Source organism: Paenibacillus sp. FSL H8-0317 (assembly GCF_045040685.1).
Lineage (GTDB): Bacteria > Bacillota > Bacilli > Paenibacillales > Paenibacillaceae > Paenibacillus.
Genome location: NZ_CP150294.1, coordinates 1 through 57,671, shown reverse-complemented (window position 1 = coordinate 57,671; position 57,671 = coordinate 1). Strand labels below are relative to the sequence as shown.

Here is a 57,671-nt window from a genome sequence, read left to right as displayed (position 1 = left end):
GCAGAAATCCCATGAATGTGAGCAGCAGTACCCATTTGCGGGAAGCAACCATCTGGACAGCCTTGCGGGAGCCAAGCCAATGTTTCAGACGTACCGACAGCTCCTCCCGAGCTTCCGTACCTCCTTTACCTGCTTTCATTCCCGGAAATTGAATGACATTCCACTTTTCCATCATCCTCAAGGCACCCCATTCGATTAATTTGAATTTTCGTGTTTCGTTCTCGATGGTTCTGATTATAGATAGATTAGAAGACGTAGTTTGTCAGAATAGGTGGGCAGGGTCCAAAAAGTTTACGACAAAAGAAACAAGCCTGGCGCGGTGGAGCGAAACCCCCGGCCTTATTGTGGTTTCATTCATTCTCCTACTTGATTCCGACAATCGGAATGTCTGATTTTGAACCGGCGATGGTTTGGTCTCGCCATCATTTGAGCAGGATAACTGTGGAATGCCACGGAAACCTGTCGGTAAAAAATGGTAGACGACAAATGTTCTTATGGTTCCATTTTGTCGTGCAGAAAAACTGGGGATATGGAGCTTCACCTTACAAAAAAAGCTATTCAACTCCTTATCTGTGATAGAAACGCAAAAAAACCGCTAGCCCATGGGCTAACGGTTTTACTTATATGTTTAGATCAGGTTGTGACAGATTACACACGCTTGGCCCCACGGCCTCCGCGTTTGCCTTCTGTGTTCTTCTTAAGCGAAGAGATCCGCTCTTCACTATCTTTCAGGAAACGTGACATTTTATCCTCAAATGAAGGTTTGCCTGCTGCGGGCTTGAAAGAACGGCCTCCGCGGTCACCACGGTTAAATCCACCGCCGCCACCACCACGACCTTGGCCACCACTTGGGCCTCCGCCGCTGAATCGTTCGCGATCTCCTCCACTGCGTTCCGGTCTAGGAGCTCTCGGGGGTCTAGATTGGGTTTGTTGCTCAACCGGTTTGTCAACAGCTTGCTTAATGGAAAGTCCGATCTTGCCATCCTTGTCAACGTTGATAACCTTCACTGTAACGAGGTCATTCAGCTTCAGGTGGTCGTTGACATCTTTGACGTAATTGTCGGCGATTTCCGAGATGTGAACGAGACCCGTGACACCTCCTGACAGATCCACAAATGCTCCAAAATGCGTGATTCCTGTCACCTTGCCCTCTAACTTGGTGCCCACTTCAATTGCCATAGAATAAAATGATCCTCCCTTAAAAATATACAACCCGATTTTTTGAATGCCAAAATCAATGCTGCGCTAATGTAATTATACCTTATGCCGTAAACCAAGGTCAACTGAACACTACCCCATCAGAGAGCCTATTTTTTCCGGTTTAACGGCTTCAGACACACGGATAACAAACCTAGCTCGGTAATAGACCGAATTCCATCAGTTCCCTGACTCTTCAACCTGGATCGGCGTTTCTTCAGGAAGATAATATCCTTTTTTCCGTGCCAGCTGTCCTATGTATTCAGGGTCATTCAACCGGCTGACTTCGTACTTCAACTGTTCCAGCTTCTTCAACGTATCTTCCTTTGAAGCTTGCTGAGTGGCCAGATGAGAACTCTTGTCCGAAATTTGTGCAGTCTGCACAAGGAATGTATATCCTGCCCATATTACAAATACAATCATAAACGTCATCCAAAGCATGAGGCGCCTTTTTGCACCGGCAGATTTTCCTTGGTTAGTTGGAGCCTTTGATCTGCCCACAGGTGTTTTACCCATTACGGACCTCCTTAAAACCAGCGTTTCCATATCGCTGCAATTCTTGTACCCACACGGATCATGAAGCGTGGCGTTACCCAATGTTTCAGGAGCGGCCTAAACATCCAGCGGAACAACTTGCCGAAAGGTACCAAACACTGCAGCACCAGCCTGCCCAGGAATAATAGTATCGCAATTACAAAACCGAATAATACGCGAATTAACTTATAAATTCCTTTAGCCGGCATAACGATCAGGATGTTAAGGATATGTCCACACCAATGAATCAGCGTTCTTGCGAGTTTAATTAACATTACCACAAAACGCTGGGTTGTAACACTTAAAAGCCAAAAATAGAAGCAAACCCCTATAATCAGCCCCAAAAAGACATAAAACCGCAACTGTCCGTGGTTTCCGGCGTATAGCATCCGAAAAACGAACAGCGCGGAAGCAACCCAGTACAACAGATCGAGCGTGTGAATACTCCATCTCGGAAACCGCAGCTGTCCGGACAGTACCCGGTAACTGTCGTAGGCAATTCCCATCACGACCCCCGAGGTAAGCATCCACATCAATGTGATCCATTGAGTATCCGGACTCATCGGAACATCTTGCCAAACAGGCCCTTACCATTTTTGGGCTGGGAACCGGGGTCCAGATATTGGAGCGAACTGACTGTGCCTTCAATGGATAACAAACCTTCCTCCAGGCTCAGGTTTTTGATATGTAAATTGTGCCCCCGGATGGTCAGATGCCCAAGTTCAGTCTGCAGCAAAAATTCCTCACTGTCGAAGCTCTCCACGTTGGAGACACCCGTCAGATCCAGCAGTTTCCGATTCTGCATGCTCAGATGATGCTGTTTGGCCTTACCGTGCTCAACCATGGCATGTACCCCTCCTTCTTACACCTAGCTTATGGGTGTGGAGGTTGGAATAGAACCAGCGTTGTTGAACAAATAACCGGCATCCAGTAAAAACAAAAACGCCCTTCCCTGTTACAGGAGGACGTTTCGATTCAACTTGCATTGAATGAATATTCAATACCAGATGTACTGTTACCAGTTCATTCCGTTATCCTTGGCGATCGGCTCTTCCTTCACCAAGGTGTAGAGGCTGCTCGCCTCATCCTTCTTGGTACTCTCGGCAATTCGTTCCACCCTCACGGTGACCAGTTTCTGACCGAACTGAACCGTCAGCTCATCGCCTACTTTAACAGCGGCGCTAGGCTTTGCTTCACGTCCGTTCACCAGAACACGTCCCTGTTCAGAGACGTCCTTGGCCACAGTGCGGCGTTTGATTAGCCGGGAGACCTTCAGGAATTTATCAAGACGCATTATTTTACGGCTTCTTTAAGTTTGTTGCCTGCTTTGAATGCAGGAACAGTGGACTCAGGAATCACAATTTCATTCCCTGTTTGTGGGTTACGTCCGGTACGACCGGAACGTTTGCGGGTCTCAAAAGTGCCAAAGCCGATCAATTGTACTTTGTCTCCGCTGGCAAGTGCATCTGTAATTTCTCCCAAAAAGCCGTTTAATACGGACTCAACGTCTTTTTTAGTCAAACCACTTTTGGTTGAAATGTTGTTAATCAGATCTGTTTTGTTCATTTTTAAAAGCCTCCCAAATTGAAAAAAAAGTATCTGCGAGCCTGAGCAATAGGTTATTGCCGCTGGTTTCGCGTTAGGTTACTACACATGTATTCTGGCTTGGTATCTGAAATCCTGCCTTGGTCCGCGACTTTTTTTAGCTTTTTGTCGATGGTCCGCAGGGACAGTCTAAGACCAGTACCCGAAACCATCTGTCGCTAAACACCAACCTCAGTTTACACAGATGAACACATGTTCGTATTATCATAACACACTGCATAACATGATGGAATAAGGTTTATCGGTATTTCCCAGAAAATTGAACCCGTTATAATCCTGCCTTCTTCGCATCCTGCCAGAATTGCTCCATCTCTTCTACATTGCTATCTACTGGTGTTCTTCCCTGTTCACGTAAACGCTCCTCGATGTACTGGAACCGCCCGACGAACTTGCGGTTGGTCGCAGCAAGCGCCTCTTCCGGGTCCGTATCGATGAATCTTGCAACGTTTGCGGCTGCAAATAATAAATCACCCAGTTCTAGCTTCCGTTCTTCCGCAGACTGGCCTTGTTGCACCGCTTCTTTCAACTCCGCCAATTCTTCCTCGATCTTGGCAAACACACCTTCAACATCATCCCAGTCAAAGCCCACTTTGGCTGCTTTCTTCTGTAGCTTGTATCCCTTCATCAATGCAGGCAAATCACGCGGTATGCCGTCCAGCACGGAAACCTTCTGCTGATCCTGGCCCTTGCGCTTCTTCTCCTCTGCCTTCATCTGTTCCCAGTTCTGAAGAGCTTCATTCGCATCTTCGGCCTGATGATCACCAAAAACGTGTGGATGACGGAAAATCAGCTTATCGTTCAAGCCTTCGATGACATCATACACATTAAATGTGCCCACTTCTTCTTCCATCTGGGAGTGCAATAAAATCTGCAGCAGCAGATCACCCAGCTCTTCTTTCATATGGTCGGGGTCATCCTCATCGATCGTCTCAATGACCTCATAGGTCTCTTCAATCAGGTTTTTGCGAATGGACTGATGTGTCTGCTCCTGATCCCATGGACAGCCACCCGGACTGCGAAGAATATTGACGATCTCATGTAAACGCGCAAAGGAACGGCGACGCAGGGCATCATCAGTGTTCTTCGGCACATAGATCAGTGACAGATTGCCGTACCCTTCGATCCGGTCCAGTTCATGCAATGGAATCTTGTGAATGACCTCTTGGTCCTGTACACCCAACGCGTGACCAACAAATACCGGATAATCATCCGGGTAAACTTCCATCAAGCACAGCTTCACGTCCGAAGCAGTGAACACATCGTAGACTTGTCCGATCAACGTATGTAGCTGTGGTTGTACCAGTTCTGTGTTCAAGCTGCTGGCATCCAGAAGTTGAAACCCTTCGATTGGATCGAATCCAAGTCGTATAAAAGCTTCATCTAGGAAGCTCTCCCCGCCCATGACACGCAATGAGATACCCATCTGCGGACAACGTTCTTTGAGCAGGCGTACACTTGCTTCTGCCACCATCGGATGACCGGGTACGGCATACACAATCTCCGTTCCAGCCTCCCCCTTGCGAGCGGCTTCTATCAGTTGATTCGCGATCTCATCATATACTTCGGGGAAGGAGGACTTCGCCTCATAGATAGCATCAAATGATGTCATCTCCAGCCCCTCTTGTTGCAGATCATTCAATACGGGATGATCCAGGGTACGTACATACAGTGTAGCTGCATGTTTCATTTTTTTGATAATACCTACGGTCAGTTGGTCTGCATCTCCAGATCCAAGACCCACTACGGTTAAAGCTGCACTCATTACGTAAACCTCCATCCGGACTATCCTGTCCAGGCTCATAATCATCGTGTCTGAACAGGACTAATTACACGTATTATACCAGAATCATTCGATATCCTATAATTGCATATTCGCTGTGCCAGGTGTAGAAGCACCGTGAGCATGGAGCTAGCGCAGCACACGCAGTCTGCGCAGCTGCTTGGCAAGGCGAGGCCCCAACTTGGGCACAGCCGCCAGCTCCGCGGCGGTCAGTAACCCTGTCCGGGCCGCCGCCAGCAAGAACACGGCCGAGCCTGCGGCAATGCCCAGCAGGCTCACGCCCATCGCGGCCAGCCTGCGATCGGCCGCGATACCCATGCCGCCGAGTACCGCTTCGACGGCCCAGGCCGTGCCTACCGCCGCCAGACTCATGGCGGCGATCACCAGCGCTGGCTTCGCCAGGACGGCGCCAGGGGCAGGGCGCAGGGCGACAAGTCGCGCCAGCAGCGCCACATTCAGGCCAGCCGCCAGCATGTAGGCGACTGCGCCTGCAAGAGCCGCGCCGCTGATGCCCAGCGCCGGCACAAGCATGACGTTCAGCATCGCCTTGACGCCTGCGGCGGCCAGCATGCTGAACGCGGGTGCACGCACGGCGCCGAGGCCTTGCAGCAGCGCCGCTGCAATGATGCTGACGGTGCTGCCCGCAGCCGTCAGCGCCATGTACCGCAGTGCTTCGGTGCCTGCGGCATCTCCGTACAGCATGCGGTTAATCGGCTCCGCCAGCACCGCGAGACCCGCGGATGCCGCCAGGCCGATCAACCAGAACCAGCGCAGCGCGAGGCCTGCTTGCTGCCGGACGGCTTCTGGCCCGCCCTTTAATCGGGCTTCCGCCATCGCCGGAATAAACAGCACAGATAGTGACGTGGCAAGCATCGTCACCAGTTGAACCAGCGGCAATCCACGGTTGTAGATGCCGAAGGAAACCATCGACTGAAGCTCATCCAGTCCTTCTCCCCGCAGCAGCCGTGGCACGGTGAAAGTATCCACCAGATTCATCAGCGGCACAGCCAGTGAACCGAGACAGACTGGAATGGCATACATGAGCAACGTCCTGATCCATTCCCCGTTGGATCGTGACCGTTCTCCCAGAGCGGGATTAATAGTACTTACCGTTTTCTTCTGCGGCGTAACCGACCTATGCTCCTGACGTTCATGCCTATCTGATCCAACCTCTCCAACGTTGCTGCTCCATTCCGAATTCAATTGCCCTGTGACCACTTCCTTGTCTTTCCGCCGATGTCGGGCCATGTACCCTAACATGGTTAACAGACCAACCATTCCACCAGCAACAGAGCCCATCATGGCACCAGCGGCAATAGTCTCAAGCGAAGCGTCCCGTCTCATCAACCACAGAAGCAGAACAATCATGACGGTAACACGTATCGTCTGCTCCACCACTTGTGATACCGCTGTTGGCACCATCTGCTGTAATCCCTGAAAATATCCACGCAGCCCTGTCATCACCGGTACGAACAACAAGGCCCATGAAGCTGCACGAATCGATGGAACCACATGACGGTTGCCAATCATGTCAGCGATCAGCGGCGCACCTGCATACATCAAGAGCGCCATTATAATTCCAATTCCCCCGAGCAGAAGGGAAGATAATCGAATAATTCTTCTGCTCTCGTCTGGTCTTCCGAGTGCGTTCTGTTCTGCTACGAATTTGGATACGGCCAGCGGCAGTCCTGCAGCAGCAAGTGTGATAATGAGCATATATAACGGATATACCGTATTGTGGATGCCAAATACACCGTCTCCCCCCAGATTCTGCAGCGGAATCTTCTGAAAAGCACCAATAATTTTAGAGATAATGGCAGCAAACCCAAGTATAAATGCACCCTGTAGCAGCCTTGAGCCTGTAGACGGCTGTTTCATAAGTCCCTCCTGCGTAATCCTTTTAAGCATACCTTGCTATTATACCTGCCTGAAGGCACACAGACTAACCCTTCCCCATCACAATCAGCCGGATCTACTTCTTTGTACCTTTAAAATGCAAAAACTCCCGTATGCCCAAGACAGGGCACCAGGAGTTGGTCTGCGGTCTATTGTTCCATTTGCTTGCCAAGGAAACCAGCAGCCGTCTCAGACATCTTCACTTCCATTTGAGACATCTTAACTGATTCGTCCTTATTGAACAAAATAACCGTTCCGATGGGGTCACCACCTGAAATAATCGGCGCAATAACAAAAGAGGATAACGTCTCGTCATGATCTTTGCTAAGCTCATAAGAACCATTGTTTGTTTCCAAAATGGTCTTTCTGTTTTCCATACAACCTTCCAACAGTTGACCCACCTGTTTGTCCAAATATTCTTTCTTGGAGCCTCCTGCCACCGTGATAATAGTATCACGGTCCGAAATCATCGTTACATGTCCTGTACTTTCATACAGGGATTCTGCATATTCTTTGGCAAAATCACCAAGTTCACCAATTGGCGAATATTTTTTAAGGATAACTTCTCCATCACGATCCACGAAAATTTCCAGTGGATCACCTTCACGAATACGTAACGTACGGCGGATTTCTTTTGGAATGACCACACGACCAAGGTCATCTATACGGCGGACAATACCAGTAGCTTTCATTTCACATGTTGCCCCACTTTCTCGAGAAGATTTTTCAACTACTGTTCCTTAATGGGTAGAGGAAAGTCCCAGAACGTTTAGTGTGATATCTTGACCATAGTATTCATCTGTTCCCATTTCCTTATACATGCTTCGGAGAATATAGTTGTGTAACTTTCGAAGAAGGCGACCATGTACCCATACGACTTGAATATATAAAAGAAGAAGCAAGAAGGAGGTCCTAAGTCCTCCCCTTGCTTCTCTGTATGGTTGTCCATATTTGCGTCATACAAAGCATTCATTCGGGCAAATTTAACCCCTGAACGTATGCTAACACAGCAATTTTACCAGCTTACTTGCTGCTTGTACCTTCATCTGTAGTTGCATCTTTGTCTGTTCCAGTCGTACCTTGGTCAGTCTTGGTATCCGTACCTGTGGAGTCATCCGTTTTTGGTTCGGTTGTTTTCTCTCCTTCAGTTCCTGTACCCGTAGTGCCTTCAGTTGTGCCTTCAGTCTTACCTTCTTCAGCTTTTTCTGTTTTTGGCAGTTTAACTTCTTTTACGATTTTGTCCAATTCATTTTGCATGAACGTATCGATTTCGGCTGCAGCCAATTGGCTCTTCAAACTTTCTTTTTGTTCAGCCGTCAATTTGGCAAAGTCAGCTTCTGTACGAGCTTCCACTTTCATGACGTGGTAACCGTACTCTGTCTCTACTGGATCACTGATTTTGTTCAGTGGCAATGTTTTTGCAGCTTCCTTAAATGCCTCTACCCAGCTGCCTACAGGTGTATTTTCATACAGTCCACCCTTTTCAGCAGAACCTGGATCTTCGGAATATTTTTTTGCAATTTCAGCAAAATCAGCTCCGCCATCCAACTTGGTTTTTACTTCTTTTGCAATTTTAAGTGCATCTTCTTTTTTACGTTCTTTTTGCGTTTTTGGATCTGTGAAGTTAATCAGCACGTGACGAACGGAAGCCGTAGTGAACTGATCTTTGTTTTTCTCAAACTCAGCCTTGATGGCATCTTCCGTAACGCCTGTTTCTTTGTCTTTGATTACCGTCATGATGCGAGTCATATAATCTTTAATGTTCTGGTCAGTCAGGTTCTGAGCTTTCAGCATCTCAGTCCATTGATCTGCCTGAACAGAAGCTTTCATTTTATCAAATTGCTCGGTTGCTGTTTTGGTACCTGCTGTTTTGGCTTCTTCACTTGCTTTGCCACTCAGATATTCATAAGCAACTTCCTGTTTCACCAGATACTCTTTGAAATCATCCATATCCATCATTTGTGCATACTCCGGATAAAGGAATTTCATGACACGTTGCTCCATGTCGAATTCATTGGCTGTAATGGTACCACCATCATACGTAGCGACTACAGCACTTGTATCCGTCGATTCAGGTGCTTTTGCTTCTTCCTTCTTGCCACATGCAGCAAGCAGTGATAAGGATAGTACTGCGACCATGCTCACAGACAGTACTTTTCCTACTTTTTTATACTTTGGTAACATCCTTTAGTTCCCCCTTTGATTTAAAAGCAGTTTTCATGGACTCCAGAATTTTCTCTACCAGCTCCATCAGTTGCTTATCCCCAAGCCCCTTGCCTTTAGCGTGAATCAGCATATGGGGTCCTTGTTCAAATTGTACACGTCTTTCGAACTGATTTCCAATGTGCGCGATTTTCGAGAGTTCAAAGGCATGTTCACGCCCTTCATAGAACTTCACGGTAATGTCCTCACCACGTTGGGAAATCGACTCAATACCGTAGATCTTGCCGTATACTTTCATCCGTGCAACAGCCAGCAGGTTGATAACGGCCTCCGGAAGATCACCGAATCGGTCAACCAATTCGTCTTCCAACTCCATCGCATCGTCGAAGGATGCAATGACCGCCACTTTTTTGTAGATCTCAATCTTCTGAATGCTGTCGTAGATATAATCGGACGGCAAGTAGGCATCGATACTGAGATCCAGAGTTGTGTTCCACTGGTCTGAAAGTACCGGCTCTTCGCCAAGCATCGTAACTTTGCGTTTGTTGATCTCCTCTGCGAGCATCTGGGAATACAGATCAAACCCGACGGAAGCGATGAAACCATGCTGCTCCGCTCCTAGCAGATTTCCCGCACCACGAATCGACAAGTCACGCATGGCGATTTTGAATCCTGAACCCAGTTCGGTAAATTCTTTGATTGATTGCAGACGTTTCTCAGCAACTTCAGTAAGGACTTTATCCCGTTGGTACGTAAAATAGGCATACGCAATACGATTGGAACGACCCACACGTCCGCGCAGCTGATACAGCTGGGAGAGTCCCATTTTATCCGCATCATGTACGATCAGTGTATTTACGTTCGGAATATCTACCCCGGTCTCGATGATACTTGTGCTCACAAGCACGTCATATTCACCATCCAGGAAGTCGAGAATCGTTTTCTCCAGCTCTGTTTCCGACATCTGACCATGTCCCACACCAACTTTGGCCTCAGGCACAAGTTCAGAAATTTCGGCAGCCATCTCCTGGATTCCCTGAACACGGTTGTAGAGGTAATACACTTGCCCACCACGGGCAAGTTCACGCTCAATCGCTTCGCGGACAAGCGCCTGGCTGTGTTCAACCACATAGGTCTGTACCGGGAACCGATTCTCTGGCGGAGTCTCGATAACGGACAGATCACGCACACCCAGCATGGACATATGAAGCGTACGCGGAATCGGCGTTGCCGTCAGCGTCAGCACGTCCACATTGGTTTTCAGCTTCTTCAGTTTTTCCTTATGAGTTACTCCGAAGCGCTGTTCTTCATCAACAATGAGTAGTCCCAGATCCTTGAACACCAGATCCTGCGACAGCAATCGATGCGTCCCGATGACAATATCCACTGTGCCTGCCTTGATGCCTTTGGCTGTTTCATTCTGCTCTTTACGGGAGCGGAACCGGCTAAGCACATGAATGTTGAACGGATAACCGGAGAAGCGCTCACGGAATGTCTCAAAATGCTGCTGTGCCAAAATGGTTGTTGGAACAAGTACAGCCACTTGTTTACCTTCAATAGCTGCCTTAAATGCAGCTCGAATAGCGACCTCAGTTTTGCCGTAACCAACATCCCCACACAATAAACGATCCATTGGACGGTTTTGTTCCATGTCCTTCTTGATTTCTTCAATCGCACGTACCTGATCACGCGTCTCATCGTAAGGGAACATGTCCTCAAACTCCTGCTGCTCCGCGGAATCCTTGTCGAATCCAAAACCTTTGGAGGTCTGACGCTCTGCATACAGCTTAATCAGATCATCAGCAATATCCTGTACGGATGTGCGGACTTTATTTTTAACCCGTGTCCACTCATTGCCGCCCAGCTTATATATTTTCGGTTCTTTCTCTTCGGAACCAACATATTTCTGAATCAGATCGATCTGCTCAATAGGTACAGACAGTTTGTCTCCACCCGCATAGAGAATATGCATGTAGTCCTTATGAATACCGCCAACCTCGAGCGTGCCGATCCCAAGGTACTTACCAATCCCGTGGTTCTGATGAACGACATAATCGCCCACTTTTAGCTCGCTATAGGATTTGATCCGTTCAGCATTATCTACATTCCGAATCGGTTTGCGTACTTTACGCTGTTTTTGCGAGAACATCTCGCCCTCGGTCACAACAGCCAAATGAATGGACGGCATTTCAAATCCCGTTTGCAAATTACCGATCATCATCTCTGGCTCTGGAATATCATAGTCCATCAGTACCCGGCGCATCCGCTCGAGTCGCTCTTCACCGTTCGCCAGCATGAGCACTTTGACTCCGGCCTTCTGCCAACGCTCCATCTCTGCCTTAAGTACGTTCATCTGTCCATGGAAATCCTGCATGCCACGACTGATGAAGTTCAGAATGTTTTGTGGTTGAGTGTGTGGAACTTGGCGCAAAAAGATCGACATAAACAGCGTCTGGAATGGACGCTCATACAAGAGTTCATCACCGTCTGCGGATAATGGAAGATCCGGAAGTGTTTTTCCGTTTTGCATCAAATGCAGGTTCCACTCCGATTCATCACGGTCCAGTTGTTTCGATGTCTCCGATAGTCTGGCAGGCTCATCTAGTACCAGCAGGGTATCTTCCGGCATATAGTCGTAGATCGTTTTGTTCTCCGGATAGAGCGGAGAAATATATTTGTACATTTCGGAGAAATACACGTGTTCCCGCAAAAGCTCGATCTCCCGGTGAATTTCTTCACGAAGACGCAGCTTCGCCTGCCGGTCCGTCATTTTCTCCAGCTGTTGCTCCAGCAAAAGAGCAGCCGCATCGGCAGCCTTTTCCATACGTTCACGATCTGCAATTAACTCCTTGCATGGTAAAACCGTAATTTCTTCAATCCGTTCAATCGAACGTTGATCTGCTGGATCAAATGTCCGAATGGAGTCGATCTCATCATCAAATAACTCCACCCGATATGCGATCGATGAAGTAACCGGATAGAAGTCGATGATACCTCCGCGTACACTCATCTCACCACGAGATTCCACGCGTTCCACACGCTCATATCCGAGCTTTACCATCTCCAGCAGGAAGGAGTCCAGTTGAAGTGTGTTGCCTTGTTTAATCAAAATTCGAGCATTGGCCATCACTTCCGGAAGCGGAACATAACGTCTTACCCCGGAAAAAGGAATAACAACAACGCCCCTGAATCCCTGGGCGCAGCGGACCAACACATCAATGCGCTGACCCAATGTTTCCGGGCTGGAAACAGCAGCTTCAGCAGCGACAAGTTCGTTGGCAGGATAGATCAACACCTGATCAGGTGAAAGCGCTTCCTGTAAATCTTCTGCAATTTTTTGAGCTGAAAACATATTATGTGTTACTACGAGCAATGGTCGGTTCATTTCCTGATGCAGAGCAGCCAGCATAATCTGACGCGCCGAGCCGGATAGACCCGAAACCAATTGTTCCTTCATGCCGGACTTGATTCCGGCTGTAATGGACCCGAAGTCCGGATCTTTGGAAAAAGCCTGTATAAGTGCTTGTAACAAAAGGGGCACCTCTCTTATAACTTACTTGATTATCTCACGCATACGCGTAGCATCACTATTAAAATGGATACAAATTCCTTTTTGTCCTGTTTCATCATATCGGATTACTCGCAACATTGCCACATCTGTTGATGCGGCTGAGCCTGATTTCGAGATAGCTATGGCTTTCATGCCAACTGAAAAGAAGCCTCAGCAGGCTGCCAAGGCTATAAAAGGTGGAGCGTTATTACGCAACCACCCTCAACTGTCATTCGATCCTGTGCAGGCGATGTCTACTGAAGCGGACTCGCGAGCAGGCTAAGCTCCGGATTATGCTCCAGGGCTTCCTTACAGTAATCACATGTAATCCGAACGGTAATGTCACCACCGGAATTATACGCTATTATATCCCTCCGCTCGTCGGGGGTCAAGAAATGAAAGCCGAGCTCTACTTCCGTTATCTGGGCAGAATCGATTCGTCCAATAAAGGTACGGCAATGCCTACATACGTAATTCACTGACATGTTTATGCCTCCTGAACATGGTTTATACATCCAGTATGTCCAGTATGGCTGAATCGAACCCGTCTTTTATGATCATTTTACCAAGTATGTCTTACAAAATTAACCGTTAAACTTCGCCATTGTTTGTTCGAACGTATGAGTCAAGCTATGCTCCAAGGCATCACACGTTTGCTCAATGGTCTGATCCAGGGCTTCTTTTTCTTTCTTCATGAATGTTGACAGTACATAATCAACAATGGCATGTCCTGGTTCGGGCCGGGATATTCCCATGCGTACCCGGTTAAACTGCTGTGTACCGGTATGCTGAATAATGGACTTGATCCCATTATGTCCGCCTGCACTACCTTGATAACGCAATCTGACTTTGCCAATCTCTGTATCCATGTCGTCATACACAACAATCAGATCTTCAAGACTAACTTTATAAAAATCCATATAGGCTCGAACCGATTCACCAGACAAGTTCATATAGGTCATTGGTTTGATCAGTACGGTTTTCACACCGCCAATATTGCCTTCTCCAATCAGCGCCTTACATTTATTCTGTGTAATGGAGATATTATGACGATTAGCCAACCGATCCAATGCCATAAAACCGATATTATGACGAGTTTTGGCATAGTTCGAGCCTGGATTTCCAAGTCCAACAATCCACTTCATCTTGTTCCCTCCTTCGGATTAGCCTGAGGTGAGGCATAGACTTCGAATGTTATATTTCATATAATATCAAGAAAGTAAAGATCGATTTACTGTAGTGTTCACAGTTAATATTTTATCGACCCAGGAAGGTGAGCGGGTTTTGCGCGAAGACAATGGACAACTGACTCAACATAGCGATTTTATCTATCATCTCGAATATCACGTACCTGTACAGGTATACGACCGCGACACCCATATTGAGATTGGTCTAATCACACGTTTCGATAATCAATTCGTCGAAATTGCTGACACGCTTTTTCATCGGCGTCGTTTCCGATTTATCTCCCGCCCCGGGTATTAACCATATAAGATGAACGAACCATTTTACACTGGATTACTGCGCGTGCAGAAACATCTTCCGATCGCTGTTAAGTCGAAGCATATGCTTCGAAGCAGCTTTCTTTCAGAAAGCTTTTAACTTCACTTCTTCAGTTCTTTTCTGCCCTCTCCATTATTGTGTAAATTAGTAGTTCAAATTATATGGACTGACCAGCGTCTGTTTCACTTTTAATAAAACGGCACGCCGACAGGGGTTACATTTTCCATTGAACCGGAAAACGTAACCCCTCTACTACTTTATGCAGACATCCTTATTCAATTTCAAACAGCTTGCTGATTGACAATTCCTCATGAACCCGGATAATCGCTTCTCCGAGCAAAGGCGCTACAGACAACACTTTGAGTTTGCTTGTCGGATTAGCATGCGTAATTGGAATGGTATCCGTTACGATGACTTCCTTCAACGGTGCATTCTCCAAACGTTCCATCGCAGGTCCGGACAATACCGGGTGAGTACAGCACGCGTATACTTCTTTTACGCCGCCTTCCATCAGAGCATTCGCTCCCAGTACAATCGTTCCCGCCGTGTCAATAATGTCATCGATCAGGATGGCTGTTTTACCCTCGATGTTACCGATAATGTTCATCACTTCGCTCACATTTGGCTCAGGACGACGTTTATCGATAATCGCCAGGGGCGCATTCAGGAAATCAGCCAGTTTACGTGCGCGCACTACGCCACCGTGATCAGGCGACACAACAACTGGATTTTCGATCTGTTTCGACCGGAAATATTGAGCCAGAATTGGCACGCCGAGCAAATGGTCAACCGGAATGTCGAAGAATCCCTGGATCTGCATTGCATGCAAGTCCATCGCGATGACACGGGTTGCACCCGCTTTTTCAATAAGGTTGGCAACCAGTTTCGCTGTAATCGGGTCACGCGAACGTGCCTTGCGATCCTGTCTTGCATAGCCATAGTAAGGAATAACGACGTTAATCGTCTTGGCAGATGCCCGTTTGAGTGCATCAATCATAACGAGCATTTCCATCAGGTTATCATTAACCGGCAAGCAAGTGGACTGCACGATATAAACGTGACAACCCCGAACACTCTCGGAGAGTTTCACTTGAATCTCGCCATCACTAAAGCTGGTTGTGTGAGATTCACCCATAGGGATCCCGATATAATCAGCAATTTGATGGGCAAGCTTGGGGTTAGAATTGCAAGTAAATATTTTTAATTTCGAATCAAAATAAGTCATAAAATAAAAACCCTCCGTGCTGGTTCATTGGAATCAATAAGCGTCTGCGACATGTCGGCACCTCCCCGATTTTCGGGAGGCAATCTTGTTATCAAAACCCCTTATTGGGGTTTGGCATTTTGTTTCTTGGCTTTGGCACGTCCGCGAATCTTCTCCGCATAACCAGGTTTATTCTCCTGACGTGGACGAGCAATGGCCAGATCATTCTCGGGAACGGAATGGGTAACGGTGGAGCCAGCAACCACATAAGCGCCTTTTCCTACCGTAATCGGTGCAATCAGATTGACGTTGCTGCCTACAAAAGCATCATCTTCAATCGTTGTCACAGCTTTATTATAACCATCATAATTGACAGTTATTGCCCCGCATCCAACATTTACGTTTTTCCCTACTTTGGCATCTCCAATATAGCTGAGATGAGATACTTTGGAACCTTCATCAATTGTAGCATTTTTCACTTCAACAAAGTCACCAATTTTTACGTTGCGACCCAGTTTAGTCCCTGGACGCAAATTAGCAAATGGACCAACCGTTGCATCAGAACCAACCTCGGCATTGGATACTACCGAATGTTTAATCGTAACTCCGTCCTGAATAACGCTGTCTTCCACATCTGCCTGAGGACCAATATGACATGCTTCACCAATGGAAGTTGTGCCTTTGAGAATCGTCCCCGGATACAAAACTGTATCTGATCCAATCGTAACATCCGCTCCGATATATGTCGATGACGGATCAATGATCGTAACACCGTTCAACATATGACGTGCGGCAAGACGTTCACGCATGAAGGCTTCGGCTTGCGAAAGTGCGAGTCGGTCATTAACCCCGATGGATTCTGCGATGTCATCCGACATGTAAGCTTCAACTACTTCTCCATCATTGCGGAAAATGCCAACTACGTCTGTGAGATAATACTCTCCCTGAGCGTTCTGGTTCGTCACTTTCTCCAGGGCAGCGAACAATTTTGCATTATCGAAACAGTATGTGCCCGTGTTAATCTCATTCACAGCATCTTCCTGCTCCGTGCAATCCTTCTGTTCCACAATCCGTTGTACAGATCCATCTTCTCCGCGAATAACGCGGCCATAACCTTTGGGATTGTCCAACTGAGCCGTAAGAACTGTCGCTGCTGCTCCGCTACTCTCATGGAGCTTCATCAGACCTTCCAACGTCTCACTGGTTACAAGCGGTGTATCTCCACAGACCACAATTGTAGAGCCTGTTTCGCCGCCAAGCAAAGATTTAACCTGCTTCACTGCATGACCTGTACCCAGTTGTTCTGCCTGGAGTGCATACTCTGCTCTGGAACCCAAAAATGACTGCACCGCTTCGGCACCATGACCGACTACAACTACACTGCGTTCAACGCCTGCGCTGAGTGCTGCATCCAGCACATGTCCAACCATAGGTTTACCGCATACGGGATGCAGTACTTTGTACAATTTTGATTTCATTCGTTTCCCTTGCCCTGCGGCAAGAACGATTGCCATTCGTTTCAAAATTAACGACCTCCTGTTCTGAAAATCCCATTGAAATGCATTGCTGATCCATATCCAATGAGTATCGTTCAGCCGGCTTCAAGCCGGTCCTGTTCATCGCCTGCTGTCTCTGTAATCACACGTAACAACGCGGACACCAACGAATCGTGACCTATATGTATACGCCGTGTACCTGCGAGCTTAACCGAATCCCAATGATTCCTAAGATGCCGCCCTGCCACCAAGCGCACGATGCGCTTTTTGTTCTCTGCTAATAAACTCAATACTGAATATATCTTATTCCGGTCAAAAAGAAAAGAGAGCCATAAGACATGGCTCTCTTTTCCTTCGAACCCCAATAATGTTCTCAGGCACCTTCTTCAATGACTTCTTCCTCAGTTGCTGCACGATCGTATTCAGTCAAAACTGCTGCCTGAATCTTCTCACGCGTACCGGAAGAGATCGGGTGGGCGATATCACGGAACTCTCCATCAGGAGTACGCTTGCTCGGCATAGCAACAAACATTCCGTTGTTACCATCAATGACACGAATGTCATGAACGACGAATTCGTTATCGATGGTAATGGATGCGATAGCCTTCATTCTCCCCTCCGAGTTAACACGGCGGAGTCTGACATCCGTAATTTGCATGTGTGTGTTCACCACCTTTTTCCATCAGAACTTGGTGTATAATTCCACACAGCATATACGAACTCCTTCTTTTTATAACCACAAAAATTTCCTAATTTCAGGAATTTTTTTATTTAATACACAATTCGACAACGTTAGTGCCAGGTCGATGGAAAAGACCTTTTAACGACATAACATTCGCCATCTTTCTACAGGTCAAAATAGTTGCCCGGCTTGACGGAAATCTGTCTGCTCTTGGCATCAACCGCTGTCAGTTTCGCCAGAGATACGTAATCTGTTAGCAGGCGTTCTTCTGAATCCACAGAACCAGATTCCACCAGTACTCCTACCCCAGCAACTGTAGCATTAAACTCGGCCAAAAGATCGATCATTCCTTGCACTGTACCCCCGGCCTTCATGAAGTCATCCACAATAAGTACTCTGGAATGCTCACGCATCGCCCTACGAGAGAGGGACATCGTATGCAGACTTTTATGGGACCCGGATACATAATTGATACTTACGGCCGATCCTTCTGTAGCCTGATGGTCCCTGCGTACGAGCACGACAGGCAGGTTGAGCTGGGCTCCGGTCGCATAAGCCAGTGGAATTCCTTTGGTTTCTACCGTCATAACCACATCAATATTCATGTTGCCAAAGGCCGTTGCAAAGATCTTGCCGGCTTCATTCATCAATGCGGGCTGTCCGAGCAGATCAGACATGTACAGGTATTCTCCAGGCAAGATCCGATCAGGCTGCGCGAGCTGGGTCGAGAGTCGCTCTGCAAAAGCCAATGCCAGCTCTCGGGACACCTTCGGAATCCATCTAACTCCCCCGGCTGCTCCAGCCAGTGTATTCAGTTCTCCTGACCCACCTTCTTCGAACACTTCCTTGATAATCGCCAAATCTTCACTAATTGAAGACTTTGCGGCTCCATAACGTTCGGCAAATGTGGTCAACGGAATAACCGTATGCGGTCTGGACAATAAGTATTGCGTCATTTCAACCAGCCTTGCGCTTCGTTTTAACTTCTTCACAGAGATCCATCCTCACGATCACGGAAACATCCAAATCCGAATAATTATTTAAGAATATACCACCTTTATACGTGTTTGTACATTATAAAAGCGAATTTTACGTCAACATACGCACAGCGTACACTTCTTTGCAGAACCCACGCAGACCATTGTATATCCGGGCAACCTTGGATTCTTTGGAGACCAGCCCAAATACCGTTGGACCGCTACCGGACATTAACACGCCGTCTGCACCCAATCGAATCATGGCATCCTTCAGATGCTGAACTTCCGGATACAGCTTCAACGTTACATCTTCAAGTACATTGCCCATCTGGTTACAGACTTCCGTGAATGATTGATTGCGAATAGCCTGCTCCATTTTAGCCGCACTCGGATGACGAACAATCTTGTCACTGCGGAACCTTCCGTACACATCGGCTGTAGACACATTGATCGGAGGTTTGGCCAGAATTACCCAGCATTGCGGCGGATTAGGAATGGGAGCTAACTTCTCACCACGGCCTGTAGCGAGTGCAGTCCCTCCTGTGATACAGAATGGAACATCCGACCCAAGTTCAGCTCCAAGCTCCTGCAGTTCGTGATCCGGTATATTCAACCGCCACAGACGGTTCAATCCACGCAGCGCTGCTGCTGCATCACTGCTGCCCCCGGCAAGTCCGGCTGCAACTGGAATCTTTTTATCCAGATGAATATGGACGCCCGTACGCACGTTATAGCGCTCCTTAATGAGTCTAGCTGCCTGGAAAGCCAGATTCTTCTCGTCGAGCGGGATATACCCCGCCTGACTGGAGATGAAAATAGTATCTCGCGGCAGCTCCGACATTTCCAGCCGATCAGCCAGATCGACCATGGTCATGATCATTTCAACTTCATGGAATCCATCGCTTCTTTTATGTAAAACGTCCAGCATCAAATTAATTTTAGCAGGCGCTTTTTCGTAAATTTTCAAGGCGTTCACCCGTCCTCACCTTTTCCCTAAGACAACTTAACATATTATATCAAAATGGGGCTGTCAAGTCATTTCTATTCCGCATCTAAGGGGAAAAAGCGGGGTAGTTCCTGATGGATTTCCCCCGCTTTTCTGTCAGCTTGAACCAGATTAAGATTTGCGGGCAGCCTGCTCAGCGAGTTGAATGGCTCTTTTCACCATGTTTCCTGCATCCTTGGCTTTGATTCCACCCCAGCCTTCCTGTTGGACCGTATCGTAGAAGCCCAGGTCTTTCGCAAGTTCATTCTTCAGATCCTCTGACATGACACTTCTTCTTCTGCGACTCATGAAACCATCCTCCTCCAAAGTATCCTTCATAATGTGATGAGTTCGTTCACGTTTTGGACATCTTGCCATCAGGCCAAATTCAGTTTCCCTGCATTGCTTCAGAAACTGACTCTTTACCTGTCCATATAGTATGCCGCGACCGTTCCTTGCTCATTCCTGAGTATGTATGGGTTACGTTAGAGGGCGAATTGATTTTAAAAAAACAAAAAAGCGATCCGCCTTGTGGGGCGAATCGCCTGTAAATCGATACTTACGTCTCCATATAGGAGCTATGCGTCTGGCTGCCCGGGTCATAAACCATGACTTCCACCGACTCCGTAAGTATATCCGCATAACTATAAGAAACTCGCTTGAAGGTTTCTTGCTCCTCATCAAGCTTAACAATAAAAACAGAAGGGTACGTTTCTTCCAATACACCCGTACGCTCAATGGTCTTACGGCGGCCACCATTAGCCCGCAACATAATTTTCTGACCAATATGTGCATCGAGATTGCGTTTGATATCCAACAGCGTGTTTTTAGCCATTGTCGACGACCACCTCTTTTCTTGTCCATTATACCGGTTTTTACAGTCATTGTCAAATCAAAACTAATTATTATATCAGCATCAAAAAGTTGTTGTCAATGAATTTTTTTGCAAACAAAAAAAGCCCCAAATTGGGACTTTAAATGGCCTACATCAGACTGCCGAGGGGTTCACTTTTAACGTAGATAAATCATTCAGTCCAGGCAGACCTACTCGATAACTCCCCCGTGTCTCGACACCACCCACACCCTGGCTGCCACTGATGGTATTGTGCAGAACATCACTCATGTTGACCGTATCCCGCACAGAGGTAAAGGAGGCCTTGGCTGCCACATAGACCGGATCAAGTGCATGAATGAGAATTCTCCCTGGAGAACTGGCAAAGTTCGCTCCAGCGCGCAGCAGTGCCTCAAAATGGGACTGACAGGCCCCTGCCACAATAGTCAGTGCATCCAGATGGCGTTCATATTGTCGGGCCACCTGAATGGCCGACACAAAATTTTGCGAGTTCTTGTAGCTACCAAGACTATATAAGTCATAGGGCTGACGTGTCTTTAGGACCCCATCATGACCCGTAATGACTACGATATCCGGACGTACTTTGGGTAATAAACGGTATAGGGTATCTGCCATTGCCGATTCATGGACATATTGTCCCTCTGCGGGCACACGAAGTTGCTCATAGAGATCCATACTTTTTTTCAAATAGTTCGGATCTCCATCCAGATGAAGCACCTTTCCAGGCATTTCAAAATAAGCCGGTTCCTGCTGAGCAGACCAATCCTGTACCAGACCTTCCCGATTCCGCTCAGCCTGTTCCATACGATTCTGCTGCAGACGGGACAGGGTCTGATGTGCTTTAATATGCGCCTGTCTGGTCTTGGCGCTTTGTGGTTCGTAGGGAACCTGTATCAAATCGTCCACCGGGGAATCGGCAATCAGCCGGAACTCAGTCCCTTTAATGACCGCAGCATCCAACTGGAGGCCTTCCACCCGAAAAGTCACATCGCCGCCGTATGACTTCCGAACGACCAAGTCTCCGATATTCATCAACGTAATCACCTCTACCCCATCGTATGGGCAGAGACCCGGTTTGGTTCATTCAAATTTTACAGCGCTGCACGTACTCCTGCTTCCCACATTACGGTGCTGAGTGTGGCATACTCTTGCAGACTCAACGTCTCTCCGCGTCGGGACGGTTGAATACCTGCCTGCTCCAGCAGAATGTCTGCCTGTTCCCGGTTCTCCTTTGTGAAGAAACGTGCCTTCAAGTTGTTTGAGATTGTTTTTCTCCGCTGGGCAAAAGAAGCCTGTACCACTTCGAAGTAGTGTGCTTCATCCGGAATCTCCACTGGTGGTTGCTCGCGCACTTTCAGCTTAATGACAGCCGATTCCACATTAGGTTGCGGAATGAAGACTGTAGGAGGCACAATACACACAAGCTCCGGCATACTGTAGTACTGAACTGCGATGCTCAGACTACCGTAGTCTTTTGATCCCGGTGCAGCAGCCATGCGTTCAGCCACTTCTTTTTGGATCATGACAACAATACTGTCTACCGGCAGCTTCTCTTCCAACAGTTTCATCATGATTGGAGTCGTTACATAATAAGGCAGGTTAGCCACGACACTGACTTTGTCCACGGATGCAAAATCCGTATTAAACAATTCAGCCAGATCAAGCTTCAACACATCCCCATGATGAACACGTACATTCGAATAAGGCTGCATCACTTCTCCCAGGATTGGGATCAAGCGCTGATCAATCTCTACGGCTGTGACAGGACCTGCTACCCGAGCCAGTCGCTCCGTAAGGGCTCCAATACCCGGCCCGATCTCTAACGCACCCTTCGACTCGTCCAGGTCGGCTGCATTAACGATTTTGTTCAGTATATTTTGATCGATCAGAAAGTTCTGACCCAGACTTTTCTTAAATGAGAATCCGTGTCTTTGAATAATCTCTTTGGTTCGCTTGGGCGTTGCAATTTCTATCGTCTCTTCCATATCCTTCATATCCTCACATTCCTTCACGTTCAATTTGCGCTAATGCTGTAGAGAACTCTTCCCGTGTAATCTGAAATACACTGAGACGTTTGTGGAACTGCTTACCGTTACAATAACCGATGCCCAGCAGATTGCCCATCTCCATGCGACGTGCAGCAGCCTGCGGATGCACGATAAGTCCTGCCGCGATCAGGTCCTCCCAATCGATCAGGCTCGGAGCACCTTCGTATGAAGTATGTACGCGCGCCAGAGCATGACGGATCGCCTCAGGTGAGGCATTCTCCACCCCAATGTCCCCTTTACGCGTTGCATCGGCTTCCGGAATGAAGGCATGTTTGCAGCCAGGCACCTTATTCGCAATAATTTTACGAATGCGTTCGCCAGCATGATCCGGATCTGTCAGTACAATGACTCCCCGTCTCTCCTGAGCAAGCGCAATCCGCTTCAGAATGCGTTGGTTGATTGCTGATCCACCTGTTTCTATTGTATCGGCTTCAACGGCCCGACGGATAGCTACCGTATCGTCACGGCCTTCCACCACAATGACTTCTTTTATCATGTTCCATTTCTTCCTTTCTAACGCAAAAAGAAGAGGAATATCCTCTTCTCTGCCAAACGGCGGGGGAGACTGAATTCAGACTCCTCCGCCGCATATTCCGCATGAATCATTCATGCAACTATTTTATAGCATTCCCATTTCAAAGTAAAACGATTTTAGTTCGCTTCCGGCTTCACCGGACCGATCACGTAGACCGTCTTGCCTTTCTTACGTCCAAAATTCAGGGCATGCTTCACACTGTCATAATATACATCAATTTTGTTGCCTTTAATGGCACCGCCTGTATCTTCCGCACGACGGAATCCCAGACCTTCGATATATACCCACCAGCCAATTGGAATGACTTTGGGATCAACCGCAATGGTGCGACCTTCCGTTACACGAGTACCGGAAGCTGTTTTAGTACCAATGCCAGGCTCTTCGGAAGAGTAGGCAGTCATGGATACATTTTTAAGTACTTTGGAGTATTTAAAAGAAGTCCCGGATACGGTAATCACTTTGCTGCCCGAGGCAGATGTTTTCTTCGAGTTCGTTGTTGTAGCCTTTTTGGTTGTTGAAGTTTGAGCCGATACGGTCTGAATCTCAGGTTCTTTCACAACCGGTTTTGCTTTGGTGCCGACAGCGATCACTTTATCTACACGATTATTCGCGACAGATTTGCCGACCATTTTTTTGGAGACCAATTCTCCATCCTGAAATACCTTTTCGATATGCTGTACAAGTGTGCCTTCTTTGCCGTTTACAACGACACGGTTATCCCCTTTGTACAAGCTAGGGTCAGCCGTTTTAATAACTTTGTAAGCGATCGGTTGCTCTACTTCCACTGTACGCTTTGTTACGCGCACTACACGGATCTTCATCTCCGCTTTGATCGCAGTTCCAAGCGCCGGATACACTTTATCATTACTTTCAACTTGAATACCTGATTTTTGAATTGCATCTTCTACCGATGAATCGGTTGTATACAGAGTCTTGGTGTCTCCGTCTGCCGTAATGTTAACTGGAACGGCCCGCTCAATAACGATTCGGTCTCCATCTGTAATCGCCCCATTCATGGACATGGATACCTTATCGTGAGGGCTGACTGTGATCGACTGCTCCTCCAGCATTTCCTGAAGCATTCCTGTACGAGTCTCTACCACCTGAGCTTTGCCATCAATAACCAGCGAAATTTGTTTCCCGGCCTGACCGTAAACGACTAACAAGATCATGATTGTAAGCGCAATTGAGAAAATCGCGATCAATGCCATTTGACGCATGTTCTCATGCTTCCACCGCAACGCGAAAGACTTACTGGATGATCGTGACTCATGGGTCTCTTCTGGTTGGAATGTGCCCACTTCTCCGTCCTCCTTCATAGCCTCGCCGTCTAAAGTAATGCATGATGTCTTTGACGTGACTATACCAAATTTTCTACAGAACACAGATTGGACCAACATAATCCGGTTCTGCACCATGAATCAATCTTCGCAACATGATGTCATCCTCCTGAATACCTACCGTATGATGACAATATTTCTTTTATTCAAAAACAAAAAAGCCAAAGAAAGAGTGTAAGAGGAACTCTTTCGTGGCTTCCGAATGATTTTGAATATCGGAAATTCATGCACGAGGTTGCCTCTCTTTTTCCGCTTGCGAGGTTAGCTGTCGGGTTCGGGCGAAAGAGAGCCGCCCTATCTTGGGTCACCCGCTCATGGCGGACGCCCTTGAATTCACCCCGAGACCCAAAGAAGAAATCAAATACGGCTTCGCAGTTCCCTTCGCTGCTTTTGGGTCAGCGAACGTTGCGCATCGGCCAAATACACCGATGTTTAAGCCCTATTGGTTCCCCCGCTCTCCGTTAACGGAGACTCAGCGAGACTGATTCATGAAAGTAATGTTGTTTCATCGGAAAGTGTCCCTTTGTTCATCCCCCGAACATCTGTCCATTTTTCCGCACAACAATTCACTGAAAAGATGATATCCTGTTTTGATGCATGTTGTAAAGCGTTGATCAAGTACGTTTTTCTGAATATTTGGTTAAAATATTGTAATATTCTTGATTTATTTGGATCAAAGGGCAAATTAACTCCGCTTACCTGCCTTTTTCACCTCATTTACTCGTTTTTTTAACGAATTCCAAATCGTTCCATGGCATTTTTGGTTGTTATTGCAGCAATTTCCTCCACCGAAATGCCTTTAATTTCCGCAGCTGCCTCTGCAACCAGACGTACATGCGCTGTCTCATTTCGCTTCCCACGATAAGGGTGAGGTGTCAAATATGGAGCATCTGTTTCAATGAAAAACCGGTCCATAGGAACCTTCTCCAGCACCTCTTTGGGCTGCTTTGCATTTTTGAATGTGATTGGTCCTCCGAAGGAGAGATGGAAGCCCATATCGAGACAACTTTTTGCTGTTTCCCAGCTGCCCGAGAACGAGTGCATCACACCACCAACCTCACCCGCTTTCTCTTCACGCAAAATTCTTATGATATCCTCATGTGCATCCCGATTATGGATGACAATCGGCATCTTCACTTCACGCGCCAAAGCAATTTGTTGTCGTAATACGCGATGCTGTATTTCCTTTGGTGAAGTGTCCCAGTGATAATCCAATCCAATCTCACCGATCGCAACCACTTTTTCATGCTTGCATAAAGATGCAATCCACTCCAAATCGTCCTCCTGCATTGTGATCGCATCTACGGGATGCCACCCTACAGCTGCATATATAAAATCATATGTTTCAGCGAGTTTCATTGTGGTTGGAATCGTCTCCCGATTAAAGCCAATGTTGATCATGCGACCAACTCCTGCATCCACAGCACGCTGAATCATGTCCTCGCGGTCCTCGTCGAATTGTGGTGCATCCAGATGTGTATGTGTGTCGAACAGCATCATGTCTGTATCTCCCTTCATGTCGAAATAACGACTATCTTCTTTTTGAAAATTCAATTTGTAAATTCCAATAATTTAATGACTCGTACATAAAACATTTTGGGTAATCTGTGTATTACATCATCACGTTTGTTTCTTCACAACTACAATATATAGAAGAGATACAGATATTCTGATCTATATATTGCTGATTAGGCTCATTCTACCTACTTGCATTTACAAAATTATGTCGATCTACATATACTCCCCATTAAAGCAGATTACTGTATCATGAAAAATAGCTCTTTTAGAAAGTGTTTTGATATCAAAATTCTTCATCGGATTATACCCACACAATTACAAGAAATAGGGGCGTATATGTGACGGTAATTCGTGAATAATCGCATCCACCTTGTTTTGCGGGTAATACAAATGATGTTTCCCTCGGTGAAGCCCACTGATGGAACGGACAATGTCAGATACTTCTGACAACTCACGTAAATTGTCCTGTCGATCCAGAAGAAGAATCTGCTTATCTGTGGATTCATCCGGACGAAACACATCATACGGATTATCCGAAGGAAAATCAATTTCAAGATCATATTCGGGATCGAGGCCAGCCTGTACAAAAGCTTCCCGAATCTCTTCCATCATTGTCAAGTCGACCTGTTCGAGCTCTACATACTTATATAACTTGCGATCCATAAAACGTTCGCATAACTCACTCAGAACAGTATCGTCCTCCTTGCGCCACTGCGTAAATGCCGTCTGAATTAATGCTTCATCCAACTGTAAATATTCATCTACGGATAATTCTCCTTCAAATAGTTGAGGGAGTGGATCAATCATGAAGCGGAATTGAAAACCATGTTGTAGGAGTGTTTTCGCTCGCTTGAATATTTGCCGCAATATAATTTCAGAACTACGAGTTACCGGATGGAAGTAAATCTGCCAATACATCTGATACCGAGACATTAGGTAATCCTCCACAGCATGCATGCCTGACTCCTTGACTACAATCCGCCCATGATAAGGACGCAGCATCCGAAGGATACGATCAAGGTCAATCGTGCCGTAATTTACACCTGTAAAATAGGCATCCCTGAGCAAATAATCCATTCGGTCTGCATCAAGCGGACTGGTCACCAAGTTCACAACAATCGGCTTTTCATACGTTTTTTGAATGACAGACGCTACTTTCTCAGGAAAATCAGGAGCATACCGTCTTAAGATCGCCCCTACTTCGGTATCACCTGTAATAATGCGGCAAGTCCAATCTTCGTGATTCATGTCAAAAGCTTCCTCGATGGAGTGAGAGAATGGCCCATGCCCGAGATCATGAAGCAGAGCTGCACACAGAGCTACAATCTTTTCTTCCTTCGGCCAATCCGAATAATGACTTCTTTCAAATTGAGAGATGATCTTGCGTGTGATCTCATAAACACCTAGTGAATGTGAGAACCGACTATGCTCTGCTCCGTGAAAGGTAAGGTAAGAAGTACCCAGCTGACGAATCCGGCGTAAACGCTGAAATTCCGGGGTGTTAATTAACTGCCATATAACCGGATCTTGCACGTGGATATAATTATGTACCGGATCTTTGAATACTTTCTCTTCCGTTAAACGTTGTTCCATGTCGACTCACTCCTTTAATTTCTTTTATATTAACGCTTTGAGCTCTACGGTTCACCTAGGATTCGACACAACATGACGAACTTTGTCGAATTAAGTAGTTTTGTCGTTTTCCAAATCGACAAAGCTGACATTGAGGTTTAAATGCGAAAAACAGCTTCCAATCCCTTACCACCCGTAACCTTGTGAAAAACAGCCTTAATTTTAAGCTAATTTTAAGGTTGACTGATTTGGGAATCGTTGGTATGATGAGTATCATAAAACATAAAATAATGTCGAATAATGACAATGATAGTTAGCTGAGAGGAGCACTGATTATAATGATGAAATCAACAGGTATTGTAAGAAAAGTGGACGAACTGGGACGGGTAGTTATTCCAATTGAATTGCGCCGTACGCTCGGTATTGGTGAAAAAGATGCTCTGGAAATCTACGTTGACGGCGAGCGCATCATGTTGAAAAAATATGAGCCTGCTTGTATCTTCTGTGGTAATGCAGAGAACGTTACTTACTTCAAAGGTAAAATTGTTTGTAACGAATGTATTTCCGAAATCCCTGCACCTGTAGCAAAATAAAAAATACAGGTATACTGGACTTATCTAAATTGTTATTTCTAACCTTTTTAATATTCCTTAATGACCTTCCCGGTGTGAACCCCACCGAGGAAGGTATTTTTTTGCCTTGTTATGGGTTCCATTATCCAAAATAATTCTGTCACACGAGAACCGGAAGAAACGATGAAATTTTTTTGAGTCACTCTGCTCTTTTTAATATTCCACTAAGGTTGGTTATAAGCTTCTTTTCAGGTTATGTTCCCCACAACAGAAGATATTTGGTTAGATTACTGCTCAATTAATGCATTATATACATCACGCTTCGTCAGACCGCGATCAGTAGCCGTTTTTTTCATTGCATCTTTGCGGTTATGTCCTTCATCCTCATAATGGCTGACATGATCCGCGAGTGACATGAGCTGCCACCATGCTTCGCGCTCAGCCTTACGCTCCTCTTCCTTAATGCCTTCTACCAGCAAACAGTACTCGCCAAGAGGCGGATGTTCTTCAAGCCAGTCTATACATTCCTTCACGGTGCCCCTTGCGAATTCCTCATGACGCTTGGTTAGTTCACGAGCCAGGACAATCGAACGATCACCCAGAATCTCTTCGAGGTGGACTAATGTTTTCCGAATACGGTGAGGCGATTCATAGAATAACAAAGTCCCGTTGGATTCGTCAAAAGCCTCCAGCACTTTTCGCATGTCCTTTTTCTCCCGCGGCAAAAAACCGCCGAATGTAAAACGCTCCGTCGGTAATCCGGACACGATCAGAGCAGACAACGCAGCGTTGGGTCCAGGGATGGGAATGACCGTTATTCCGGCCTCCAGTGCAAGCTGTACAAGGTCAGAACCAGGGTCCGAAATGGCTGGCAAACCGGCATCACTGACGAGTGCCAAATTTTTTCCTTCTATTATATAGCGTATCAGTTCAGGTCCACTCGCCCCCTTATTATGCTCATGATAACTAAACAGCATCGAAGGTGTAATTTCAAAATGCGTAAGCAGCTTTCGGGTCTGGCGTGTATCTTCTGCTGCAATGATGTCGCAACTCTGCAATGTCTTGATCGCCCGGAAGGTCATGTCCTCCAGATTACCAATGGGTGTTCCAACCAGATATAGCTTGCCTGATCCTTCAGGCTGCTCCGCATAGCTTTTTTGAATATGCAAAGTCATCTAAAGCCCTCCTTTCGTAGTACGCTCAGCATGTTGCTGACCATAGTAAATATCCATAATCTCTTCGCAGTATGTCCCCTCTTCATTGTAGACAATGAGTGGAGGAAGCATCCTAACTTCGGGTTTACCATCTTTCATTCCTTCAATTAATACCATGTTGGCTTCCAAATGAGCACGGGGATGCACCATCCGAATCCGTTTGGGTTCCAGCTTATATTCGCGCATGAGCGAGATAATCTCTGCAAGGCGTTGTGGACGATGAACCATCGATACTTTTCCGCCATTACGAACAAGTCGACTGCAAGCCTGAATTACTTCTTCCAGCGTACATCCGATCTCATGACGTGCCATGGCCTGATGTGTGTTCATTTTAAGATCACTGCCATTCAAAGGCATGTATGGAGGATTAACCGTTATTGCATCGTATACAGCATGTCCTGTTTCTTTCACCAATTCTCGCAAATCACCTTCACGAATCATAATCGACTCGTCCAGTTCATTCAATTGCACACTTCGACGCGCCATATCAGCCAAACGTGGCTGAATCTCGATCCCTTCCAGATTGGCCTGCGTACGCGTTGTAAGCAAAATGGGAACCACCCCGTTACCCGTACACAAATCAAGTACACGCCCCCGTTTAGGTACGGAAGCAAACCGGGCTAATAATACGGCATCCATCGAAAAACTAAACACTTCATCACTTTGAATGATTCTCAGATCATGAGAGAGCAGATCATCAATCCGCTCTGACTCATGTAACACAACTTCATTTGCTTTCATATGTTACGCTCATCCTCCGGTACTCTATATCTCATGTTCGTTTAGTTTAGGTTTATAACCTTGAAAAAAAACCGTAGGGGATCCCTACGGTCACTTCATTTATTCAAAAAAGACAGGCAGAACAGACAATCGCCTTCCGTCCGCAAATGTCCATAATAGACGTTGCAGATATGGAAGCCTTCGTGATACAACCGAGCCAGATTATCATACCCTTCACCCACAACATCCTCGCCTGTAGCCGGACCTGCTGGCCTTGCTACAGGAGCGAGTGCTGAGGAGATTGGCAGATCTGCCGGAGCCTCACGTTTGAGCAGTTTACGTAACTGCTCATTCTCGATGGTAAGCCGCTGATTATCCTCAAGCAGCTCCTTCACAATCATTTTTAACTCTCCTAAATCACCGTGCAACTGACCCAGTTGGGTTTCCATTTCATGAATGTGCGTAAACAGATTTTTCTTTTCCAAGTTTCCACCCCGAAGCAACCTTTATGGTTTACTTGATAACGACGTCATCCAGCGGAAGTTCTTTGACTTTACTGATGTCGAACAGTTGAACATGGACTGTGCGGCTACCGGCATTAATTCCGACAACTTTTCCTTCACCCAATGAGGTGACGACCAATTTGCCTACAGCTGGCAGTTCTTCTCTCACACTTTCATAGTTATCATGCTCAAATTTCAGACAGCACATGAGTCTTCCGCACAACCCTGAAATTTTCGTCGGATTCAGTGACAGGCTCTGATCTTTAGCCATCTTGATTGATACCGGCTCAAAGTCTCCCAGCCAGGAAGAACAACACAACACACGGCCGCAAGGTCCGATTCCGCCAAGCATCTTCGCTTCATCACGTACACCAATCTGTCTCAGCTCGATTCGTGTCCGGAATATGCTTGCCAGATCCTTGACCAGCTCCCGGAAATCAACTCTTCCTTCAGCTGTAAAATAAAATATAATTTTATTGCGATCAAACGTAAATTCCACATCGACCAGCTTCATTTTGAGGCCATGGTCTTTGATTTTATTTAAACAAGTACCGAATGCTTCTTTGGCTGCACGCTTGTTCTCATCAACCACACGAGCATCTGTCTCGCCCGCAACGCGGATGACTTTCTTCAGCGGCAACACCACATCGGACTCGCCCACTTCCTTCTTACCTACGACAACCTTACCGTACTCAACCCCCCGCGCTGTCTCCACGATAACGCAGTTTTCTTTCTCAATGGGAAGGTCCAGGGGATCGAAGTAATAAATTTTGCCCGCTTTTTTGAAACGGACACCCACTACACTGTACAAAAAATTAACCCCCTTGTAAGCCAACCCCACTTCGTCTGAAGCCCTGTCTTCTTAGGGAACCGGCCGAAGTTATAACCGTTTGCATATGATTGGAGCTAACTCTGCCCTCTCCCAGTCTTATGCCAAACCGATCAAAAATTGCTCCAGACAAAGCTGGCCATTGACGTTGAAACGCAATTTTTTTCTGCATCCTGCGGCCATATCCATATAGGAGACCCACTGCTCTGTGCTGCGGGTATGTGCCAACTGAGATAACATGTCTAACTGATCTATAAAAACGATATGTTCATGCCTATCGTACTGAACATACAGCATGTCCCTAAACCATAGATGGAACAAACTAAGCAACATGTCCAGATGTTCAGAGAGTCCGGTTTTAAAAAGCTTCTGCTGTGCAGAGATCAATGATGTGCTTCCTCTACCCAGGGACTCCTTCCCTAATTGTAACATTACGTTTCTAATTTCTGCAAACCAATTCTGCTGGAGAATTTCTCTACATGCTTCCAATCCTGACGCTAAATGGACGGCAGAGCGAGCCAGATTGGCAGGGTGCCCTTCCTCGATCAGAGATTGCAGCATATCTTCCGGATTCAGTGCACTGAACGGCACCAATTGGGAGCGTGAGCGGATCGTTGGCAACATGGCCTGTCCATTATCTGTAATCAGGATGCCGACTGCTGGTACCTGCGGTTCCTCCAGAAATTTGAGCAAACTGTTTGCTGCCTGCACCGTCATTTTCTCGGCTTGTTCTATAATATATACTTTGGGATGACCTGCCTCTGATCGGTATGAAAAGATACGCTGCAAATCCCGGATTTGATCTATTTTAATGTTGTTTCCATCTGGCGCAAGCATGGTTAGATCCGGATGGTTACCATGATCCACCTTACGGCATTCAAGACACTGCCCACAAGCGTCATCTTCAAGCTCTGTACAGAATATTGCCTTGGCAAAGGTAATTGCCGTCTTCCGTTGCCCGCTACCAGCTGGACCGCTAAACAAATACGCATGGCTTATTGCATGACGTGTTAAACTGCTTTGTAACATTTGCTTGGCCACTTGTTGACCCATAATCTGTTGAAAGGACATACTTCCTCCTCAGAAGCTTAAATTAATAAGCATCCCCCGAATTTCGCCTACTTGTTGTAATAGAGAGATTTTTCCTTCTTCTGTATCCAGCAATTCATCAGCCATGGATAACAGAGCGGAGTCAATTTCATCAATCAGCTTATACCGCTTGCCTCTGCCACGACGATCCCAACCCCTTGTCTCTTTCATGGATACACCGCGACGAACGGTCTCTTCCAGGAACCTTTTAACAAGTTGCTTATACGCCTTCAGTTCACGAATCGTCATGGAACGTGCCAAGCGATCGCCCTGAAGCTGGATTTCACTAAACCGGCGATTCAGTTCAGCTTGTGAGGCCCGTTCCCCCTGGTGATTCATCATATCAGAGAAATTTTTGGATTGAACCGGTTTGGAACCTGAATCAGTAGTACTGATCCCGCTCTGAATCGGTCTGAATCCAGGATTGATTTTCATGGATACGCCCGCTTTCTATCATAGTTAGCCAATCGCCCATCAGCACAGTGCGCGTTGCGCCTGTGCGTGAGAATGAGGCTTTTATATATGCTGATCACACTCTATATAATGGTAGATACACATCACCATCAAGGACTTGTTCTTTGTATTCAACCTCTTCCCGAAATGAGCCATTCCCCAGCTGGGAAATGCTCATCCGGAAAGAGTATGCTGATTCTTCTCATCAAGAAAGGCGTTCCGTAAGTGGCACGCACGAACTCTGTTAATTCTTCTTGCATCCATCGTTTCCTACATGCTATCGATCATGAAGGACCCTCATGGGATCCATGCAATAGTTTGAATTAGAAATGTTCGAAGCGATCTACCGGGAGAACAAATACAGTAGCTCCGCCTACTTGAACTTCAACAGGTAGCGGCAGGTAAGAGTCGGTTGTTCCACTCATCGGTGTGACCGGAGTCACGAGCTGTTCACGAACCTTACAGCTGCTGCGAATGACGTTCATTACGGATTCGACTTGACCATCATCGACACCGATCATAAACGTCGTGTTGCCTGCCTTCAAAAATCCACCCGTACTGGCAAGCTTCGTTGCCCGAAAGTTTGCTTTGACCAATGCGCTGGATAATCGGTTGCTGTCTTTATCCTGTATAATCGCAACAATCAGTTTCATCCTGCATAACCTCCTTTAGAATAAGCACCTTTATCAAATGCCCTGTCTACATATTAGACAATTACTCGTCAAAATCCTTCAAAATTCCTGTTTCCAGCGACAAAATCATTGCTGCCAAGACATCCTCCTGCTTCATGGAAGCATCGATAACCCTGATCCGTTCTGGGAACTGCTCTTTTAATAGGAAGTAACCCTCTCGGACTTTACGATGAAACTCCAGATTTTCCAGATCCAGACGGTTCACTTCCCTGCCATCATGAGCATCGATCCGGCCAAGCCCCACTTCAGGCTCAATGTCCAAATATAAGGTCACATCCGGCATGAGATCACCAATCGCAAAGCGATTAATGGCCCATACATTCTCTATCCCGAGTCCACGGGCGTAGCCTTGATAGACCAGACTGCTATCGACAAATCGGTCACAGATGACTGCTTTTCCAGCTCTCAGCGCAGGCTCTACTTTCTCCGCCAGATGCTGGCTGCGTGCAGCTGCATACAATAGCGCTTCGGTTCGAGCATCCATTGCCGTATGAAGAGGGTCCAGTATAATTGAACGTATTTTCTCCGCAATCTCAATTCCGCCAGGCTCTCGCGTAACTACGTAAGGTATACCCCGTTCTTCAAAATAAGAACCTATTCTACCGATCATCGTTGTTTTACCGGAACCCTCTCCCCCTTCCAGCGTAATGAATTTACCTCTGCCCTGCATATGCTTCCCTGCTTTCTATGTCGATAATTGCATCTATTGCTGCTGTAATGGAATATGCTTAGACCCTCTTGCTACAAGATATGATATCCCCTGCCCAGAGGTGTATAGCTACAGCTATATCGGTACGTATTAATAACACCAAGATCATACAAGCTTGTTTCTTTCTATCATACTATAGGTCAGCAGTTACTCCAACATGAACAACAAAGTAAAGCGTTCAACCGTAGATAATCCACACCCATAATGGAAGCATAATTGATCCGGCAATGGCACTGACAATCATGGAAACTGAACTGAGGGCTACCGCATTCTCTCCATATTCAAAAGACCTTGCCATGCCGAGGGCATGAGATGCTGAACCCAGTCCAATTCCATAGGCATGTTTACTGCGGACTTTGGCCCATTTCAAGAGCATCGGCCCCAATAATATCCCTGAGAATCCTGCAATCATCACAAACAGCGATGTGAATGAGGCATTCCCTCCTACCTGATTAGCGAGTTGAATAGCCACAGGAGTTGTCACTGATTTTGGCAATAAAGCGATGACCATCTCTTGAGGATAGCCAAGCAGAATGGCGATTAAAGCACCTGTGGAGACACCTGTAATACTGCCTCCGATTGTTCCACCCACAATTGGAATGATATTTTGCTTCAGCACATTCAGATGTCTGGACAAGGGAAAAGCGAGAGATACAACTGCTGGGCCCAAGAGCTCCTGTATCCATTTGCCACCCAGCATGTATGTATCCAGCTTTATATTGGAGATCACCAAGATCAGGATCAGTATGGCAGTCGTTGTGAGTACAGGCATCAGTATCGGCCATTTTAACCTTTTATATAGAAGAGTGGCTGGAATATATACAGCGATGGTTAGCGCGATCATTCCAATTCCGAGGATGAATGCTGACAAGTAATCGCCTCCCTTTTGCCTGAATGAGACGATCTCCATGTCATGAGCCACTCACTTAATTTGGCAGATATCAGACATGTGATTAATGTGCTAACGATCAAACCCAGAACCAATAATAATGTGTTAGCTCGAAAAAAATCAAAATGATTAATAATGCCCACAGTTGGCGGGATGAACAACAATTGCAGATGAGATTGAAGCCACGTTGACCCCTCTGCTCCCCAGCTCATTTTGATCCATCCCAGTTGAATGGTGATAAACAATACCAGCATGCCCACAATACTGCCTGTTAACGGCAGATGTAATACAGCTTGAATCAAGTTTCCAATCCAATAAAAACCGTACATCAACAAAACTTGCAGGACTATTCCTGTATATTTTTTTAGCGGAATACCCAAAGTGTTCCCTTCTTTCTTATGTCTATCTCTATAAGTTGAACTAAAGCGTGTCTTCAAACTGAACGTGTCTGGAGCAAGGCACGGAGCGGGAGCGCTAACGACCCTGTGACGTCTTATTCAGCGATTTGAAGCGCCCGCAGCAATCTAAGGAATCTGAAACACGGTATATTGGAAAACCAGCCTTTACAGCGTGTTTGTTAGGTGAATTTGGTTAATAATGTGTCTCAGGTTCCTTACAAAATAAAAGGAGGACTCGAAAGCTAAATAAGACGTCCTCGCTTCCTTAGAAAATCGTCTGGACAATTCGCCAGAATCAGCAATCCTAGCAACTAGATTAATGACCAAGAGACCCACACATGTGTAGGGTCCGGTATCGCTATCCGTATTGGCATATAGACTACCTATTGGTGAATGCAATTCAGTTTTTCATCTGTCCTTCAATCCTTCATGACCCTCAATGACTGTAGAGATGCATCGGATACCCCATGAAACTTTGCACCCTCATCCCGCAGGAGTTGTATACGAGCCACCATCGATGGACTAATACGCTCACCCGGATATACAAGCGGAATCCCTGGAGGGTATGGAATAACCATCTCGGCTGATCGACAACCCGCGCTTTCTTCTATCGGGACATTGATCGTATCCGTCTCCACAATCGGTTGCAGTGTAAAGGAGATTGGTTCCGAGTAGCGAGTGTTTTCTTGTAAATTGTTCCACGTGGAAATATAATGGGCCGAGTCTTTCGCAAGCTGTTGCGATGACTCTGCATTAGATTGAACCTGCTCATGCCTGTTGGCAGAGCTGATATGGTGTAAAGCCTGCAACAGGTGCTGAGCATCTTGCACCGTTGAGCCCAGGCTGAAGAGCAAGACGACGTACCGTTCGTCGCTCATCTCGGGCACACAGCCGCATGCTTCCAGCTGCTGCTGTAGCCCATAACCGCTCAGCACCCCTGTGCCGTCATAGATGACGGCCTTGAATGGGTCCTGAGCGGTATACCCCGCGGCAGCTGGCATCGCCGCCGCGGTCAGGCCCTCCCGTGTCTGCTGCGCAGCGGACACGGACATGCCAGCCGGCTTCGCTGTTCCGGCTGGCGGTTCTGGCTGCAGCGGCTGTGCAGGCTGCAGCAACTGAAAGCGCGGCAGCTCCGCGAGGCCGCGCTTAAAGGCCTTCACGGCGGCGAGCCCCGCCGTGAAGGTGTTCGCGCCCTGCACGTGCAGCAGCTGGCGCGCCAGATCAAGCGAAGCCATCACTGGGTATGATGGGCTTGAGCTTTGCACCATGGCCAGGCGCTGCCTTAACAGGGACCGGTTTAACCGTGATCCCTGAATGTGCAGCATGGCACCCATGGTGAAAGCCGTCAGCATCTTATGCGTCGACTGCACGACACCGTCTGCTCCGCATGACAATGCAGAGACAGGCAGCTCCGAATGCTGCCCATAATGCGCGCCATGCGCTTCATCCACGAGCAATGGCATGCCAGCAGGGTGGCACACCTCGGCTATGGGCGTCAGATCTGCGCCCATGCCGTAGTAATTAGGCAAAGTAACTAACACGCCCTTTGCCTCAGGAAAGGACTGGACAGCAGCCTGAACCGTCTCCACCGACGGCATGACCGCAAGTCCAGACACAGGATCAACCCACGGCTCCAGAAATACAGCTCTTGCTCCCGCCAGCATTAACCCGTGAATAACGGATTTGTGCACATTCCGTTGCACCAGTACAATACTGTTTGGCTCATCACATACGGTGAGCAGTAAGGACAGATTACCTGCTGTACTGCCTCCCACAAGGAAGAAACTCTCCTCAGCACCAAAACAATCTGCCGCAAGCTCCTGTGCTTCCTGGATCACACCTTCCGGATGATGCAAATCGTCGGTGCCCGTAATCTCCGTAACATCCATCTCCATCATCTCCAGAAATGAACGATCCGGCACCAATCCTATTTCCGACAGATTCCCTTCGCCATCAAAACGTCTCTCGCTCTCCAGATCAGTCCCATGTTCATCCATCGAGCTGAATTGCTCTATCCTTCGGTTAACGTCCCCCCCTGCATCGCTCTGAATCTCTCCGTTGTGTTGATGTTCCTCATTGACGATATATTTAGAGGGAAATTGCCCTGCTTCTGCTTGGTCCAGCAAATGTCGGTAAGCTTGTCCATTCTTATGCCCAGGCACATGAAAAGAACGCTGCTTCGAATCACGATACGCAAGCAACGCTTCATATAAAGGGGCTCTACTTGATTTATTTTTATGATCCATGAAATAACCATCCTGTACATATATAATGTGCACCCTATGCGCTCCAAAATGCTTTCTAATCCAAGGGACGCCCTTCTTCCCCATCTCCACACGCTCTACTACAAATGATCTATACCATTATATCAGCATACGCCTTCCCAAGATGGCAAACAAGACACTCCTCCTCATACAAACAGAAAAAGGCCCATTGGGCCTCTATACACATCAGCATCGTTAACAATGTGATGTTTCGCTTCTACTTCTATTAGCAACATTTATTATGCGTTCTTTTGTACCCAAATCTGTTTCATCTGATGAATAAAATAATTGTACTTGGCATCCTGCGCGTCGGTATGAACCATTTCTGCTTCACAAGTGTCACATATGAATTCAGATACAATAAAAATGCCTTCTCTTTTTCTTTGCTCGCAGATAATACATGTGTGTTCGGCATGTTCTTCCATGAACCATCCCACCTTGTTTTACGTTTACTATCAGTATTGCACAGTTTCTATTATTTTAAACATTTTCATAGTGCTTTCTTTCTATAAAATATATATATTCGCCCACCCCCTCTTGGGTGTCTGTACCGAAAAATACGTTCATTCCCCCTACAAGAATATCTCCTGCTTATGTATATACAGTTATCCTATATTCCATTGCATTTACCTCAACATCACGTATCCCTTGGTCTGAATCAAACTTATATTCAATTTCCTTAAAAAAACTTGGAATCTCAGCCGATATATAATACATGATAACGATATCAAAGCCTGACAGTCCGTGTATTCGGGAGTATACTGAGATAAGTTCCGTCGAATCTCAATAACTTGTACAATTGTCATGGCGTGAGATACAAGGTTCATATATACATACATGCATGATTCATTTCCTTTTACTCGTGTAAGAAAACGAATACCCACACAAACGTGAATCCGAAGGAGGATATATAATCGTATGATCGCCGAACCGGAGAATAAAGCAACATTTTATCAATACCGGCTTCTGAAAAAAAAGGCTATCGCCCGCAGTGTCATTTACAGCTATCTGTGTCTGCCGGTCATCATGCTCTTATTCAATCTACTCGCCTTCTCCTGGACTGGCCTCTTCTTTTTTGTACTGGCAGGTCCAATCACCATCTGGATTCATTATGTCATCGCCAGAACGATATTACTGCTGGTCCGTACCTCTTACGCCAAGCGCTGGCGCTGGAATCTGCGTATGCCCTGGTTAGGTTATATCCCTGATCAGCATTTCAGCTTCCGTATGTTTGTCCGGGTACATCTTAATATGAGCTGGATTGGACTATGTATCATTACAGTATGTTTGATATGGTCCCCATTGTCCTTCACCCTCTCGCTGATCTTCTGGCATTTGTGGTTGCTGGGTCCTCGCTTGTATGTTGTAATGGTACTCTCCCGTGAGCGCAAAGATGGACTCATCAAATTGAATGAACAAGATGTCTCATACTATCTGCAATAACACTCCCTCTTTTATGCAATACTGAATGTACCTTACTTACCTGTAATACATAATCGCTGAGTCCTTCGAATAATCTGGTGCAAAACTCAGCCTCACATGCTCAAATAAAGGTTATCCACAGTGGATAACCTTTATTTGTCGTCCCCTTCTTATCCCTTATCCACAGTATGGGTATAGTAAAATGAGTTATCCCCACTCGAAGCTCCGTTCTTCTCCTCTTTTCCTCCCGCTACTCCAGATCCTCATGCCCCAGATATCTCGTAGATCTTACACCTTTGACCGATCTGTTGCTCACTCTGAGCTCTATCTGTCTTCTAGCTGCTTTCCATCAGCGTTCATTACTTCATTTCCTTTATACAACTTATATCTCTCTCCCCCTTTATTTTTAGCGGTCTACAATCCCCTATGCTTAAAGCACACATACCACCTATACGTGTACGAAAGAAACTACTTCATTCCTTCTGTACCTGTATGACCTCTGATCCACCATACGTCATAGGTTCTCCCATCATTACTACAGCCTACTTCGCCAAATAACAAAAAAGCCCCCGATCAAGTACACGGGAGCTTTACTATATTATAAGGAACATCACAACGTTAATTAATCATATACAACCTTACCCGCAACAGCTCAATCGTCTTCAGCCAATGATTTAACTGTCGTTTGAGTAGCATCATTTCTAGGAACCATTAGTGTAAAAGAACCATCATGTACTGCTAAATGCACAGTATGTCCTTCCTTTGCAAATACACGCAAGGTACTGGATTCATTGGATGTACCCTTGGCTTGCCTCTCTGTCCAACCCCAGCTTTTAATCTCGTCTAGATATACCTCAGGCAAGCTAGTACTTTCACTAATACCAGACAGCGTATATCGAACATAATCCATATCCGAATTATTTTCAGACTGGTCAGATTTATTCGCTACTTTAGGTACCGGAAAACTCTTCTCGTTCACCGCACCTTCATATGAAGTCCATACAGATCCTGAAGCTTCACCGCATCCTGCCAGAACAACGGTCAAACAAAGCAACAGAAATGATTGTAGTCCAAGTCTCCGCCAACTTAACACACACACCCTCCTTTTCACAGCTGCACATTCCAGCTCTGTGGTCAGGTACTTTTAGCATATTTAACATAGTCCTATTATACTGGTTTTGCCGCTGTTATCCGTAACAAAAATGTTACCTTCCAGTATCGATCATGTCAGAGCTTCCACTTATCATATTTAATCCTTGTAAACAAATAAAAACCACCACCGAATAACATCGGCAGTGGTTCTTTGCTTGGCGGCGTCCTACTCTCCCAGGACCCTGCGGTCCAAGTACCATCGGCGCTAGAGGGCTTAACGGTCGTGTTCGGGATGGGTACGTGTGGAACCCCTCCGCCATCGCCACCAAACGCATAGCTTAGCTTACATTTCAGAGATCGTTCTCTGAAAACTAGATTCGAAACGAAACATGCGAATGACAACTTGCTATTGGATAAGCCCTCGACCGATTAGTACTGGTCAGCTCCATGCATTGCTGCACTTCCACCCCCAGCCTATCTACCTCGTCGTCTTCAAGGGGTCTTACATACTGGGAAATCTCATCTTGAGGGGGGCTTCACGCTTAGATGCTTTCAGCGTTTATCCCGTCCGTACATAGCTACCCAGCGGTGCTCCTGGCGGAACAACTGGTACACCAGCGGTACGTCCATCCCGGTCCTCTCGTACTAAGGACAGCTCCTCTCAAATTTCCTACGCCCACGACAGATAGGGACCGAACTGTCTCACGACGTTCTGAACCCAGCTCGCGTACCGCTTTAATGGGCGAACAGCCCAACCCTTGGGACCTACTTCAGCCCCAGGATGCGATGAGCCGACATCGAGGTGCCAAACCTCCCCGTCGATGTGGACTCTTGGGGGAGATAAGCCTGTTATCCCCAGGGTAGCTTTTATCCGTTGAGCGATGGCCCTTCCATGCGGTACCACCGGATCACTAAGCCCGACTTTCGTCCCTGCTCGACTTGTAGGTCTCGCAGTCAAGCTCCCTTATGCCTTTGCACTCTTCGAATGATTTCCAACCATTCTGAGGGAACCTTTGGGCGCCTCCGTTACTCTTTAGGAGGCGACCGCCCCAGTCAAACTGCCCACCTGACACTGTCCCCGCACCGGATTACGGTACCAGGTTAGAACCTAGATACGATCAGGGTGGTATCCCAACGTTGCCTCCACACAAGCTGGCGCTCATGCTTCAAAGGCTCCCACCTATCCTGTACAGATCGTACCCAAATTCAATATCAAGCTGCAGTAAAGCTCCATGGGGTCTTTCCGTCTTGTCGCGGGTAACCTGCATCTTCACAGGTATTAAAATTTCACCGGATCTCTCGTTGAGACAGCGCCCAAGTCGTTACGCCATTCGTGCGGGTCAGAATTTACCTGACAAGGAATTTCGCTACCTTAGGACCGTTATAGTTACGGCCGCCGTTTACTGGGGCTTCGGTTCACAGCTTCGGGATTACTCCCTAACCACTCCCCTTAACCTTCCAGCACCGGGCAGGCGTCAGCCCGTATACTTCGCCTTACGGCTTCGCACAGACCTGTGTTTTTGCTAAACAGTCGCTTGGGCCTTTTCACTGCGGCCCCCTCGTGCTATTCACACTACCGGGGCACCCCTTCTCCCGAAGTTACGGGGTCATTTTGCCGAGTTCCTTAACGAGAGTTCTTCCGCGCGCCTTAGAATACTCTTCTCGCCTACCTGTGTCGGTTTGCGGTACGGGCACCATCACCTGGCTAGAGGCTTTTCTTGGCAGTGTGAGATCATGACCTTCGCTACTACAATTTTCGCTCCCCATCACAGCTCAGCCTTACAATGTGCGGATTTGCCTACACATCAGCCTCACTGCTTAGACGGACATCCATCAGTCCGCGTCACTACCCTACTGCGTCCCCCCATTGCTCATAACGGCTTACGGTGGTACAGGAATTTCGACCTGTTGTCCTTCGACTACGCCTTTCGGCCTCGCCTTAGGTCCCGACTTACCCTGAGCGGACGAGCCTTCCTCAGGAACCCTTAGGCTTTCGGCGGATCAGATTCTCACTGATCTTTTCGTTACTCATACCGGCATTCTCACTTGTATAATGTCCAGCGCTCCTTACGGTACACCTTCAACCCTTATACAACGCTCCCCTACCCCTGATGCAAAGCATCAAGCCATAGCTTCGGTGGTGTGTTTAGCCCCGTTACATTTTCGGCGCAGAGTCACTCGACCAGTGAGCTATTACGCACTCTTTCAATGGTGGCTGCTTCTAAGCCAACATCCTGGTTGTCTGTGCAACTCCACATCCTTTCCCACTTAACACACACTTGGGGACCTTAGCTGATGGTCTGGGCTGTTTCCCTTTTGACAATGGATCTTAGCACTCACTGTCTGACTCCCGGAAGTAAGTCTATGGCATTCGGAGTTTGACTGAGCTTGGTAACCCTTGCGGGCCCCGCACCCAATCAGTGCTCTACCTCCACGACTCTGTTTTCCGAGGCTAGCCCTAAAGCTATTTCGGGGAGAACCAGCTATCTCCGAGTTCGATTGGAATTTCTCCGCTACCCCCACCTCATCCCCGCATTTTTCAACATGCGTGGGTTCGGGCCTCCAGTGCGTGTTACCGCACCTTCACCCTGGACAGGGGTAGATCACCCGGTTTCGGGTCTACGTCCACGTACTCAGTCGCCCTATTCAGACTCGCTTTCGCTGCGGCTCCGGCTCTTCACCTTAACCTTGCACGGGAACGTAACTCGCCGGTTCATTCTACAAAAGGCACGCCATCACCCCTAAAACGGGCTCTGACTTTTTGTAAGCACACGGTTTCAGGTTCTATTTCACTCCCCTTCCGGGGTGCTTTTCACCTTTCCCTCACGGTACTGCTTCACTATCGGTCGCTAGGAAGTATTTAGCCTTGGCAGATGGTCCTGCCGGATTCATACGGGGTTTCACGTGCCCCGCACTACTCGGGATCCGTCTCGGAGGGAACAGACTTTCAACTACAGGGCTTTTACCTTCTTTGGCGGGCCTTTCCAGACCTCTTCGCTTAACCGGTTCCTTTGTAACTCCATGTGAGACGTCCCACAACCCCAAAGAGCAAGCTCTTTGGTTTGGGCTTCTCCGCGTTCGCTCGCCGCTACTGACGGAATCACTATTGTTTTCTCTTCCTCAGGGTACTTAGATGTTTCAGTTCCCCTGGTATGCCTCTACACAACCTATGTATTCAGTTGTGAGTAACTGGAAATTACCCCAGCTGGGTTTCCCCATTCGGACACCCCCGGATCAAAGCTTGCTTACAGCTCCCCGAGGCAGTTTCGTTGTTCGCCACGTCCTTCATCGGCTCCTAGCGCCTAGGCATCCTCCGTGTGCTCTTAGTAGCTTAACCATTTTGTTCCGGTTTCGGTCGCTCGCTTCCCTTGTTTTGCTTGCGCAAAGCCAAAAGTCGCTCTCACCCGATACCATCACAAAAGCAATTTAACTACCTTTATACACTTGACTTGTTTGCACAAGTTCAGCTTAAAGGAATGTTCTAATTCGCGTTTGTTTCGTTTCGATATCTAGTTTTCAAAGAACAAGCTCCATGCAAAAGCAAGCTGTTTGAGAGTTTGAGCTCTCAAAACTGAGCAACGAGTGAGTGTTTTGCAGCTAAGCTGCATATTTGAATGTTTCCGTTGCAGGAAACGATTCTCCATAGAAAGGAGGTGATCCAGCCGCACCTTCCGATACGGCTACCTTGTTACGACTTCACCCCAATCATCTATCCCACCTTCGGCGGCTGGCTCCTTGCGGTTACCCCACCGACTTCGGGTGTTATAAACTCTCGTGGTGTGACGGGCGGTGTGTACAAGACCCGGGAACGTATTCACCGCGGCATGCTGATCCGCGATTACTAGCAATTCCGACTTCATGCAGGCGAGTTGCAGCCTGCAATCCGAACTGAGACCGGCTTTGTTGGGATTGGCTCCATCTCGCGATTTCGCAGCCCGTTGTACCGGCCATTGTAGTACGTGTGTAGCCCAGGTCATAAGGGGCATGATGATTTGACGTCATCCCCACCTTCCTCCGGTTTGTCACCGGCAGTCTATCTAGAGTGCCCACCCGAAGTGCTGGCAACTAAATATAAGGGTTGCGCTCGTTGCGGGACTTAACCCAACATCTCACGACACGAGCTGACGACAACCATGCACCACCTGTCTTGAATGTTCCGAAGAAAAGGTACATCTCTGCACCGGTCATTCAGATGTCAAGACCTGGTAAGGTTCTTCGCGTTGCTTCGAATTAAACCACATACTCCACTGCTTGTGCGGGTCCCCGTCAATTCCTTTGAGTTTCAGTCTTGCGACCGTACTCCCCAGGCGGAGTGCTTAATGTGTTAACTTCGGCACCAAGGGTATCGAAACCCCTAACACCTAGCACTCATCGTTTACGGCGTGGACTACCAGGGTATCTAATCCTGTTTGCTCCCCACGCTTTCGCGCCTCAGCGTCAGTTACAGCCCAGAGAGTCGCCTTCGCCACTGGTGTTCCTCCACATATCTACGCATTTCACCGCTACACGTGGAATTCCACTCTCCTCTTCTGCACTCAAGTCACCCAGTTTCCAGTGCGATCCGGGGTTGAGCCCCGGGATTAAACACCAGACTTAAATGACCGCCTGCGCGCGCTTTACGCCCAATAATTCCGGACAACGCTTGCCCCCTACGTATTACCGCGGCTGCTGGCACGTAGTTAGCCGGGGCTTTCTTCTCAGGTACCGTCACCTTGAGAGCAGTTACTCTCCCAAGCGTTCTTCCCTGGCAACAGAGCTTTACGATCCGAAAACCTTCATCACTCACGCGGCATTGCTCCGTCAGGCTTTCGCCCATTGCGGAAGATTCCCTACTGCTGCCTCCCGTAGGAGTCTGGGCCGTGTCTCAGTCCCAGTGTGGCCGATCACCCTCTCAGGTCGGCTACGCATCGTCGCCTTGGTGAGCCGTTACCCCACCAACTAGCTAATGCGCCGCAGGCCCATCCCCAAGTGACAGATTGCTCCGTCTTTCCAGTTTCCTTCAGGCGAAGAAAACAATTATTCGGTATTAGCTACCGTTTCCGGTAGTTGTCCCAAACTTGAGGGCAGGTTGCCTACGTGTTACTCACCCGTCCGCCGCTAAGTATCAAGGAAGCAAGCTTCCTTGATACTCCGCTCGACTTGCATGTATTAGGCATGCCGCCAGCGTTCGTCCTGAGCCAGGATCAAACTCTCCAATAAAGTATTGAAAAGAGCGATAAGCTCATTTTGAATCTGACGAGATTAAAAATCTCATTTTTGCTCCAGTTGATTCAAGCCAAGGCTTGTTTCAACTTTTGCGTTCATTCTGCAAGCAGAATGTTTACTCACTCGTTGTTCAGTTTTCAAAGATCAAACTTATTTTGTTACCGAGCGTTGTTCTCCTCAGCAACTTTTATATCTTATCACATCCGAACCAACTTTGCAAGCTCTTTTTTCAAGTTTCTTTCGAAGCTTATTTCATTCGCTTGCCGCACCGTGTAAACTGTGTTTTCTTGGCCGGACTTAGAATATACCATGTACAGATTTACATTGCAAGTCTTTTTTCGAGTAATTATATATATCTTTCTATAATCTTACTGGTTTTTCTACATTCCCACATTTATCTCACTTAAAAGGCCTTTCTATAAAAGAAAGGCCCTCTCATCAAGATTACTTTAATATCTATTGTTATCCGATAACCTCTTGGATGTAAAGCTGCCGTTGCTGCATCAGGTTAATGATGGTTCCTTCTACTGACACCATAGGTCGTGTAGGATGATCTCGATCAGAGAATACGATCTCACCAATCTGGTTATTGCTGAGTTTTACTCGGATGCCGTTATGGATCTGGGTCGACCGTTGAACAAATACTCTTACAATTGCAGGATCCAATTTCCCAAATGCCTCACTTTGGATCTGTTCTAGGACTAGGTAAGGTGATTGTGCCTTGCGGTAGATCTTCTCCAGTGTCATGGCGTGGAAAATATCAGCGATAGCTACAATCTTGGCATAAATGTGAATCTGCGTCCCACTAAGCTGCAACGGGTAGCCTGATCCATCCACTTTTTCATGATGCTGCAAAGCTGCAAGCCTGGCTCCCTCATTAATGGCCTTTGCCTGTTTAAGGATCTGATACCCATATTTCGTATGCTGACGAATCTCTTCCTGCTCTGCAGCCGTCAACGTGGATGGTTTATGGAGAATCTGCGGATCTACCTTGTTGTTACCAATATCATGGAACAAGCCTGCAAAGGCCACTTGCATCCAATCCTTGGAGGGGAGATCAATCCATTGTGCCAGTTGATAGGATGTGATTGCACTCAGTACGGCATGGTGATATACATAATCATGTTCTTGTATTACTCGTGGAGTGAAGGTAAGCACATTATATTGTTTGAGATGTGCAAACACAGACTCCAACTGTGTACGTAACTCATAGACCGGTAATTCGGCCGCCAGAGAGGACAGGAAAGCATTTTTCGTTAGTCCGACCATCTTCTCATACTCATCCTGCAAAGACGTTACTACAGGAGCTGTAGTGACGTTCCCTGTCTTCCCTGCCCGTTCACCATTGTTGTCATTGGCAGAACTTCCTGCTGACACAGATGCACCTTTGCTGCCTGTACTACTCGACCCCAATCTTTCTTGTTCAATATCTACCTGTTGAATCATAAAGGCTCTGAGCACTTCCATGTCCTTGGGTAAAATGACTTTTCCCTTCTGAAGCAGAACGTTGCCGCGAAGTGTTTGCACATCACTCCCAAGTTTGAGTCCTGGTTTGACTTCTGACAGGGTGATTAATCCCATGTGTATTCCCCTCACTCATCGTTCTTCTATGTTAATACAAACAAGACCATAGTCCCGGTTTTTCATGATATTTCCCATTATATTACTCAGGAATCAGGCTGTACATCCCAGATTTGGACGAATAAAAGAGGAGCTTCCTTTTTACAAACAAAAGGGCTCCCCATGGGAGCCCTCGCAATCTTCTTCCAATCTCCAAGAGATCAGTCTTTATAAAATTCTATTTTATGCTTCCGAACCGGAATCGTCGTCGCCCTCAACTTCATTAACCTCAGCGTCAGAAACGGTGCCTTCTTCCAAGCTTACTACCGGAGCTTGGGACTCCTCGCCTTCCAAGCCTTCAAGCGACTCATCGTCTGGTTCCTCTTCATTTTTGTCAATTCGGCTGACTGTGGCTACTGAATCCTCGTCACGAATATGAATCAGCTTCACACCCTGCGTGTATCGACCCATAGTGGATATGCCTTCCATGCTCATCCGGATCAACGTACCGCTGGACGTGATAATCATCAGATCCTCTTCGGTTTTAACCATTTTGAGGCTGACGACTGAGCCGTTCTTCTCTGTGACATTAATAGTCTTGATCCCTTTACCGCCACGAGTCTGCATCCGATAATCACTGACAGGTGTACGTTTACCGTAACCTTTGGCTGTAACGATCAGAACATCAAGCTCTTTATCAACTACATCCATGCCGATAACAGCATCCTGTGCATCCAATGTAATCCCCTTAACTCCGGTTGCGCTACGTCCCATGGAACGTACGTTACCTTCCGAGAATCGAATAGACATTCCGTGAGCTGTACCCATGATGATCTCTTGCAATCCATCGGTCAGCTTAACATCGATCAGAACGTCATCATCACGTAAGGAAATACCGATCAAGCCGCCTTTGCGAATATTGGTGTAATCCTCAAGTGGCGTCTTCTTCACAACCCCTTGGCGGGTAGCAAAGAACAAGTATCTGTCACTTTCGAATTCCTGAACCGGAATTACGGCATTGACCGATTCGCCCTGCTCGATCTGGATCAGGTTGATAATCGGCGTTCCCCGTGCGGTACGTCCAAGCTCTGGAATCTCGTAAGCTTTGAGACGATACACTTTACCTTTGTCGGTGAAGAACATGAGGTAGTTGTGAGAGTTGGTCACAAACAGATGCTCGACAAAGTCGGTATCTTTCGTATCCATACCCACGACCCCACGTCCACCACGTTTCTGGCTGCGGTATGTGGATACCGGCAGACGTTTCACGTAGCCTGTATGAGTAATCGTAATGATAACCTCTTCACGTGGAATCAGGTCCTCATCCAGAATACTTTCTTCACCTACAGTGATCTCCGTACGACGATCATCGCTGAAGCGATCACGAATTTCTTGCAGCTCTGTACTGATAATCTCAAGTACAAGGTGCTCGTTGGCCAGAATTTCGCGATACTCTCTGATTTTGACCATCAGTTCGTTATATTCATTTTCAATACGTTCGCGTTCCAGACCTGTGAGGCGTTGCAAACGCATATCGAGAATAGCTTGAGCCTGATCATGACTGAGTGAGAAGCGCTCAATCAAACCTTCTCTGGCTGCATCCGCATTACTGGATGAACGAATCAACGTAATAATCTCGTCGATATGATCCAGTGCAATACGCAAACCTTCTAGAATATGTGCACGAGCTTCAGCCTTTTTCAGTTCAAACTGTGTACGTCTGCGAATAACCTCAATCTGATGCTGCAGGTAGTGATACAACACTTCACGCAAGTTCAGGATTTTAGGTTCTTTATTAACAATCGCAAGCATGTTAATACCGAAAGTGGATTGCATCGATGTATGTTTGTACAAGTTGTTCAGGACAACCCCCGGATTCACGTCTCTGCGAAGCTCAATTACAACCCGCATACCATTACGGTCAGACTCATCACGAAGGTCAGTAATGCCATCAATCTTCTTATCACGTACCAACTCGGCGATTTTCTCAACGAGTCTCGCCTTGTTTACCTGATAAGGCAGCTCCGTAACGATAATTCTCGCCTTGTTGTTATTCTCTTCGATGTTGGTTTTGGCCCGCATCGTTACTGAACCACGTCCGGTCTGATACGCCTGGCGAATGCCTGAGCGGCCCAAAATGTAGCCGGACGTAGGGAAGTCTGGTCCTTGAATGTAATCCATGAGCTCCATGGATGTAATGTCCGGATTTTGAATCATGGCCTGTACACCATCAATGACCTCACCCAAATTATGAGGAGGAATATTGGTGGCCATACCTACCGCGATTCCGCCGACCCCGTTGACAAGCAAGTTAGGAAAACGAGCAGGCAGAACGATTGGCTCATGTTCTTCACCGTCATAGTTCGGCTGGAAATCAATTGTATCCTTGTTGATATCTCTGAGCATTTCCATAGCAATCTTGGACAAACGTGCTTCGGTGTAACGCATGGCTGCGGCCATATCACCATCGACTGATCCAAAGTTACCATGTCCATCTACATGCATATAACGCAGGGAGAAATCCTGTGCCATCCGTACCATCGTCTCGTAAACAGCAGAGTCACCGTGTGGGTGATACTTACCGATAACTTCGCCGACGATTCTGGCTGATTTTTTATGTGGTTTATCGGGTGTCATGCCGAGCTCTGACATCGCGTACAGAATACGCCGGTGAACCGGCTTCAATCCATCACGCACGTCAGGTAAGGCACGGCTAACGATGATGCTCATCGCATAATCCATAAACGATTCACGCATCTCGACGCCTATATCCCGATCTGTAATCTGAGAGTTCATTTCTTCCGCCATGCTGGACCTCCTTCTTGTCCTTCAACAAACGTTCCATTCCGTCATGCAAAAAAATTGATTATATGTGAAAAGCCTAACAAGGCTAAAACCGCGCAAGAACGCTACTCTTTATTATATTACTTTCACAAAAGTTACACAATTAAACGTCCGCTGGGCAATAGCCTTTCTTCCGGGAACTTCCGCGTGTCTGGGGATACGCCCTGCCTTCCTCCCCAATTGCACATACAATGCTAGAAAAACGCCATATTTCTCTATTATACCACTGAAATCGTCTCTTGTCCTTTGATTTCTCCGTGTCTGTCCCTCTTTAGAACTGAACAAAACATGAAAGGACTGATGAATCTTGGGTATCCAACGCGTCTCCAGCAAATGGGCCAAAACAGCTGTGTTACAACGCAGTCGCATTGTGAATGAATATATCCCAGTGACCCTAAAATATAGCCGTCAAACTCTGGAACGAATGACTGAGTTATTTGAGTCTAACTATATCAAACCGGACCGTGGTACTTACGGTAATGGGGTCATGCGGGTGAAAACAACCCGTCTATACGAACCAGTCGTTCATTCCGAAGATTTCTCCACAGATGCAGAGGTTCCGGAAGAAACCAATGATCGGAGCCTGCCTGATGAACCCGAAGCAAGTGCTGTTATCTCCACAGCTACCTATCTCACAACAACATATCAACTCCAATACGGTACAGAGGAGAGATCATTTCATTCCCTGGACGAACTCGAACGAGCACTGAATGATCGCATTCAGGAACGTGATTATATCATTCAACAGGGAATCTCGCTGATGAAGCATGGAGATTTACCTTTTGACTTGCGTGTGTTAACTCAGAAAAATCTGCAACACAACTGGGAAACAACAGGTATTCTGGGACGTGTTGCTGCCCCGGGCAAAATCATCACCAACATTCATGGTGGTGGACGATTGGCCACGTATGAAGAACTCGTACTCCCCCATCTTCACCAGGATGGCTTCAAAAAACTTCGTACTGAGCTGTACCGCTTAGGTATTCATACCGCTGTGCAGTTGCAAACATCATTTCCAAGGCTCAAAGAGATCGGTATTGATATTGCACTAGACGAAGCAGGGCGTCCCTGGATTCTTGAAGTCAACACACTGCCAGGCATTTATGCCTTTGGCTTATTACCGGACAAGGAGGCATACCGGAAGATCAAACGTTATGCCATTGCGTACGGTCGTTTGCCCTCCAAAAAGGGTAAGAGCTCCCGTCCATCCCCTAAAGCACAGGCTTCGTCTGCCAAAAAACGTGTGCGCAGATAACAAAGGGATACGGAAATCTAAGTATACGACTTATCTGTTCCATACTTTCCCTAATATAAAAAAGGCGCCCTCACAGGCGCCTCTTTGAATATGTTAAATGTCGAGGTTTTTCACGTATTTTGCATTTTCCTGGATAAAGTCACGACGCGGTTCAACGTTATCCCCCATCAGGGTGTCAAACATGGTATCAGCAAGGATGGCATCATTAATCGATACTTGCATCATGGTCCGACTCTCCGGATCCATCGTCGTTTCCCACAATTGTCCGGCATTCATCTCGCCAAGACCTTTGTAACGCTGAACGTTGAATTTTGCATTTTCGCCGAGCGTTGCAATAATTTCATCGCGCTCTTTCTCGGAACCGGCATAACGAATCACTTTGTTACGCTCAATCTTGAACAATGGCGGTTGTGCAATATATACATAACCTGCCTCAATGATTTTGCGCATATACCGATACAGGAATGTCAGCAATAGTGTTCGGATATGAGCACCATCGACGTCGGCATCGGTCATCAAAATGATTTTGTGATAGCGGGCTTTGGCAATATCAAAGTCATCACCAATACCTGTACCCATTGCCGTAATAATTGCTCTAATCTCCGCATTACCCAAGATCCGGTCGAGACGGGCTTTTTCCACGTTCAAAATCTTACCACGCAGCGGCAAAATCGCTTGGAAATGACGATCCCGGCCTTGCTTCGCTGATCCGCCTGCAGAGTCACCTTCGACGATGTACAATTCGCTGATTGAAGCATCCTTGGATGAACAGTCTGCCAGTTTACCTGGAAGTGAGCTTACTTCGAGTGCACCTTTACGACGTGTCAGTTCACGGGCTTTACGGGCAGCTTCACGCGCACGTGCTGCTTGCAGTCCTTTTTCCAAAATGCGACGGGATACGGAAGGATTCTCTTCCAGGAACTCTTGCAGCTTCTCGGCAAACAAGGATTCGACAATCCCACGCACTTCGCTGTTGCCCAGCTTGGTCTTGGTCTGTCCTTCAAATTGCGGTTCTGGAATCTTGACCGAAATAATAGCTGTCAAGCCTTCACGCACGTCATCCCCGGAAAGGTTCCCCGTGCTGTCCTTGATTACCCCTGCCTTACGGGCATAATCATTGATAATCCGCGTAAGGGCACTCTTGAAACCTGATTCATGCGTTCCACCCTCATGGGTGTTGATATTGTTGGCGAAGGAATAGATATTCTCGGTGTAGTTGTCATTGTATTGCAGAGCAACTTCCACCTGGATGTTATCTCTGGAACCTTCAACGTAAATTGGATTCTCATGCAGTACTTCACGCTTCTGGTTGAGGAAGGAGACGTATTCGATAATGCCGCCTTCGTACAGGAATGAGTTGGTTGCACCTGTACGCTCATCCGTCAGTGTAAGACCAATACCTTTGTTCAGGAACGCCAGCTCACGAATACGGGCCAGCAAGATGTCATATTCATAAACTCTTGTTTCCGTGAAAATTTCTGGGTCCGGATGGAATCTAACCGTTGTTCCTGTTTCATCGGTTGTACCGATCACTTTCAGGTCGTACTGTGGAGCTCCACGGCGATATTCCTGTTGATAGATATGTCCCTCACGTTTAACCGTTACAACCACTTTTTCAGAGAGTGCATTCACCACGGACACACCAACACCATGCAAACCACCAGATACTTTATATCCGCCGCCGCCAAATTTTCCCCCTGCATGGAGGACAGTCATAACTACCTCAAGTGCAGGACGTTTCATTTTGGTATGTTCGCCGACAGGAATACCCCGTCCGTTATCGACGACAGTCACGCTATTGTCTTCATGGATACTGACCTCAATGTGGTCACAGTAACCTGCGAGCGCTTCGTCAATACTGTTGTCCACTACTTCCCAGACCAGATGATGCAGGCCCTTGGAACTGGTGGAACCGATATACATGCCCGGACGCTTCCGTACGGCTTCCAATCCTTCAAGGACCTGAATTTCATTCGCATCATATGACGGTTGATTCATAGACATGCCTTTCACCTACTTCTATAGATTCAATATCGTAAATATGCGTTAACTAATAATGTTTGCTGAAATAGGCAACGTCCTTCATTTCAGCCAGCTATCCAAATTTAAAGACAAGCAGCAAAAGAGATATCTTTTATGCCACACAACGCTAGAGATCCGGAAAGATGTGAGCCCGCTTCTTCAGCGTGGCTGAGGAAATAGGCGAGTAGTACACAATGTTTTTGGTCACCACAATGGACTTGGCTTCCTCTTCACCGATATGTTCCACTGTTTTTTCCTGCTCGGCATGCGTGACATACTGCTTGGAGATCTTTGAGGATTTTTCAATCGATATATCAAAAATAGCGACCAATTCGGAAGAACGGATGATCTTCTCACCGCCCAGATGAATGTACATAAGCCCTCACTCCTTAGCGTTCAACCTGTCCGGCATGAACGTGATAAATACTGGCATCTTTGAGCTTGTCAACGTTCAGGCTCTCGATCCCCGTAGCCGTAATAAAGGTTTGCACCTTGCTCTGGAACGTTTCGATCAGCTGCGTCTGGCGAAAAGGGTCCAGCTCAGACAGAACATCATCCAGCAACAGAACTGGATATTCTCCGATTTCTTCATGAATCAGTTCAATTTCCGCAAGTTTAAGGGACAACGCCGTTGTGCGCTGCTGCCCCTGCGAGCCATATGTTTGTACTTCCCGATCGTTAATGAAAAAGGACAGGTCATCCCGATGCGGCCCACTAAGGGTTGTGCCTCGGCGAATCTCCTGCTCTTTCATTTGTGATAATTTTATCATAAATTGGTCCATTAAGACAGCTTCATCTTCCTCAGCGGCTTCGCTGAAGGAAGGAAGGTAGGCCAGCCGCAAGACTTCTCCGCCTCCGGTGATCCCCTGATGAATCGTTTCTGCCCACTTTTGCAGTTTCTTTATGAATTGTTTCCTTTTTTTGACGATTTTAACACCGTGCTCCACCAACTGCTCGTTCCACACCTCAAGCATGGTCTGGGCTGATGCCCCTTTTCCCCATAACTGCTTAAGCAAATTATTTCGTTGTACGAGCACTTTTTGATATTGCTGCAGGTGATACAGGTAGCCTGGTGCAACCTGTCCGATCTCCATGTCAAGAAACCGGCGGCGGACCCCCGGTGTGCCTTTTACAATCTCCAGATCCTCCGGTGCAAACATCACAACATTGAGCGCTCCGACAAAATCACTTAACTTGCGCTGCTCCAAGCCGTTAATCTTTGCTTTTTTGCCTTGTTGCGACAAAGATAGTTCAAGCTTGACCGATCCGTACTTTTTGTCGACCTCTGCTGCAAGTCTGGCACGTTCCTCACCGAAACGAATCAGTTCCTTGTCACGGGATGTACGGTGGCTTTTGGTGAGTGCGAGTACAAAAATCGCCTCTGCAAGATTGGTCTTGCCTTGGGCATTTTGCCCGATCAACAAGTTTACGGGACCAAAAGAATCCAGTCTCAGATGTTCATAATTGCGGAAATTCTGCAGATCAATGCTGTTCACAAACACGCGGTAACCTCCCTTTTATCCCGTCCGTCAGGAGGCAGCAGGATCGAACTGGTCTTCTTATTCTGCAGCAACTTCGAATGTGCCTTCTCCGTCCACTTCAACGATATCCCCAGGGTATAACTTCCGTCCCCGACGCTCCTCAGGCTCTTTATTCACACGTACAAGTCCTTCTTGAAGCAGAGCTTTGGCCATACCTCCAGTTGGGATGCAATCAGCCAGTTTCAAAAATTGATCAAGCTTAATATATTCCGTACGAATCGTAACTTGGTTCACTGTGATCTTCCTTTCGTTAGTTGGTCGTCCGATATGGCAATATCACGTAAAGGCTGTGACTGTCATCCAGCGGTTTCAAGATAATTGGACTCATGACTCCTGTAAAAGCGATCATCAGCTGCTCACTTTCAACAACTTTCAGCACATCCAGCATGTATTTGGAGTTGAACGAGATTTTTAACGGATCTCCTGTAAACTCGGCAGGTTCGATTTCTTCTCTTACTTTACCTAGCTCGGAAGAGCTTGAAGAAATTTCAACGGATCCCGAATCCATCGTCTGCATACGCACGATGTTTGTTTTCTCTTCACGCGACAGCAAATAAGCCCGGTCAATGGATTCACTTAATTTTTTTGTATCTAAAACAAGTTCTGTTTTGTATGACGTTGGAATAATTCTAGAAGTATCCGGATATGTTCCGTCCAAAATACGGGAGTAGAACAATACACGGTCGATTTTGAACAGGACCTGGTTATCTGCAACAACGATATCCACAAGGGTATTTTGATCCGGAACAATTTTGCTGAGCTCGTTCAGCGTTTTACCGGAAATGACCACGTTGTTGAAGCGGATACCTTCTGCATTATCCAGCATTGCTGATCGAGTAGCAAGACGGTGACGGTCTGTTGCCACAAATTTCAATTCGTTGTCACCCAAACTCCAGAGTACACCTGTCAGGATTGGAGTAGTCTCATGTGTGGAAATGGAGAAGACCGTTTGTTTGATCATATTTTTCAGCAAATCTCCTGGAATGGAGACCGTTTGGTTTTCTTCGATGCTTGGCAGTACCGGGAATTCTTCCGGATCAAGACCTACCAGTTGAATCTCGGTAGCACCTGCGGAGATAAAGGTGTTGAAGTTCTCTTTGACTTCCATGTGTACTTCCTGTGATGGCAGCTTCTTGATAATCTCCACGAAAAACTTGGCTGGCAAAACTACACTGCCGGGTTGATCTACCTGAACTACGCTTTTATCCCCATCTTCAAGCGGGATGAAGGATTGAATGGATATATCGGTGTCACTTGCTGTCAACGTTACACCTTGATGATTCACGTCGAATTTGATACCGCTCAGAATCGGAATCGTTGTACGGCTTGAGATCGCTTTGGATACTTGCTGTATGGAATCGTTTAAGTAGTTTTTCATTATGCTGATTTTCATGGTTTCACTCCTAGCTGATTTTTTGGGTGTTGGGGTGTTTAAAGGTGTTTTTCAAAGGCCGAAGGCTAAGCTTCGAAATGGCTATTTTGGAGATGATATCTTTAAGATCTTTTTAGTAATAATAGTAATAGGGGCACTGAATATGTGGATAAGTGGGTATAAACCCGTACACCCAAGCCTATCCACATGTGTATACGTTGTGCATAGGCTTGGGACTTGTTCAGGTTGGATTCTTAATTTTTTCGGTTAAGTTGTTGATAACTTTATAGAGATCCTGATCGTTTTTAATCGCTTGGGAGATCTTTTCGTGAGCATGTATGACAGTGGTGTGATCTCGTCCTCCGAATGCTTCCCCAATTTTGGGCAGAGAAAAGTCTGTCAGTTCACGAGAGAGATACATGGCAATCTGTCTTGGAAAAGCAACTGCCTTGGTCCGTTTCCGTGCTTTGAAATCTTCAAGCTTAAGGCTATAATACTCGCCGACCTTTTGTTGGATGTCATGAATAGTGATCATTTTGGGACGACTGGACGGAATAATATCCTTCAGTGCTTCAGCTGCCAGATGAGTGGTTACATCTTGATTAGTCAGTGAAGAATAAGCAACGACCCGAATCAGGGCGCCTTCCAGTTCACGGATGTTGGTGTCAATCTGGTTGGCAATGTACATCATCGCTTCATTCGGAATATCCAAGTTTTCCGCACGTGCCTTTTTACGCAAAATTGCAATCCTCGTCTCCAAATCTGGAGGCTGGATATCCGTAATTAACCCCCATTCAAAGCGAGAACGAAGACGTTCTTCCAGTGTCGGAATTTCCTTCGGTGGTCTGTCGCTGGAGATGATAATCTGCTTCCGTTCCTCATGCAGCGCATTAAACGTATGGAAAAATTCCTCTTGTGTTGATTCTTTTCCCGCCAAGAACTGAATATCATCAATCAGCAAAATGTCGACGCTCCGGTATTTGTTACGGAAGCTCTCCCCGCGGTTGTCACGGATCGAGTTAATGAATTCGTTCGTGAATTTCTCAGACGACAAATAAACGACTTTGCTGCCCGGATCATGCTCCAGAACATAATGTCCGATCGCATGCATCAAGTGAGTTTTACCGAGACCTACCCCTCCATACAGAAAGAGAGGGTTGTAAGCTTTGGCGGGCGCTTCAGCGACCGCCAGCGATGCGGCATGGGCAAAACGGTTGCCCGGCCCGATGACAAATGTATCGAACGTATATTTCGGATTCAGCATGCTGAGTACCGCTTCTTCCTGTACAACTGTAGGCGTTGGTGCTGGCAGTTGCGGATCCGGTTCAACAGGCTTGTTCTCTTCGATGACAAATTTCACATCGACTTGCTTGCCAAGCAGCTCGTATACCGTCGAGCCAACCAATTTGGTGTAACGGCTCTCCAGCCATTCGACGGCAAACGTGGTTGGTGCGGAAATGACGATTGAACGGTCATTCAGCTTGGTGGCTTTGGTTGCTTTGAACCAGGTGTCAAAGCTGGGTTTGCTGAGTTTGTTTTGTATGATTGATAAAATTTGCTGCCATAAATCAGAAGTATGGCTGTCCAC

Annotated in this window: 53 protein-coding genes, 3 rRNA genes and 1 riboswitch (1 of these 57 running past the window's edge); of the genes, 4 read left to right on the top strand and 52 right to left on the bottom strand. The window is 46.9% G+C overall.

Features of this window, described 5'->3' with window-relative positions:
- From spoIIE to pth, 14 genes are all read right to left on the bottom strand, one after another.
- Positions 1-175, bottom strand: the 5' end (the start) of a protein-coding gene (gene spoIIE / locus MHB43_RS00280) for a stage II sporulation protein E (protein ID WP_221825818.1). Its footprint begins 2,333 nt before the window's first position; 175 of the gene's 2,508 nt are visible here — the first part of the coding sequence; its start codon is at positions 173-175; the stop codon falls past the left edge of the window.
- A 473-nt stretch (positions 176-648) separates the two neighbouring features.
- Positions 649-1,179 carry a S1 domain-containing RNA-binding protein gene (locus MHB43_RS00275; RefSeq protein ID WP_017691357.1) on the bottom strand — a complete coding sequence of 177 codons (531 nt, stop codon included), beginning with the start codon at positions 1,177-1,179 and terminating at the stop codon, positions 649-651.
- A 198-nt stretch (positions 1,180-1,377) separates the two neighbouring features.
- Complete coding sequence (locus tag MHB43_RS00270; RefSeq protein WP_017691358.1) at positions 1,378-1,713, bottom strand: septum formation initiator family protein; 336 nt, start codon at positions 1,711-1,713, stop codon at positions 1,378-1,380.
- Positions 1,714-1,724: 11 nt separating this feature from the next.
- Positions 1,725-2,294, bottom strand: coding sequence for a spore cortex biosynthesis protein YabQ (gene yabQ, locus MHB43_RS00265; protein WP_221825820.1), 570 nt, complete (start codon positions 2,292-2,294; stop codon positions 1,725-1,727).
- A complete protein-coding gene (gene yabP / locus MHB43_RS00260) occupies positions 2,291-2,575 on the bottom strand; it encodes a sporulation protein YabP (RefSeq protein WP_076216757.1) in 285 nt (94 codons plus the stop codon). Before yabP ends, yabQ begins: the two co-directional genes overlap by 4 nt.
- Positions 2,576-2,746: 171 nt before the next feature.
- Positions 2,747-3,025 (bottom strand): RNA-binding S4 domain-containing protein, encoded by a 279-nt coding sequence (locus MHB43_RS00255; RefSeq protein WP_017691361.1) that lies wholly within the window; start codon positions 3,023-3,025, stop codon positions 2,747-2,749.
- The gene (locus MHB43_RS00250; protein ID WP_017691362.1) at positions 3,025-3,297 is read right to left on the bottom strand and encodes an HU family DNA-binding protein; all 273 of its coding nucleotides are present in this window, start codon (positions 3,295-3,297) and stop codon (positions 3,025-3,027) included. Before MHB43_RS00250 ends, MHB43_RS00255 begins: the two co-directional genes overlap by 1 nt.
- A gap of 307 nt (positions 3,298-3,604) precedes the next feature.
- Positions 3,605-5,098 (bottom strand): nucleoside triphosphate pyrophosphohydrolase, encoded by a 1,494-nt coding sequence (mazG, locus tag MHB43_RS00245; RefSeq protein ID WP_339306358.1) that lies wholly within the window; start codon positions 5,096-5,098, stop codon positions 3,605-3,607.
- Between the two features lie 147 nt (positions 5,099-5,245).
- On the bottom strand, positions 5,246-6,994 hold the full coding sequence (locus MHB43_RS00240) for an oligosaccharide flippase family protein (protein WP_405131081.1): 1,749 nt from the start codon (positions 6,992-6,994) through the stop codon (positions 5,246-5,248).
- Between the two features lie 167 nt (positions 6,995-7,161).
- Positions 7,162-7,704, bottom strand: a complete 543-nt coding sequence (gene spoVT, locus MHB43_RS00235) for a stage V sporulation protein T (RefSeq protein WP_036606123.1) — start codon at positions 7,702-7,704, stop codon at positions 7,162-7,164.
- Between the two features lie 331 nt (positions 7,705-8,035).
- A complete protein-coding gene (locus MHB43_RS00230) occupies positions 8,036-9,196 on the bottom strand; it encodes a peptidylprolyl isomerase (protein ID WP_221825827.1) in 1,161 nt (386 codons plus the stop codon).
- Entirely contained in the window at positions 9,180-12,707 is a 3,528-nt protein-coding gene (gene mfd, locus MHB43_RS00225; RefSeq protein WP_339306355.1) for a transcription-repair coupling factor, read from the bottom strand. Before mfd ends, MHB43_RS00230 begins: the two co-directional genes overlap by 17 nt.
- 272 nt (positions 12,708-12,979) lie before the next feature.
- Positions 12,980-13,210: an anti-sigma-F factor Fin family protein gene (locus MHB43_RS00220; RefSeq protein ID WP_210110415.1), complete on the bottom strand. Its 231-nt coding sequence runs from the start codon at positions 13,208-13,210 to the stop codon at positions 12,980-12,982.
- Between the two features lie 99 nt (positions 13,211-13,309).
- Positions 13,310-13,870 (bottom strand): aminoacyl-tRNA hydrolase, encoded by a 561-nt coding sequence (gene pth, locus MHB43_RS00215; RefSeq protein WP_221825843.1) that lies wholly within the window; start codon positions 13,868-13,870, stop codon positions 13,310-13,312.
- A gap of 139 nt (positions 13,871-14,009) precedes the next feature.
- On the opposite strand from pth, the gene MHB43_RS00210 reads away from it, so the two are divergent.
- Positions 14,010-14,210, top strand: coding sequence for a hypothetical protein (locus MHB43_RS00210; RefSeq protein WP_024633712.1), 201 nt, complete (start codon positions 14,010-14,012; stop codon positions 14,208-14,210).
- Between the two features lie 289 nt (positions 14,211-14,499).
- On the opposite strand, the gene MHB43_RS00205 is transcribed toward MHB43_RS00210, so the two are convergent.
- The 14 genes from MHB43_RS00205 to MHB43_RS00140 all read right to left on the bottom strand — a co-directional run bounded on the left by MHB43_RS00205 (position 14,500) and on the right by MHB43_RS00140 (position 27,459).
- Positions 14,500-15,453: a ribose-phosphate diphosphokinase gene (locus tag MHB43_RS00205; RefSeq protein ID WP_017691370.1), complete on the bottom strand. Its 954-nt coding sequence runs from the start codon at positions 15,451-15,453 to the stop codon at positions 14,500-14,502.
- 101 nt (positions 15,454-15,554) lie between these two features.
- Positions 15,555-16,946, bottom strand: coding sequence for a bifunctional UDP-N-acetylglucosamine diphosphorylase/glucosamine-1-phosphate N-acetyltransferase GlmU (gene glmU, locus MHB43_RS00200; RefSeq protein ID WP_405132370.1), 1,392 nt, complete (start codon positions 16,944-16,946; stop codon positions 15,555-15,557).
- 77 nt (positions 16,947-17,023) lie between these two features.
- Entirely contained in the window at positions 17,024-17,218 is a 195-nt protein-coding gene (locus tag MHB43_RS00195; RefSeq protein WP_124118801.1) for a hypothetical protein, read from the bottom strand.
- An 83-nt stretch (positions 17,219-17,301) separates the two neighbouring features.
- Positions 17,302-17,586: a septation regulator SpoVG gene (spoVG, locus tag MHB43_RS00190; RefSeq protein ID WP_017691372.1), complete on the bottom strand. Its 285-nt coding sequence runs from the start codon at positions 17,584-17,586 to the stop codon at positions 17,302-17,304.
- Positions 17,587-17,774: 188 nt separating this feature from the next.
- Entirely contained in the window at positions 17,775-18,602 is an 828-nt protein-coding gene (purR, locus tag MHB43_RS00185) for a pur operon repressor (RefSeq protein WP_076216765.1), read from the bottom strand.
- Between the two features lie 97 nt (positions 18,603-18,699).
- Positions 18,700-19,554: a 4-(cytidine 5'-diphospho)-2-C-methyl-D-erythritol kinase gene (ispE, locus tag MHB43_RS00180; RefSeq protein ID WP_237178567.1), complete on the bottom strand. Its 855-nt coding sequence runs from the start codon at positions 19,552-19,554 to the stop codon at positions 18,700-18,702.
- A gap of 150 nt (positions 19,555-19,704) precedes the next feature.
- A complete protein-coding gene (locus MHB43_RS00175; RefSeq protein ID WP_017691375.1) occupies positions 19,705-19,881 on the bottom strand; it encodes a small, acid-soluble spore protein, alpha/beta type in 177 nt (58 codons plus the stop codon).
- A gap of 250 nt (positions 19,882-20,131) precedes the next feature.
- Positions 20,132-20,407: a biofilm formation stimulator Veg gene (gene veg, locus MHB43_RS00170; protein ID WP_017691376.1), complete on the bottom strand. Its 276-nt coding sequence runs from the start codon at positions 20,405-20,407 to the stop codon at positions 20,132-20,134.
- A gap of 153 nt (positions 20,408-20,560) precedes the next feature.
- Positions 20,561-21,457, bottom strand: coding sequence for a sporulation peptidase YabG (gene yabG / locus MHB43_RS00165; RefSeq protein WP_017691377.1), 897 nt, complete (start codon positions 21,455-21,457; stop codon positions 20,561-20,563).
- Positions 21,458-21,516: 59 nt separating this feature from the next.
- A complete protein-coding gene (gene rsmA, locus MHB43_RS00160) occupies positions 21,517-22,419 on the bottom strand; it encodes a 16S rRNA (adenine(1518)-N(6)/adenine(1519)-N(6))-dimethyltransferase RsmA (protein WP_272907837.1) in 903 nt (300 codons plus the stop codon).
- 4 nt (positions 22,420-22,423) lie between these two features.
- Complete coding sequence (gene rnmV, locus MHB43_RS00155; protein ID WP_076216767.1) at positions 22,424-22,969, bottom strand: ribonuclease M5; 546 nt, start codon at positions 22,967-22,969, stop codon at positions 22,424-22,426.
- A gap of 155 nt (positions 22,970-23,124) precedes the next feature.
- Positions 23,125-24,309: a ubiquitin-like domain-containing protein gene (locus tag MHB43_RS00150; protein ID WP_339180974.1), complete on the bottom strand. Its 1,185-nt coding sequence runs from the start codon at positions 24,307-24,309 to the stop codon at positions 23,125-23,127.
- A 273-nt stretch (positions 24,310-24,582) separates the two neighbouring features.
- A riboswitch (cyclic di-AMP (ydaO/yuaA leader) is annotated at positions 24,583-24,836 on the bottom strand.
- Positions 24,837-25,077: 241 nt separating this feature from the next.
- Entirely contained in the window at positions 25,078-25,848 is a 771-nt protein-coding gene (locus MHB43_RS00145) for a TatD family hydrolase (protein ID WP_221825886.1), read from the bottom strand.
- 333 nt (positions 25,849-26,181) lie between these two features.
- Positions 26,182-27,459 carry an HD domain-containing protein gene (locus MHB43_RS00140; RefSeq protein WP_036606129.1) on the bottom strand — a complete coding sequence of 426 codons (1,278 nt, stop codon included), beginning with the start codon at positions 27,457-27,459 and terminating at the stop codon, positions 26,182-26,184.
- 317 nt (positions 27,460-27,776) lie between these two features.
- On the opposite strand from MHB43_RS00140, the gene MHB43_RS00135 reads away from it, so the two are divergent.
- On the top strand, positions 27,777-28,031 hold the full coding sequence (locus MHB43_RS00135) for an AbrB/MazE/SpoVT family DNA-binding domain-containing protein (protein WP_017691383.1): 255 nt from the start codon (positions 27,777-27,779) through the stop codon (positions 28,029-28,031).
- 266 nt (positions 28,032-28,297) lie between these two features.
- Here the strand turns inward: MHB43_RS00135 and rsmI are convergent, their stop codons facing one another.
- The 12 genes from rsmI to MHB43_RS00075 all read right to left on the bottom strand — a co-directional run bounded on the left by rsmI (position 28,298) and on the right by MHB43_RS00075 (position 38,195).
- Complete coding sequence (gene rsmI / locus MHB43_RS00130; protein ID WP_221825848.1) at positions 28,298-29,185, bottom strand: 16S rRNA (cytidine(1402)-2'-O)-methyltransferase; 888 nt, start codon at positions 29,183-29,185, stop codon at positions 28,298-28,300.
- Positions 29,186-29,965, bottom strand: a complete 780-nt coding sequence (locus MHB43_RS00125; protein ID WP_237178562.1) for a tRNA1(Val) (adenine(37)-N6)-methyltransferase — start codon at positions 29,963-29,965, stop codon at positions 29,186-29,188.
- Between the two features lie 95 nt (positions 29,966-30,060).
- On the bottom strand, positions 30,061-30,429 hold the full coding sequence (yabA, locus tag MHB43_RS00120) for a DNA replication initiation control protein YabA (protein WP_017691386.1): 369 nt from the start codon (positions 30,427-30,429) through the stop codon (positions 30,061-30,063).
- Positions 30,430-30,457: 28 nt separating this feature from the next.
- A complete protein-coding gene (locus MHB43_RS00115; protein ID WP_053778939.1) occupies positions 30,458-31,258 on the bottom strand; it encodes a stage 0 sporulation family protein in 801 nt (266 codons plus the stop codon).
- Between the two features lie 117 nt (positions 31,259-31,375).
- Entirely contained in the window at positions 31,376-32,347 is a 972-nt protein-coding gene (gene holB, locus MHB43_RS00110) for a DNA polymerase III subunit delta' (protein ID WP_405131080.1), read from the bottom strand.
- 9 nt (positions 32,348-32,356) lie between these two features.
- Positions 32,357-32,800 carry a YaaR family protein gene (locus MHB43_RS00105; protein WP_076216772.1) on the bottom strand — a complete coding sequence of 148 codons (444 nt, stop codon included), beginning with the start codon at positions 32,798-32,800 and terminating at the stop codon, positions 32,357-32,359.
- Between the two features lie 341 nt (positions 32,801-33,141).
- The gene (locus tag MHB43_RS00100) at positions 33,142-33,471 is read right to left on the bottom strand and encodes a cyclic-di-AMP receptor (protein WP_017691391.1); all 330 of its coding nucleotides are present in this window, start codon (positions 33,469-33,471) and stop codon (positions 33,142-33,144) included.
- Between the two features lie 61 nt (positions 33,472-33,532).
- Positions 33,533-34,180 (bottom strand): dTMP kinase, encoded by a 648-nt coding sequence (gene tmk / locus MHB43_RS00095; protein ID WP_221825861.1) that lies wholly within the window; start codon positions 34,178-34,180, stop codon positions 33,533-33,535.
- A 217-nt stretch (positions 34,181-34,397) separates the two neighbouring features.
- Positions 34,398-35,090 carry an LrgB family protein gene (locus tag MHB43_RS00090; RefSeq protein WP_339180964.1) on the bottom strand — a complete coding sequence of 231 codons (693 nt, stop codon included), beginning with the start codon at positions 35,088-35,090 and terminating at the stop codon, positions 34,398-34,400.
- The gene (locus MHB43_RS00085; RefSeq protein ID WP_405131079.1) at positions 35,060-35,488 is read right to left on the bottom strand and encodes a CidA/LrgA family protein; all 429 of its coding nucleotides are present in this window, start codon (positions 35,486-35,488) and stop codon (positions 35,060-35,062) included. The genes MHB43_RS00090 and MHB43_RS00085 overlap by 31 nt, the downstream gene beginning before the upstream one ends.
- 437 nt (positions 35,489-35,925) lie before the next feature.
- Positions 35,926-37,752, bottom strand: a complete 1,827-nt coding sequence (locus MHB43_RS00080) for an aminotransferase class I/II-fold pyridoxal phosphate-dependent enzyme (RefSeq protein WP_405131078.1) — start codon at positions 37,750-37,752, stop codon at positions 35,926-35,928.
- 257 nt (positions 37,753-38,009) lie between these two features.
- The gene (locus MHB43_RS00075; RefSeq protein ID WP_017691396.1) at positions 38,010-38,195 is read right to left on the bottom strand and encodes a sigma factor G inhibitor Gin; all 186 of its coding nucleotides are present in this window, start codon (positions 38,193-38,195) and stop codon (positions 38,010-38,012) included.
- Positions 38,196-38,688: 493 nt separating this feature from the next.
- Between MHB43_RS00075 and MHB43_RS00070 the strand changes: the two genes are divergently transcribed.
- Positions 38,689-39,213: a hypothetical protein gene (locus MHB43_RS00070; protein ID WP_076216777.1), complete on the top strand. Its 525-nt coding sequence runs from the start codon at positions 38,689-38,691 to the stop codon at positions 39,211-39,213.
- Positions 39,214-39,844: 631 nt separating this feature from the next.
- Here the strand turns inward: MHB43_RS00070 and MHB43_RS00065 are convergent.
- The 6 genes from MHB43_RS00065 to gyrA form a co-directional block, all read right to left on the bottom strand.
- Entirely contained in the window at positions 39,845-40,285 is a 441-nt protein-coding gene (locus MHB43_RS00065) for a hypothetical protein (RefSeq protein ID WP_017691399.1), read from the bottom strand.
- Between the two features lie 212 nt (positions 40,286-40,497).
- Positions 40,498-40,614 (bottom strand): 5S ribosomal RNA (gene rrf, locus MHB43_RS00060).
- 79 nt (positions 40,615-40,693) lie between these two features.
- Positions 40,694-43,621, bottom strand: a 23S ribosomal RNA gene (locus tag MHB43_RS00055).
- A 309-nt stretch (positions 43,622-43,930) separates the two neighbouring features.
- Positions 43,931-45,483: ribosomal RNA gene (locus tag MHB43_RS00050) — 16S ribosomal RNA — on the bottom strand.
- Together the 16S, 23S and 5S rRNA genes form the textbook arrangement of a ribosomal RNA operon.
- A gap of 468 nt (positions 45,484-45,951) precedes the next feature.
- A complete protein-coding gene (locus MHB43_RS00045; protein ID WP_405131077.1) occupies positions 45,952-47,070 on the bottom strand; it encodes an HD-GYP domain-containing protein in 1,119 nt (372 codons plus the stop codon).
- Between the two features lie 222 nt (positions 47,071-47,292).
- A complete protein-coding gene (gyrA, locus tag MHB43_RS00040) occupies positions 47,293-49,857 on the bottom strand; it encodes a DNA gyrase subunit A (RefSeq protein ID WP_339180952.1) in 2,565 nt (854 codons plus the stop codon).
- 343 nt (positions 49,858-50,200) lie between these two features.
- Here gyrA and MHB43_RS00035 point away from each other — a divergent pair, with 343 nt between their 5' ends.
- Positions 50,201-51,148: a YheC/YheD family protein gene (locus MHB43_RS00035; protein ID WP_405131076.1), complete on the top strand. Its 948-nt coding sequence runs from the start codon at positions 50,201-50,203 to the stop codon at positions 51,146-51,148.
- A gap of 93 nt (positions 51,149-51,241) precedes the next feature.
- On the opposite strand, the gene gyrB is transcribed toward MHB43_RS00035, so the two are convergent.
- From gyrB to dnaA, 6 genes are all read right to left on the bottom strand, one after another.
- Positions 51,242-53,152 (bottom strand): DNA topoisomerase (ATP-hydrolyzing) subunit B, encoded by a 1,911-nt coding sequence (gene gyrB, locus MHB43_RS00030; protein WP_076216622.1) that lies wholly within the window; start codon positions 53,150-53,152, stop codon positions 51,242-51,244.
- Positions 53,153-53,297: 145 nt separating this feature from the next.
- On the bottom strand, positions 53,298-53,546 hold the full coding sequence (remB, locus tag MHB43_RS00025; protein ID WP_017691405.1) for an extracellular matrix regulator RemB: 249 nt from the start codon (positions 53,544-53,546) through the stop codon (positions 53,298-53,300).
- Between the two features lie 13 nt (positions 53,547-53,559).
- Positions 53,560-54,672: a DNA replication/repair protein RecF gene (recF, locus tag MHB43_RS00020; protein WP_017691406.1), complete on the bottom strand. Its 1,113-nt coding sequence runs from the start codon at positions 54,670-54,672 to the stop codon at positions 53,560-53,562.
- Between the two features lie 57 nt (positions 54,673-54,729).
- A complete protein-coding gene (gene yaaA, locus MHB43_RS00015) occupies positions 54,730-54,945 on the bottom strand; it encodes a S4 domain-containing protein YaaA (protein WP_036611994.1) in 216 nt (71 codons plus the stop codon).
- 16 nt (positions 54,946-54,961) lie between these two features.
- The gene (gene dnaN / locus MHB43_RS00010; protein WP_017691408.1) at positions 54,962-56,104 is read right to left on the bottom strand and encodes a DNA polymerase III subunit beta; all 1,143 of its coding nucleotides are present in this window, start codon (positions 56,102-56,104) and stop codon (positions 54,962-54,964) included.
- Between the two features lie 220 nt (positions 56,105-56,324).
- A complete protein-coding gene (gene dnaA, locus MHB43_RS00005) occupies positions 56,325-57,671 on the bottom strand; it encodes a chromosomal replication initiator protein DnaA (RefSeq protein ID WP_062327668.1) in 1,347 nt (448 codons plus the stop codon).

Bases quoted from the DNA above. Each gene is read 5' to 3' on its own strand.
- spoVT (WP_036606123.1), bottom strand. From the start codon at position 7,704: ATGAAAGCTACTGGTATTGTCCGCCGTATAGATGACCTTGGTCGTGTG.
- MHB43_RS00255 (WP_017691361.1), bottom strand. From the start codon at position 3,025: ATGCGTCTTGATAAATTCCTGAAGGTCTCCCGGCTAATCAAACGCCGC.
- MHB43_RS00045 (WP_405131077.1), bottom strand. From the start codon at position 47,070: ATGGGATTAATCACCCTGTCAGAAGTCAAACCAGGACTCAAACTTGGG.
- MHB43_RS00070 (WP_076216777.1), top strand. From the start codon at position 38,689: ATGATCGCCGAACCGGAGAATAAAGCAACATTTTATCAATACCGGCTT.
- MHB43_RS00125 (WP_237178562.1), bottom strand. From the start codon at position 29,965: ATGAAAGCAAATGAAGTTGTGTTACATGAGTCAGAGCGGATTGATGAT.
- yabQ (WP_221825820.1), bottom strand. From the start codon at position 2,294: ATGAGTCCGGATACTCAATGGATCACATTGATGTGGATGCTTACCTCG.
- mazG (WP_339306358.1), bottom strand. From the start codon at position 5,098: ATGAGTGCAGCTTTAACCGTAGTGGGTCTTGGATCTGGAGATGCAGAC.
- MHB43_RS00105 (WP_076216772.1), bottom strand. From the start codon at position 32,800: ATGAAAATCAATCCTGGATTCAGACCGATTCAGAGCGGGATCAGTACT.
- dnaN (WP_017691408.1), bottom strand. From the start codon at position 56,104: ATGAAAATCAGCATAATGAAAAACTACTTAAACGATTCCATACAGCAA.
- veg (WP_017691376.1), bottom strand. From the start codon at position 20,407: ATGGCTAAAAACACGCTGTTGGATATCAAACGCAATCTCGATGCACAT.
- glmU (WP_405132370.1), bottom strand. From the start codon at position 16,946: ATGGCAATCGTTCTTGCCGCAGGGCAAGGGAAACGAATGAAATCAAAA.
- MHB43_RS00145 (WP_221825886.1), bottom strand. From the start codon at position 25,848: ATGATGCTGTTCGACACACATACACATCTGGATGCACCACAATTCGAC.
- MHB43_RS00100 (WP_017691391.1), bottom strand. From the start codon at position 33,471: ATGAAACTGATTGTTGCGATTATACAGGATAAAGACAGCAACCGATTA.
- rsmA (WP_272907837.1), bottom strand. From the start codon at position 22,419: ATGAAGGATATGGAAGAGACGATAGAAATTGCAACGCCCAAGCGAACC.
- rsmI (WP_221825848.1), bottom strand. From the start codon at position 29,185: ATGACTTTGCATATTCAAAAAAGCTATGCGGAGCAGCCTGAAGGATCA.
- yabG (WP_017691377.1), bottom strand. From the start codon at position 21,457: ATGAATATCGGAGACTTGGTCGTTCGGAAGTCATACGGCGGCGATGTG.
- MHB43_RS00240 (WP_405131081.1), bottom strand. From the start codon at position 6,994: ATGAAACAGCCGTCTACAGGCTCAAGGCTGCTACAGGGTGCATTTATA.
- yabP (WP_076216757.1), bottom strand. From the start codon at position 2,575: ATGGTTGAGCACGGTAAGGCCAAACAGCATCATCTGAGCATGCAGAAT.
- pth (WP_221825843.1), bottom strand. From the start codon at position 13,870: ATGAAGTGGATTGTTGGACTTGGAAATCCAGGCTCGAACTATGCCAAA.
- MHB43_RS00250 (WP_017691362.1), bottom strand. From the start codon at position 3,297: ATGAACAAAACAGATCTGATTAACAACATTTCAACCAAAAGTGGTTTG.
- gyrA (WP_339180952.1), bottom strand. From the start codon at position 49,857: ATGGCGGAAGAAATGAACTCTCAGATTACAGATCGGGATATAGGCGTC.
- holB (WP_405131080.1), bottom strand. From the start codon at position 32,347: ATGTCCTTTCAACAGATTATGGGTCAACAAGTGGCCAAGCAAATGTTA.
- MHB43_RS00140 (WP_036606129.1), bottom strand. From the start codon at position 27,459: ATGGAACAACGTTTAACGGAAGAGAAAGTATTCAAAGATCCGGTACAT.
- MHB43_RS00075 (WP_017691396.1), bottom strand. From the start codon at position 38,195: ATGGAAGAACATGCCGAACACACATGTATTATCTGCGAGCAAAGAAAA.
- MHB43_RS00275 (WP_017691357.1), bottom strand. From the start codon at position 1,179: ATGGCAATTGAAGTGGGCACCAAGTTAGAGGGCAAGGTGACAGGAATC.
- MHB43_RS00270 (WP_017691358.1), bottom strand. From the start codon at position 1,713: ATGGGTAAAACACCTGTGGGCAGATCAAAGGCTCCAACTAACCAAGGA.
- MHB43_RS00230 (WP_221825827.1), bottom strand. From the start codon at position 9,196: ATGTTACCAAAGTATAAAAAAGTAGGAAAAGTACTGTCTGTGAGCATG.
- MHB43_RS00135 (WP_017691383.1), top strand. From the start codon at position 27,777: ATGATGAAATCAACAGGTATTGTAAGAAAAGTGGACGAACTGGGACGG.
- MHB43_RS00205 (WP_017691370.1), bottom strand. From the start codon at position 15,453: ATGACTTATTTTGATTCGAAATTAAAAATATTTACTTGCAATTCTAAC.
- gyrB (WP_076216622.1), bottom strand. From the start codon at position 53,152: ATGTCTATGAATCAACCGTCATATGATGCGAATGAAATTCAGGTCCTT.
- tmk (WP_221825861.1), bottom strand. From the start codon at position 34,180: ATGCAGGGCAGAGGTAAATTCATTACGCTGGAAGGGGGAGAGGGTTCC.
- MHB43_RS00080 (WP_405131078.1), bottom strand. From the start codon at position 37,752: ATGGATCATAAAAATAAATCAAGTAGAGCCCCTTTATATGAAGCGTTG.
- spoVG (WP_017691372.1), bottom strand. From the start codon at position 17,586: ATGCAAATTACGGATGTCAGACTCCGCCGTGTTAACTCGGAGGGGAGA.
- MHB43_RS00175 (WP_017691375.1), bottom strand. From the start codon at position 19,881: ATGAGTCGCAGAAGAAGAAGTGTCATGTCAGAGGATCTGAAGAATGAA.
- rnmV (WP_076216767.1), bottom strand. From the start codon at position 22,969: ATGATAAAAGAAGTCATTGTGGTGGAAGGCCGTGACGATACGGTAGCT.
- MHB43_RS00220 (WP_210110415.1), bottom strand. From the start codon at position 13,210: ATGTCAGTGAATTACGTATGTAGGCATTGCCGTACCTTTATTGGACGA.
- remB (WP_017691405.1), bottom strand. From the start codon at position 53,546: ATGTACATTCATCTGGGCGGTGAGAAGATCATCCGTTCTTCCGAATTG.